Below are 57,671 nucleotides of genomic sequence, written 5' to 3'. Positions count from 1 at the left end.
TATTCTCGAATTCGTCGGCGGTCTTCAGGCGACCGTGGGCATTGATGGAGATCAGGAAGTCGTTCTTGCCCGGCATCGGCTGGGCGCCGATCTGGCCGGCGGACACCTGGATGTTCTGCTCGCGCACCGCCCGGGCCACATCGCTGGCGGTGATGTTGTGGGCGGCCGCCCGCTGGGGGTCGATCCACAGGCGCATGGCGTAGTCGCCCGCCCCGAACAGACCGGCTTCGCCGACGCCGGGAATCCGGGCCAGCTCGTCGCGGATGTGCAGCACCGCGTAGTTGCGGATGTAGGTCGCGTCGAAGGTGTTGTCTGGCGACAGCAGGTGCACCGCCATCATCAGGTTGGGGGACTGTTTCTTGGTGGTCACCCCCTGGCGGCGCACGTCTTCCGGCAGCCGGGGCAGGGCCTGGGTCACCCGGTTCTGCACCTGTACCTGGGCCCGGTCCGGATCGGTGCCGAGCTTGAAGGTGACGGTCAGGGACAGGGTGCCGTCACTGCCCGCGACGGATTTCATGTAGATCATGTCTTCCACGCCGTTGATGGATTCCTCCAGCGGCGTGGCGACGGTCTCGGAGATCGTCTTGGGGTTGGCGCCCGGGTAGCGCGCGGTGACCTGAACGCTGGGCGGCACCACATCCGGGTACTCGCTCACCGGCAGGCCGGGAATGCTGATCAACCCCACTACGAAGATGATGATGGACAACACCGACGCAAAGATCGGCCTGTCCACGAAGAAGCGGGAAATATTCATGCAAAAGCCTCCCTGGGCCTGCCCCAACGGGGCAGGCCAGTTCCTGTTCAGTTACGGAAAGTCGGGGGTATTACTGGGCGCTGGCGACTTGCGCCTGCTTGCGTTGGTCCGGCCGCATGGCCACCTGCTCCGGGGCGACGGGCATGCCCGGCATCAGGATTTTCTGCAGGCCGTTGACCACCACGCGCTCGCCGGGCTTCAGGCCTTTCCGGATGACCAGCATGCCGTCGGAGCCGCGGCCCGGCTCGATGTAGCGGCGGCTGGCCGTATTGTCATCGCCCACCACGTAGACGTAACGACGATCCTGGTCCGCCATCACCGCTTTCTGGTCCACCAGCAGGGCCTGGCTCAGGTCGGCCACCGGCATCTGCACCCGGGCGAACTGACCGGGGCGGAACTGGCCGTCCGGGTTGGCCATCACGGCGCGGTACTGCAGGGTGCCGGTGCTGGCGTCCAGCTGGTTGTCGACAAAGTCCAGAGTCGCGGTGTGGTCGAAACCCGGTTCGCCCGCGAGGCTGACCTTGACCTGCGGCGGGTTGGCGCCATCCAGCCGGCCCAGGTTGTTCAGGGCGGTCTGTTCGTCGGTCTCGAAGTACACGTACATCGGATCCACGGAGACGACGCGGGTCAGAAGGGTCTGGTCACTGGTGGCCAGGTTGCCCCGGGTGACGTACGCCCGGCTCACGCGACCGTCAATCGGCGCGCGGATGTGGGTGTATTCGAGATCCAGCTTCGCGCTATCCAGAGCCGCCCGGGCGGCATCCACATTCGAGCGGGCTTCGGCCAGGGCGGCCTGGCGCTGGTCGAACTCCTCGCGTGAGATGGCGTGGCCATTCAGCAGATGCTGGGCACGATCGGCTTCGCTCTTCGCCAGCTTCAGCTGGCTCTGGGCTCGGCCGAGATCCGCATTGGCGGCGTTCATGCGTGCCTGGTAGGGGCGGGGATCGATCTGGAACAGCAGGTCGCCCTGCTTGACCATTTCCCCTTCCTCAAACGCGACCTTGTCGATGTAGCCGCTGACCCGGGGGCGCAGGTCGACGCTTTCCGGTGCGGCAATGCGGCCGGTAAATCCGTCCCACAGGGTGATGGGCGCCGGCTCCACCTGGGCCACGTCGACGGCGGGTGGCGGCGGTGTCGCGGCGGCTTCTTCGCTGTGGGCGTCGCAGCCGGCCAGTCCAACGGTCATCATCAGAATGACGAGCAGGGTCAGGCCGGTAATACGGGCTCCTTCTTTAAATGAGTCCATCAGGTGTTCTCTCCTGGTGTATGGATGTTTTCCAGCAAACGTCGCGGGTTGGCACTGACTGAATCACCCGGTTCTGTCCTTTCTTGGGGGTGCCACTACTGGCGGGGACAGTGATCGGGAATTCCATCGAAGGTGTGAGGTTACTTTAGGGGCTGGGGCAAAAAGGCGGTATCCAGTTCCTACGACTTGATTGCCCGATTCTGTTTTTGGTTATCGTTGCTTATGCGAATTTTATGGTGAGCCATCGCCGGAGTCTGGCGCTTGAGCTTTGTGCCAACGGATCTTGAAAAGGGCGTTACATGCACAATATTGCACGCAGATGACTCTTTTAAGAGGGTTTTGAGATGGATGTCCCAAGGTGTGGGTGGCTCGTGCAAATTAAAGAGGATCTGGCTATAAACGTGCAGGATCAGGCAAGTGCTGTTGCCTATTTGCCTATTTCTGTTTGGTGGTTGCCTATTTCTGTGAATCTTGGTCAATAAACGCTCATCCGCCTTGCCGTCCCGGTATACTGGATTTCGTTTTTTGGCGATGCCACCGACCGGCAGGAGAATGCACCGTGCCCAATTCCGATCTTGCACCATCCGTCCAGGACCAGAATCTCGATTTTTCGTTGAACACGACCACGGGCCTGGATCCCGAGCTGGAGCGACTGCGCCTGAAGCTCGTCGACAACATGCTGCGGGCCACGCCCGTAGACCGCCAACTCCGCAAGACGGCCATTCCCGGACTGGAGATGGTGGGGTCCGATTCCTCCACCAGTTGCGTGTCCTCGGTTTACGATCCATCGCTGGCCTTTATCGTCCAGGGCAGCAAAACGGTGAACTTTGGAGATCGCGAGCTGGTCTACGGCCCGCTGTCCTATCTGGTCTCGTCCGTTCACATGCCGGTACTGGGCCGGGTGCTCCATGCCTCTAAGGAGGAGCCGTACCTGGCGATGAAGATCACCGTCGATCCACAGGAAGTCAGTAACCTGGTCCTGGAAATGGGCAGTCAGCTCCCGTTGGACGCGGCCGCCGAGGCTTGTCCGGAGGCCAGCTGCGGTCTGTGTCTGGCACGGATGGATCTGGGCATGCTGGATGCCGTCACCCGGCTGACCAGCCTTCTGGATACACCGCAGGACATTGGCGTTCTGGCCCCGCTGATCCGGCGCGAGGTGATTTACCGGGCGCTGATTGGAGAAATGGGCGCGCGCATGCGTAAGTTTGCGGTGGCGGATTCTCAGGTCCACCGGGTGTCGCGCGTCATCGACGTGCTGAAAGACCGGTTTACTGAGAGCCTGCGGGTCAAGGATCTCGCCGGCGAAGTGAACATGAGCGAGTCGGCGCTGTTCCACACCTTCAAACAGGTCACGAGGATGTCGCCCCTGCAGTTCCAGAAAAAGCTGCGTCTGCACGAAGCGCGCCGGTTGATGCTGTCGGAGGGGCTGGAAGCGGCGACGGCCAGTTACCGGGTGGGGTATGAGAGCCCGTCTCACTTCAGCCGTGAATACAGCCGGCTGTTCGGGGCGCCGCCGCGGGCCGATGTCATCAAATTGCGTGGCGAGCAGCGGACCACCGCGCTGGCTTGATGGAACAGGACCCGCCAGGGGCGACACCGCTGGCGGGTCAGTGCACTACACCGGAGAGGTTTCGATCCGGTCTTCGGCAATTTCACGAAAGGCATTGACCAGGGTGTCCGGTTCCTGGGCACCGGCGATCAGGTAGCGCTGGTTGACGATAAACGCCGGCACGGCGGTGACACCGGCCTGCTGATAGCGCTCTTCGTCGGCCCGAACGGCAACACCGTACTCGTCGGAGTCCAGAACCTGGCTGGCCATCTCGCCGTCGAGTCCCACAGCTTCCACACAGGCCCTCAACACCCCCTTGTCGGAAATGTTTTCCGCGCGGCCGAAATAGGCCTCGAAGAACGCCAGCTTGAGTTCGGTCTGACGGCCTTGTTCGCGGGCCCACTTGAGCAGGCGGTGGGCGTCGAACGTATTGCGGGAATAGCGTTGCTGCAGGCCGCTGAAATTCAGACCAAGCGCCTCGGCAATGGTCATCATCTGCGCCTGGTTGGCCTCCATGTCTTCCGGGCTGCGGCCGTATTTGCGGCTCAGATGTTCCAGAATCGGCTCGCCGTCCCGCGTCATGTCGGGATTCAGTTCAAACGCGTGCCACTCGATCGTGAAATCCAGCTCGCCCGAAAGTTGCGTCATGGCCTGCTTCAGGCGTGCAAAACCAATCGCACACCACGGACAGGCGACATCCGACACGATGTCGATCCGCAAAGTCTTCATGGTGTTACTCCTGATTCCTGAAAAATGTCGGGGCGAAAAGCAGTCTTTATTCAGATGATACCGATAAGTGAGCTCTTGTTCATCTTTCGATCAATTTTTTCAGTCCGGGTCCAGTCGCCGTGGACCACTGCCGTCCTCGCCCAGTACATCGGCCGGATTCCGCAACTTGCAGGCTTCGACGGACAGGCAGCCACAGCCGATGCAGTCGGTAAGCTGGTCGCGTAACCGGGTCAGCTTGTTGATGCGGTCATCGAGATCCCTGCGCCAGCGGTTGGACAACTGCTGCCAGTCATGGGCCGTTACGGTGCGGCCTTCCGGGAGTGTCGAAAGCGCATCGGCGATTTCCGCCAGGGGAACACCCAGCCGCTGCGCCACCTTGATAATGGCGATGCGGCGCAGGATGTGCCGATGGTAGCGTCGTTGATTGCCTCCGGTTCGCCAACTGTGGATCAGCCCCTTCTGCTCATAGAAGTGCAGGGCGGAGACGGCGACGCCGCTACGCCGGCTGACTTCGCCGACGCGCAAGGGTTGATGGCGATTGATTGCCTTATTGGACGGCATGAGTTGCCTTAATCATTGACTGCGTTGACCTCAAGTTTACTTGAGGTATTAGGCTCTTTTCCAACCTGATGCGATCAGGGGCCGACAACAGCCAGGAAAGGAGCAAAACGATGACAGGATCACTGCGTATTGGCGTGATTATGGGGAGTGTCCGGGAGGGGCGTTTGTGCGATCGGGTCACCGCCTGGGTGGTCCGGACCCTGCATGGGGAGGATGGGCTACGTTTCCGGGTCATCGATCCAAGAACCGCGTTGGCGGCTGTCGAAAGCGGTGCTGACGCATCGACAATGGCATTGAGACAGCGGTTGGCGGGTATGGACGGCTTCATCGTGGTGACGCCCGAATACAACCACAGCTTCCCGGCTGCCCTGAAACAGTTGATTGATTCCGCCTACGACGAGTGGCAAACCCGGCCGGTGGGTTTTGTCAGCTATGGGGCGATGTCCGGTGGAATACGGGCGGTGGAGCAATTGCGTCAGGTCTTCGCCGAGCTGCACTCGGTGACCCTGCGGGACGGTGTGATCCTGACCGATATCTGGAATCGGTTCGACGATCTGGGTGAACTGGTTGATTCAGGGCGGGTCGATGCCGCCCTGCACCGGATGGTATCGCGCCTACGCTGGTGGGCGAGAGCAACCCGGGAGGCTCGGCTGCGGGAGCCTTATGAACAACCGGCAGAAGGTGCACGGATAAAGCGATCATTGGCAAGGGGGAGTGAATGGACGTGAGGAACTTCTATCGGGTGCTCAGTGCAAAAACCTGGGGCGACGCCCATCGCTGCGGTGTGATCGAGCCATGCGGTGCAGACCGGCGGGCCGGCCTGATCCATCTCAGTACCCGTGACCTGGTGGAAAGAATGGCCGCCCGCCATTTTCGGGCCAGTGAGTTTCCGGTAGCCGTCGAACTGGATGCCGACTATTTCCGGGATGATCTGGAATGGTGTGAGCCCACGACAGAATCGCCCTGGCGTTATCCCATGCTGCGCCGGCCGCATATTGAGATGAACTGGGTGATCGGTGTTCATCTGCTGCTGTTCGCCGAGAGGGACGGGGAACCGCGCTGCACCATGAAGGAGGGTCGGCTGGACTGGGCGCTGTAATCCTGTGACGTGTCGCCAATGGCTGTATATTTTTTGGCGATATATTCGCTTTGTGCGATCCTTGCCAGAATAACCGACTTTGTATCGGAGGATCGCATCCAACGCCGCGCAGATGGTGTCGAGCCGGTTCCTCCAGTGTCGAACGCGCCGTTGGACGGAGTTCGCTGTGCCTCTGGTCTGACGCATGCCGGGCCCCAGGGAAGTGCATGCAACATAAAGTCTGGATCGACTATCTTCGTGTCATCGCCATCCTGGCGGTGATCGCTATTCACGTCAGCACCGTTTTTTACAAGCAATATGGCGTTATCAGTGATGTCGACTGGTGGTTCGCCAACCTGCTGGATGCGGCAAGTCGTTTCTCGGTGCCGCTGTTTGTGATGGCGTCCGGTGTGGTCCTGCTGGGCCGCTCCATCGCGCCGCCGGAATTCCTGCGCAAGCGGGCGTGGCGTCTGCTGCCGCCGATCGTCGTCTGGAACCTGGTGTACCTGGTGCTGGGCTATTTCCTGTGGAATCCGGAGCATCGCTCGCTGGTGGCGCTGACCGGTACCATGATCCGTGCAGGTCACAGTTACGGGCATCTATGGTACCTGACCATGTTCGCCTGCCTGATGCTGTTTGCCCCGTTCCTGAACCAGTACCTCCGCGGCGAGAAGCCCGGGCTGGCAGACTTCGCGGCGCTGGCGGTGTTGTTTTTCCTGTTTGCCTGCCTGGATCAGGGCTCGCTCCTGGTCAAGGCTGTCGTGGATTCGGACATCACCTGGTACGCCGTTTTCCCGCTCTACATCCTTTATTTCGTCGGTGGCTACGTGATCGACCGTTATCCTGAGCGCTTCCGGTTTTCGCCAGCGTTGTTGACGGGCGTGATTCTGGCCGCGGTGCTGGTGGGGGCCGCTCTCAATGCCGTCCTCTATAGGGGGTACGGTGTGCACGAGGATTTCCTGATCCTCAATAATGTGGGGCCGCTGGTCATCCTCTGCACCTTTGCCATCTTCATCCTGTTGCGACAGCATGCTGACCGCCTCAGGACAAGGTCGTCGGTCAGCGCCTGGTCCGATGCCTCCTTTGGTATCTACCTGGTCCACCCCCTGCTGATCTTTGCCACCATGCCGCTGTCGCGCTATTTCGAGGGGATGCTTTGGCTGTTCATGCTGTTGGACGTTGCCTTTGTGGCGATGGTGTCGTTTGTGCTGATCCGGTGGTTGCGTCGTCTGGCCTGGTTCCGACGCATTTCGTGAGTCGGTTAAAACCGCTTCCTCGTCACCGACCGTCCTGTTCCCATCGCATTTCGCCTTTATAATGAGCGATCTGCCAATCGGGCACGTATGACTGGTTGTGCCGTTTCCGGGAAAAGGAAGTCTCATGCACCGACGTCAATCGCGCCCACGTTCCCTGTTTGCCGCCATGCTTGTGGTGGTGGCCAGTTTGCTGGTCTATGCCTGTAGTCAGGTGCCGACCTACAGCAACCCGCAGCCGCTAGTGGCGATGAACCAGACCTATGACTACCAGAAAGACATCCGCCCGATCTTTGAGGCCAAGTGTATTGCCTGCCATGGCTGCTATGACGCGCCTTGTCAGCTCAAGCTGTCCAGCGCAGAGGGGTTGAATCGTGGAGCCTCGCCATTGCCGGTCTACGATGGCAGCCGGCTGCGAAACATGGCGCCAACCCGGTTGGGTATCGATGCCATCACTACCGCTGACTGGCGCCGGAAAGGGTTTTTCTCGGTGTTGCACGGTAATGTCGAGGGCGGTGCCCTGGATGCCCGCGATACCTCGGTACTCTACAAGATGCTCGAGCATGGCCGCCAACACCCCCTGGCACCCAACAGCCGCATACCGGATGGCGTGACGCTGGGTATAGGGCGGCAGCAGAGCTGTCCCACACTGTCGGGTTTTGCCGGCTATGCGGCGGCCAATCCGCATGGCGGTATGCCGTTCGCTGCCGCTGGGCTGACTGACAAAGAGTTCCACACGTTGAAAACCTGGATCGAGGAAGGTGCTGTCACCGACGCGCCGACTTTCAGTCCAGGCCAGGCTGAGCGGGCGGCCGTCAAACGCTGGGAAGCCTTCTTCAATGCGCAGGGCGATCGCCACCAACTGGTTTCACGTTACCTGTTCGAACACCTGTTCGCCGCCCATCTGTATTTCCCGGATATCCCGGACAGTCATTTCTACGAGCTGATCCGTTCCTGGACGCCGCCGGGTGACAAGATCCTGCCGGTAGATACCGTTCGACCGAACGGCGATGCCGGGGGCCGTGTCTACTATCGCCTGCGGCCGATTACCCGGTCGATCGTGGCCAAGACCCATATGACCTACCCGCTGGGCGCAACCCGCATGAAGCGCTACCAGTCGCTGTTCTTCGATACCGACTGGCAGGTAAAGGACATGCCCGGCTACGACTACGACGATCGTGCCAATCCGTTCGAGACGTTTGCGGCGATTCCCGCCAAGTCCCGTTACCAGTTCATGCTCGACGATGCCGAATATTTCGTGCGCAATTTCATTCGTGGGCCGGTCTGTCGCGGGCAGGTGGCGACCGATGTTATCCGGGACCAGTTCTGGACGATTTTCGAAGATCCGGATCAGGAAGCCTACGTCAACGACGCCGACTATCGCCGTAAGGTGTCTCCATTGCTGGGGCTGCCGGGGCAGGACAGCGACCTCCTGGCGCTGGGCCCGCAATGGCTGGGCTACAAGGGGCAGCGCAACGATTACCTGGTACTGCGCCAGGCCGAGTACCGCAAGCGTAAAACCGATGGTGCTACCCTGGATGAAATCTGGGATGGCGACAACTGGAACCGGGACGCACTGCTGACCATCTTCCGTCATTACGACAGCGCTTCGGTGCGGCGCGGGCTGCACGGTCAGGTGCCGCGTACCATCTGGGTCATGGATTATCCGCTGTTCGAGCGTACCTATTACGAGTTGGTGGTGAACTTCAATGTGTTTGGCAGCGTTTCCCATCAGGCGCAGACGCGTCTCTATTTCGACCTGATCCGTAACGGAGCCGAGGACAACTTCCTGCGCTTCGTCCCGGCCGGGTCGCGTCAGGCGATCTACGATCATTGGTATCAGGGCCTGGCCCGCATCAAGAACGCCATCACCTACACCGGCCTGGATACCGATACGCCAACACGCCTGGATTACAGCACGTTACCAGACTCGTCCGACGAGCAAGCCATTATGGAGCGCTTTACGACGCTGTTATCCCAGCGGGCCAGCCGCGTCATGGGGCCGCCGGACACCCTCAACCGATGCGCTCCCGGCGGCGACTGCGACCGTCCCGGACTCGGTAACGCCCAACGCCGGGCAGAAACCATCCTCCGGCCGTTGACCCGGGAGACGGGCGCCTCCCTTCCTGTCATCAAGTTCCTGCCGGAAGTCACCTTCCTGCGGGTCACGGATGGCGATCGGCGCTGGATTTATACGCTGGTCCATAACCGCATGCACGAGAATGTCGCGTTCATGTTCGCCGAGGACAGCCGCCTGTTGCCGGATGAGGATACGGTGACGGTGATGCCGGGGGCGCTGGGAACCTATCCCAATTTCAGCTTTGATGTGCCGCTATCTGAGTTGGATGTCTTCGTCTCGGCCCTGGAGCGGGTCGAATCGCCGGAAACGTTGCATGACCTGGCCGCCCGCTGGGGGGTGCGTCGTACCAGTCCGCATTTCTGGGACGTGGTGGCGGATTTCAGGGCCTATGTCGAGGAGACCGATCCCTCCCAGGCCGGGATCTTCGATGTGAACCGGTACGAGAATCTGTAGGCCCGCGCTTTGCCGGCGATTCTTGATGTCGGTCAATGGTGCCTCCCTGCATCGGCGTATGGTCGGTCTGTAAGCCGTCAACGGCTGGCGGCGCAGGTGCAAGGGAGGTGTTGTCATGGCAACCATGAAAGCGGCGGTGTTCGTTGAGCCCGGCCGAATCGAGGTACAGGAGCGGCCGGTACCGGCGATCGGGCCGACCGATGCATTGCTCCGGGTCACAACCACAACGATTTGTGGCACCGACGTCCACATCCTGAAGGGCGAGTATCCGGTCAAACCGGGATTGATCGTCGGCCATGAGCCGGTTGGCGTCATCGAGGCCCTGGGCGATGCGATCACGGGCTACCAGGTGGGGCAGCGGGTGATTGCCGGAGCCATTACGCCCTGTGGGCAGTGCCATCCCTGTCTGGATGGCGACAGCAGCCAGTGTGGCGGGCAGGCCATGGGCGGCTGGCAGTTGGGGAATACCATCGATGGCTGTCAGGCGGAATACGTCCGCATTCCCAATGCCCAGGCGAACCTGACGCCGGTGCCGGATGGCCTGACCGATGAGCAGGTGTTGATGTGCCCCGACATCATGAGCACCGGTTTTGGCGGTGCGGAAAGCGGCCATATCCGAATCGGCGATACTGTTGCCATCTTCGCCCAGGGCCCGATTGGGCTGTGTGCAACGGCCGGCGCCAAGCTGATGGGCGCCACCCGCATTATCGTGGTGGATGGTGTGGACGAGCGGCTGGAAGTCTCGCGGCGCCTCGGCGCCGATCATGTGATCAATTTCAATCGCCAGAACCCGCTGGAAGCAATCAACGAGTTGACCGCCGGACGTGGCGTCGATGTCGCGATCGAAGCATTGGGCACCCAGCAGACGTTCGAGTCCTGCCTGCGTGCCCTGCGTCCGGGCGGTACCTTGTCCAGCCTGGGCGTGTATTCCGGCAAGCTGACCCTGCCATTGGATGCGATGGCAGCAGGTTTGGGCGACCATCGGATTGTCACGACGTTATGCCCCGGCGGCAAGGAGCGAATGCGACGCCTGATGACGGTCATCGATTCCGACCGGGTGGACCTGACGGCGATGGTGACTCACCGGTTCCGGCTCGATGACATCGTCGACGCCTATGACCTGTTCTCGAACCAGCGCGATGGTGTCCTTAAGGTGGCGATTACACCGTGACGTGCCCGCGTCTGGAATGGCTGTCCGCCCGACTCAAGCCTGCCCGTGGTGGCACCAGGCAAGGGCGGGGTTTCGCTCCCCGCCCTTGATGAAGGCGCCTTTATCGAAAGAGACCTGGCTCCCTAGTTTTCCATCCCTGCCGCACTGACCTGGAACTGACCTGTCAGTTGCTTGAGCTTGTGAGCGGCGCTGTGGGTCATTTCCGAGCTCGCATTGAGGTGGGCGATCACGGTGGTCATGGTTGTGGCGCTCTCGGCGACACCTGAGGTCTGCCGGGTCTGGGTCTCGTTGGTCTGTTCGATACCGGCGATGGCTGAGAACAGCTTTTCCACCATGTGGTGCAGTGTGTCGTTATCGGCCGTCGCCGTTTCTGCATGCTGCAGGCGCTGCTCCATCTCCGTCATGCCATCCTGCATGGTGGCGACGGCCTGCTTGGTTTCTTCCTGCACCCGCTGCAATCGCTCTTCGATTTCCTGGGTGGCTTTTGCGGTCCGGCTCGCCAGTTGACGAACCTCGTCGGCGACCACGGCAAAGCCGCGGCCATGTTCGCCGGCGCGGGCCGCCTCGATTGCGGCGTTCAGGGCCAGCAGGTTGGTTTGCTCGGCGATGGCGCTGATTTCCGCCGCCGTCCGGGTGATCTCTTCGGTCCGGTCGTTGGCGGCCTGGATGCTATCCGCCGACTTGCTCACGACTTCCCGGATGCCCTCCGCCTCACGGCTGATCATCGTGAACTGTTCCCGGGCCCGGGTCACCACTTCGTCCATACTGGTCCGCATTTCGTGGGCGGTGGTGGAGGCATTCTCGATTTCCTGCTGCTGTTGCCGAGCGCCTTCTACCATGGCTTCGATGTCCTGCATCACCTGTTGGATGTTCTCGTCCGCCAGCCGGTTCTGATCCAGCAGGCGACTGCTGGCCGAGCGTGAATCGGTTGCCAGGGTGATGACCTGGCCGACCATGCCGTCAAGGCTGTCGATGAAGCTGTTGATCCATCGCGCCAGGTCACCGGTTTCGTCGCGTTTCATGGTGGCTACATCGAGGCGCTGGCGCAGGTTGCCGCCGCCCTCGGCGATATTGCGGATCACATCGGCCATGGTCGACATCCGCCTTGCCAGAGGCCCGGCGGTGCTGGCTCGAAAGATGCCGATCCCCAGTAGTGACAGGCCAATCTGGCTGACAGCTTCGATCCAGAAGGGCACGTCAAAATAAGCCAGCGCGATGCTGGTCAGGCACAGGACTGTAACGAAAAAACCGAAGCGGGCCGTTAATTGATGGGCGACGGAACGGCGGCGGTAAACCTCTTCCAGATCCCCCTCGCACATCATGCCCCAGCGGTCCGGTGAGCCGGGCATCTGGAAGGTAACGCCCTTGCCGATCACGGGAATATGCCGGTAATCGGAATAGCCCGGGTATTTCACATACAGGTTTTCTCCCCGGGCGATGGTTTCCCGCACGCCCGGATGGAGTTGCCCGGTTGCCGGGTCGGTAAAGCGGATCTCGAACTCTGTGTGATTCTTGATGCCCACAGTGCCGAAGCCGGTGCGGATACCTTCCTTGAGGTTGTCGCCATGGCTGAATGTCGCGTCCTCGAAGCGCGAACGTGACAGCGCTGCGCCCTGGGGGATCGAGGGATCGAACTGGCTGTCGATCATGAAAATGTAGTTGTCACCGGATTCCTCGAAAACATGGCCGGCTTCACGCTGGATCAGGTCGCTCATGACATCGTTGGGAATCCGGGCGCAGACTGCGGCACGCTCCCCATTCGGGCCGGTGAACGGATGGTAGAACATCAGTGTGATGGCATCGTGGAAGCGGGACGAGGTAGCCCCGAGTTCCAGGGTTACCGGGTCGCTGTATGGGCCATGCAGGAAGCGTTCGTTGAGGCCCTTGCTGACAGCCCGGTCGCTCAGGTCGCTGGCACCTTGCCGCCGCTGGCAGGTCGAAGCGATCACCTTACCGTGTTCGTCGATCACGAAAAGCTCGGCGATCTCCCGAAGCCTTGGTGCCGCGCCGGCCATAATGCTGGATGCGTTGTCCGGATAGCCCGGTTCAAGCCGTTCCCGAAGGCTGTCCAGGAACGCCCATTTGTTGTCTGCCCAGTGACGCAGGGCGTTGACCCGTGTATTTGCAACGCCCTCAAAAATCTGTTCATTCGTCCGGTACATGTTCCGATTCAGGAAACAGGACCAACCCATCGTGAGTTTGCCTGTGTGTCCAAGCCAGGGTAACCAACGACGTTCCTTGTTCGTCAGGTGCATGGAGTCGCTTTTTAAAGTCATGAGAGTCGCCTCTTGGCCCAACGTGCTCGCCCGGCAGCACCATAACGGGGCGAGGAGCAGTTATCGGTTAACCGCTTTGTTTTCTGTTTGAGTGGTGCTGTTTCAGTTGCCTGCAATCTTTGGGCCTGGAAATAATTCGCAAGCTACGTGTGACGCGGTTCTCTTAAGATGCCTTTGTTGGTGTATCTTGGTGCGAAATCGGGTTTGGTGTTCTGTTGTAGTGCATGGCGGTCGGTTGCCGTAAGGCGGTTGACCGGCTTGGTCTGTGGCTGGACATTGGTCAGAATGAGTGGACACCGGCGTTGCGCGAAAAAGTGATGTCATGACGACGATTTGAAACTCAAGCCACTACAATAAACCCATACAGTTGCGTGTAGGCGGGAGACATCGGACTTTCGTGAATGTCCGTATCTCCCGGTTCAGGTAAACAAGCCGAAGCATGAGAGCGCGTGTGAACTTTTCTGAGATCAAGGAACGTATCAACAAGGTGGAGCAATGGATTCTGGCCAATCCCAATCCACCGCGGCATTGGCCCTGGACCTGGCTTTACCGGGCTGGTCGTACGGCCTATGCCGTGGCCCGGGATGTGATCAATGGTCAGTTGACGCTCCACGCCATGAGCCTGGTCTACACGACGTTACTCAGTATTGTGCCGTTGCTGGCTCTCAGTTTTTCCGTACTCAAGGCATTGGACGTTCACCAGCGCATCCAGCCACTGCTGTTCCAGTTCTTCGAACCGATGGGGCAGCAAGGCATCGAGATGGCCGAGAAGATTCTCAGCTTCGTCGATAACATCAAGGTCGGCGTGCTGGGCTCGGTGGGCCTGGCGCTACTGGTCTACACCGTCATTTCTCTGGTCCAGAAGACCGAGCGGTCGTTCAACATGATCTGGCGGGTGCCGCAGATGCGCTCTCTGGCCCAGCGTTTCAGTAACTATCTCAGCGTGATTACCGTCGGGCCGCTGCTGATCGTTTGTGCCATCGGTATCACGGCCACGATCTTTTCGTCCACTTATGTGCAGGCGTTGATGGCGGTGCAGCCGTTCGGGGCGCTGATCCTGTTCGCCAGCCGATTCACGCCCTTTTTCCTGGTGGTGCTGGCGTTCATTTTCGTTTACATCTTTATTCCCAATACCCGTGTCAAATTCCGCTATGCCGCCATTGGCGGTCTGATTGCCGGGGTTGCCTGGCAGGCTGGCGGGATGCTGTTTGCATCGTTCGTTGCCGGATCGGCCCGTTACGCGGCCATCTACTCCAGCTTCGCTATCGGTATCGTGTTGCTGATCTGGCTGTACCTGAACTGGCTACTCCTGCTGATCGGCGCCAGCATCGTCTATTACCTGCAGAATCCCGGTGCTGTAGCCAAGCGTTACCAGGTGCGCTACTCACCGGAATTGCAGGAGCAGGTGGCTATGGTGATGATGTGGCTGGTGTGCAAACCGTTCAGTGAAGGTAAGCATGCACCCCAGCAGGAGAAACTGGAGCATCAGATGGGGGTGCCGGGGGAAGTGACCCGGCGGGTCAGCGACAAGTTGATCCGGGGTGGCTTACTCAACCTGGCCGGTGCCAACGGTGACTGTCTGGTGCCCGGGCGGGCCCTGGACCTGATCACCATCGATGACATCCTGTATGTGGTCCGGGCCGACGAGGATCATCTCACACGGCGTTTGCCCAAGGTCTTGCCCGCCGAACTGCATGCCCGTTTTAGCCGCGATCCACGCACCATGTCCGAGGTGCTGCATCACGCATCCGCGTCCAGGGACTTCGAATCTCGGATGTAGCGATACTGGCCGCGCTTGCGCAGCCCAGGCAGATGCTTCGGGCGGAGGCCTGCCGGGCGTCAGGGATGCGGGGCCTCCCGCAGCATGGTCAGCAGTGTGGTGCGAATCCTCACGAACGTTGGCTCGTCCAGTTGCAGGGCACGTAGCAATTGCTCTTCCGGCAGGTTGCGCTGGTGGGCATGGCGCAGCACTTCACGGGTTCCCAGAATGATGCCGTCATTGATGGGTGTGTGTGGCCCGCTGGGGGCCGGGCGCTCCGCCGTCATCAGGTAAGCCTGGTATTGGGGGGGGCAGGTCCCAGCGCGCCGACAGCAGGCGGGCGACATCCCATTCGTGGGTGTGCAGGGCCGTGCGGATAATGGCGGGTTCCGGCAGACCGGCCTGGTTCTGGGACCGGTAGATCCGCGTCACTTCCCGGCGCAGGGTGATATAGGTGAGTGCCGGCACCAGGCTGACCAGGAAAAAGGCGTTGCCGTCGGCGCCCTGGGAACGGGCGATCAGCTCGGCCGACCGGGCGCAGCTCAGTCCCCAGCGCCAGACCCGCTGCGTGAATAGCGCTTCCTGGTTGGAGCGGGCGGTCATCATGGGGCGCATGACGGCGGCCGCGGCCACACTGCGCACGCCATCCAGTCCCAGCAGGAATATCGCATGTTCCACGGACTCGATCGGCTGGTCGCTGGGTCGGAAAAAGGGGCTGTTGGCCACATGCAGCAATTGTTCGGTGAGGGCCGGGTCACCGAGGATGATGCCGGCCAGTTCGTGGCGGCTGATGTCTTCCGCGGAAAGGGCCCGCATGAGCATCGGCAGGACGGCGGGCTGGCGCGGCAACTCCATGAGCCTGCCGTTGTCCAAACGCGTCTGCAGTTGGGCCAGTACCATGGGAGCGTTGGGGGTGTCCCGCTCAAGTTCGGCGGGGGACGCATTCAACAGCCAGCAGAACAGGTGGCCTTCGAGTTGGGTCAGGGCGTCGCGAGTTTGTTCCGCGTCCGCTGGGTCTGTGCCGACTGCATTCAGGAGTCCGCTGCCGGGTCGGAGGGTTTCCTCCGGCGTTGCAGTTTTTGCTTTAATCCATTGAAACAGGCGCCACATCCTTACGGCCTCGTGCAGTCGCGACTTCCCGTCTGTGAAAGACGTCACATTTTTAAGCGTAAGATATTGCTACACGAGGGTGCCCTTGTGCAAGGCACATCGGACGTCAGATAAGCTGCTCGCCGAACACGAAGATAAACTGGGCCACACCGGCGGCAAAACCCAGTGCCGCACCGACCAGGATCAGCTTGATCTCGTCTTCCTGGAAACAGGGGCGCAGCAGGTCCTGGAATTCCTCGGAGCTGAGCGCCACCATGCGCTCGACCATAATGCTCTCTACTGCCTCGGCCCGATCTTTCTCGAACACGGGGTTATTGAACGAGGAGGAGGAAATCTCCAGCGCTTTCTCGCCGACCTTGTTCTTAAGGGTGGCAAAACCCGTAGGGCCAAACGCCATCTGGGTCAGCGCCTTGGCCATGCCGGCCGTCTCGTCCACCAGCGGCTTGATATGCTTGCGCACCATGTTCCTGGCGCGATCGCCGTTAGGACCATTGAGCACCGCATTGATGATGTTGCCGACGGTGAGGATTTCGTGGGTGACGATGTAGCAGAACGATTCCGCCACTTCCCGCTGGCGCTTGAGGAACAGGCCCTGCAATCGGATTGGGCCTACCTTGCGCTCGCGCAGCGGACGGAAGATGACGTTCAGTGCGATCCAGTTGGTGGCCCAGCCCACCAGCAGCCCGAAGAAGGGCAGGACCCACCAGGACTGGTAAAAGTACCAGACCGCCATCTGCACCAGCCCGAACAGGAAGCCGAAATAGAGGCCGGAATTCACGATGAAGCGAAATTCCTTCTCGCCGCACTCGAGGAAGATGCGGTTGAGCAGTCGCTTGTCTGTAGCCAGTTGCTCGATGACCATGCCCTTGATGTCCAGCAGGCCCTCGATATTGACCGACAGGTCGTCCACCAGATTGTCCACCAGTTGCGGAGTGGAACGGCGTACCCGGTCGTAGACCATCTTGCGGGCGGAGGCGGGCAGGTTTTCCCAGAACGTGGGGTATTCCCGCAGCATCAATTCGTCGACGTATTCTTCGGTGCGGGGTTCGACGGTCTGGATCACGTATTCGGCCAGAACCTGTGGGTCGATCTGCTCGAAGATCTCGCGCACGGTGCCAATCTTGGAAATGGTGGCGTCCACGCTCTTGGCGGCCATCTTGCGCGCCTTGGAAGGGATGATGCCCTGCCAGCCCCAGATGGGCCGCACACCGATGAATTCCAGCGGATAGAACGTCATCTTGATGGCCAGCCAGTTGGTGACCCAGCCGATCAAGGCGGCAATAACGGGGATACTGAGGTATTGCCAGAATTCGGTGCTGTGCAGCAATTCGCTCATGCGTACGACTCGTTTGGTCCGTTATCGTTGTGGTCCGGGGCAAGGCCTTTCGGTGGTGCCATCGCGGTGCTTCATCCTTGGCGGTGGGTCACCGGGCGGGGATGCGCTCTGGCATCTTCTGCATCCGCCCCAAAAGTGTCAATGACGCTGGCGCAGGAACGTGCGGTCAGCACGATCAAAGCGTGTCGCCGTGTGCCGCTTCGGTGGGTTTGCTCCGGAGTCGTTCGGTCGCCCCCTCGATCAGCGATAGCAGCACAGGCACCACCAGAAGGATCAGGAACGTGCCGGTGGCCAGGCCGAAGGCGATGCTCACCGCCATGGGAATCAGGAACTGAGCCTGCAGCGAGGTTTCGAACAGCAGGGGCAGCAAGCCGCCGATGGTGGTCAGGGATGTGAGCAGCACCGCCCGCAGGCGTTGGCAGGAGGCTTCCACCAGCGCTTCCCGCGCCGGCATCCCGCCCTCGCGCAGCTCCTGGTAGAAGGTTACCAGGATGATGGAATCGTTGATGACGATGCCGGACAGCCCGAACATGCCAAACAATGAGAGGATGGTCAGGTCGATGCCCAGCAGCAGGTGCCCGAGAATGGCGCCACAGAGGCCGAAGGGAATCGCAATCATCACCGCCAGCGGCCAGGTATAGGCGGCGAATACCCAGGCCAGGATGATGTAGATCATCGCCAGGCCGATCAGGGCGCCCGAAGCCATGTCCTGGCCCGTCTCGCGTTGCTCTTCGGCCTTGCCCTTGAATGTGGTCCGTACGCCGTACCGGCTCTGCAACTGGGGGATGGCCTTTTGCTGAAGCTCGGCCAGCACCTGGTTGGCGTTGGTGACCTTGTTGTCCACATCCGCGGTGACGTGCACGCCGAGCTGACCGTCGGTATGGCGCAGCAGGGCCAGCCCGCGGCGGGACTCGAGGTTGATCACGTTGGCCAGCGGCGTGGTATCGCCAGAGGATGTCACGATGGGCAGCGTGTCCAGGGTGCGCTGCAGGTCCCGCTCGGCCTTGGGCAGCATGATGCGCACTTCCACTTCATCGTGGCTGTCGTAGAACACCTGCAGGAGCTGGCCGTCCAGGGCAGCGCGCATCTGGCGGCCCACGTCGTCGATGGTCAGCCCCAGGCTCTGGGCCAGTGGCGTGAGGGTAAAGATGTACTGCTGCTTGCCCCAGGGCAGGTCGTCGAGAATGTCGGTCAGTCCCTGGTATTGGCCCAGGCTGGCCTTGAGGGATTCGGCGGCCTGCTTGAGGGTGCCGGCATCGGCGCCGGTGATGAAGATGTCCAGCGGTTTGCCCGGCGGCCCGCCCTGGGGGCTGGTGATCGACAGCTGCTCGATGCCGGCCCGTTTGGGCAGGGCGTCACGCCAGGCGGCAATGAACCGGGGGTTGCGGATCTCGCGGGCGTCCGGCTCGGTCAGTTCCACCGACACCATGGCGTACTGCTCGCCCCGTTCGGTGGAGCGGCCGCCGTCAAACGAGCCGCGGTTCAGCTCCAGTACCGCCATTTTCACCAGCGGATTGTCTTTGCCCAGTGCATCGCTGGTTTGCCACAGCGCGTCTTCCATTTGCTGGCCATAGGCCTTCACCGCTGACGGCGGTGTCCCGGCCGCGAATTTCACGCTGGCGACGATGCGGGTGGATTCCGGCGTGGGGAAGAAGGTAAAGCGTACGTGACCCGAGGCCACCAGCACCACGCTCAGCGCAAGGGCGCAGCCGGTACCGACCAGAACCGTGGCGCGGTTTTTCAGGCTCCATTCCGCCATGGGCCGGAAGGTGTGGTCGCGAAATCGATTGAATGCCCGGTCCAGTTTCTGGCGCAGCGGGCCTTCCTCGCGATGGTGATGCTTGTGGAAGGACGCCCGCAGGTGCCCGGGCAGGATCAGGAAGCTTTCGATCAGCGAAGCGATGATCACACAGATCACCACGAACGGAATGTCCTTCAGGATCTGACCGATGATGCCGCTGACCAGCATCAGGGGCAGGAAGGCCGCGATGGTCGTCAGGGACGAACTCATGACCGGGACCAGCATGCGCCGGGCGCCCCCTTCGGCGGCCTGCAGGGATCGCTCGCCTTTCTGGTAGTGGGTCATCGCATCCTCGGCCACCACGATGGCGTCGTCCACGATGATCCCCAGCGCCATGATGAGCGCGAACAGGCTGACCATGTTGATGCTGCCGCCGTTCAGCCAGAGGATGGCGAGCGTCCCCATGAACGAGATGGGAATCCCCGCAGCTACCCAGAAGGCGATGCGGCCGTTGAGGAAAATGAACAGGATACCCACCACCAGGATCAGACCGCTCAGGCCATTCTTGAGCAGCAGGTTGATGCGGTCGACGATCAGCTCGTAGTTCTCATCGAACGTGATCAGCTTGACCCCGTCCGGCAGCGAGGGGCGGGTGTCATCCAGCCAGTTGAGCATGATGTCCGCGGAACTGAGGGCATCGCTGGTCTCCGCCCGCTGCAGCTGCATCAGCACCGCCGGCTGGCCCTGGTAGAACACCTCCACCGCGTTGTCCTTGGGGCGCAGACTGATGTCGGCAATGTCGCCCAGGGTGAGGCGGCGGCCGTCGGCGGTGCTCATGATCGGCATGCGGCTGAATTCCGCCGCCGTGCGACCCTTCTCCAGGCTGCGGATTTCCCGCGCCGATTCTTCCTCACCCACGGTGCCGGCCGGAATATCCTGGCTCTGACCCAGAATCCGCTGACCCAACTGGGGCAGGGACTGGCGAAGCTCCGCAATGCGATCGCTGCCCACCTCGATGGCGATTTCCCGATCCGGCAGGCCGGTCATTTCCACCTTGGCCACGCCACGGTTGAGCAGCTCATCTTCAAACCGGTAGGCCAGTGGACGCAGGGCTTCCAGCCGCACCGGGCCGGTCAGGATGACGCTGGCGATGGCCTCGTTGCGGATGAACTTGCTGATTTCCGGGCGCTCGGCATCGCTGGGCAGGTTGCGGACCAGCCCCACATGCTCGTTCACCTGATCCAGCGCGATGCCCATGTCCGAGCCTTCCTCGTACTCGATGACGATGTTCGAGTAGCCCAGGGAGGAGGTGGAGCGCATCTCCTTCACGTTATCCAGGTTGCGCAGTTCCTGCTCCAGCGGGGTGGTGATGGAACGGGCCACATCCTCGGCGCTGGCGCCGGGCCAGACCACGTGCACGGTGATGAAATCCGTGGCGAAGTTGGGGAAGAACTGGCGGTTGAGGCCGGTCAACGCGTAAACGCCGGCCAGCACCATGATCAACATCAGCAGGTTGGCGGCCACCTTGTGCCGGGCAAAGCGGCCCAGCAGATCCTGGCGATGCTCGCTGCGCGGATCAGCCATTGTCCGGTGCTCCGTCCATGACGCTGACCTTCAGGCCCGTAATGGCATTGGGAAGCTGGGTCGCAAGGATGCGATCGCCGTCCTGCAGCTGGTCCGTGCGAATCAACAGGAACTGGCGGTCCTGCTCGAAGCGGTCGCCCATCACCTGCACATCCAGCGATTCCAGACGACCGTCTTTCACCCGGTACAGGGTGTGCTCATCATAAAGCGAGGCCACCGGCACGGAGAACAGGTTCGGTTCTTGGGGCAGCTCCAGGGAAATGTCCAGGGTTCGGTTCAGTGCCGCAGCCGGGGCGTCGTCCGTGAAACGGAACAGTCCGTCCATGCCGCCCGCACCGCTGTTCACCTGTCCGGACAGGCGCGTCAGGTGGAGTTTCCGGGAAACACCGCCCAGGCGCGTCGTGGCCGTCAGTTCTTGATCGGTCGCCAGGGCCTGTTGAATCGTGACGATGCGGTTCATGGGAATCTGCGCGCGGACTTCCAGGTCGTCGCTGGCGTAGAGGCTGATCAGCGGCTCGCCGGGCCGGACCCGTTCGCCGGGGCTGACGTCGATCTCGGTGATGGTGCCATCGAAGGGCGCGTGGATGCGCGTGCGGCCCAGATCGAGCCTGGCCTGAGCCAGCAAGGCATTGGCGCGGTCCAGTTTGGCTTGCAGCGACTTCAGGCGGCTGTCGTGATTCGCCACCGCAAGCTGGCGGTTGACCAGCGAAATCTCGGCGCCTTGCAGCGCTTCCCGGGCCTGATCCAGGCGGGTCTGGCTGTTGAGGTTGGATTCGGACAGGCGTTGTTCGCGATCCAGCGCGCGCTGGGCCAGGGCCACCAGAGACTTTTCCCGCTCCAGCAGCTTCTTGTCGGCATCGTACTGGTTGCGCTCCTGGGCGATCTGACTTTCCAGCTCGGCCACGTCGGCCTGGCGCTGGTCCACCAGCAGGCTGACCTCGTCGTCCTCCAGCTCCAGAATGACGTCACCCTTGCTGACGTGCTGGCCCTCAAGACGGATCAGGCGGGCCACATCGGCCGTCACAGCGGCGCTCAGCGTGGACCGGAACGGCGTTTCCACGCGCCCCAGCAGGCGCAGTTGCGGCGAGCGGCTGGCGGACTGGATGACCGTCGTCTGGATCGGCCAGGCCTTTTCTTCCGGGTTGCTTTCCGGAGGCGTCGGGCGCAGGGCGATCAACAGGCTGGCGATACCGATGGCCACGAGGACCAACAGGACAGGAAGCAATCGCCGCCGGCTAAGGCGGAATCGAGTGGATGCGTGCACGGCCTGAACTCTCAGCAGTTGTTATGGCCCGGGTTAATGTCGGGCTGCTTATTGTGGTGTCTCAGTGATTGGACAGTGCGTGTCCAATACGCCGCATTCTAGAGGGTTTTGCGCCGCGCCGCATGATCGAACGCAATTAGGGAGCTTCTGATCAACTGTGGTGTTGCTGTCCGTCGCCCCAGAGCCAATGACAGATGGACAGCGCCGCGACCGGGGCGGTTTCCGTACGCAGGACACGCGGGCCCAGCGCGGCGGCGATAAAGCCGGCCTGCTCGGCGGCGGCGATTTCCGCCTCGCTCAACCCGCCTTCCGGCCCGATCAGCAGGGCCAGGCGAGTGGGTGTGGCCAGACCGGTCAGCGACTGCTCGGTGCGGTGATGCAGCACCAGTCGCAAGTCGTCCTCGCCGGTCGTGACAAACCAGTCGTCCAGCGTCATCACCGGCTCAATGGTCGGCACCATCGCCCGACCGCATTGTTCCGCCGCACTGATGGCCACTTGCTGCCAGTGGCGCAGGCGTTTGTCTTCCCGGTCGCCCTTGAGCTTGACCTCGCAGCGTTCGCTGACCAGCGGGGTAATGCGGTCGACGCCCATTTCCACGCTTTTCTGGATGGCGTAATCCATACGATCCCCGCGGGACAGGACTTGCCCAAGGTGCACGCGCAGCGGCGATTCGGCCGTATTGGCGACGGGCTCGCCGACCCTTACCTGCACCGATTTCTTACCGACATCGGTCAGGGTCGCCGGGTAGTCGTAGCCATCGCCGTTGAACAGCTCGATGGCCTGCTCTGGCTGCATACGCAGCACACGGCCCACGTGGTTGGCGGCGTGGGCGTCCAGCTCGACGGTCTGGCCGGCGACCAGGGTCACCGGCGAATAAATACGAGGGATGCGCAAGTCGTGTACCTCAGTCCTGGGTCGCGATCTCGATGCCTTCGGTCGCCACCTGGGCCAGATGCCGGATCTGCTCTTCGGTGATCACGTAAGGCGGCATGAAGTAGATTACGTTGCCCAGTGGCCGCAGCAGCGCCTGGCGGGTCAGGGAGTGACGATAGACCCGGATGCCACGACGCTCCTGCCAGGGGAAGGGCGCCTTGCTGGCCTTGTCCTTGACCATTTCGATGGCCATGGTCATGCCGTGCTGGCGGATGTCGCCCACATGCGGGTGATCGGCCAGGTGCGCCACGGAATTGGCCATGCACTGGGACAGGCGCCGGTTGTTCTCGATGACGTTGTCGTCGCGGAAGATGTCCAGCGTGGCCAGGGCGACGGCGCAACCGATGGGGTTGCCGGTGTAGCTGTGGGAATGCAGGAAGGCCTTCATGGTCTCGTAGTCGTCGTAGAAGGCGTCGTAGACGTCATCGGTCGTGAGCACGACGGACAGTGGCAGGTAGCCCGCCGTCAGGCCCTTGGACAGGCACATGAAATCCGGTGTGATGCCGGATTGCTCGCAGGCGAACAGGGTGCCGGTACGGCCGAAGCCCACGGCGATCTCGTCGGCAATCAGGTGTACGCCGTACTTGTCGCAGGCTTCCCGCAGCTTGGTGTGGTAGATCGCGTGGTGCATGCGCATGTTGCCGGCGCACTGGATCAGCGGCTCGACGACGACCGCGCAGATCTCATCGTGGCGTTCGGCCAGAATCTTGTCCATCGCCTCGAACTGGCGCAGGGCATAGTCTTCCCAGCTTTCGCCTTCCTCTCGGTTGAATGCATCCGGCGAGGGCGCGGTGATGACTTCCATCAGCAGCGGTTCGTAGGTGTCCTTGTAGAGCGGCACGTCACCGAGGGCGAGGGCGCCCAGGGTTTCACCGTGGTAGCTGTTGCCCAGGTTGACGAAGTTTTTCTTGCCCGGTTTGCCGTGGTTGCGCCAGTAGTGATAGCTCATCTTGAGCGCGGCTTCGATGGCGGAGGAGCCGTTGTCCGCATAGAAGCACTTGCTCAGGCCGTCAGGGGTGACTTCGATCAGTCGTTCGGAGAGATTGACCACCGGCTCGTGGGTGAAGCCGGCCAGCATGGCGTGCTCGAGTTGCTCGGTCTGCTCGCGAATGGCGGCGTTGATCCGCGGATTGGCGTGGCCGAACAGGTTGACCCACCAGGAGCTGACCGCATCGATATAACGATTCTCTTCAAAGTCTTCCAGCCAGACGCCTTCGCCGCGCTTGATGGGAATCAGCGGCAGGCTCTCGTGATCTTTCATCTGGGTGCAGGGGTGCCAGACGGTCTTGAGGTCCCGCTTGACGATGTCGGCGTTGCGCATGGTTCTCTCCTCTGACGGCACGGGGCGGGTGGGGCGTTTGAGCTTTCCCGTTTGTTGTGGCCCCGGCAACGAAAAATTCGGATTCGCAATGATACGGGTGCCGAGGGGGTAGGCGCCAGCGCAGGCCATTACCCATATGGCTGAGGCTGGCCAATCTGCCCCATCCGCAGGCACCGGCGGCCAATGGCCCGGCCGTGGCCGTCGTGGAAGATGGAACCAACGATAAGACAGGAGACACAGCATGAAGTTTGACGTAGTGCACCCGTACGATGCGAGTCTGGATACCGTGCTGGGTGCCTTCTTCGACGAGCAGCATATTCAGGAAAAGAACGATCGGCTGGGGCATCGGAACGTTCAGGTTCGCGAACTCAAGTGTGACGATACCGCGGGCAAGATCGTGGTGGAGCGGGAAATGACCACATCGGTGAAAGTACCCGGTGCCCTGGCCGGTTTTCATCGGGAGTGGAACGCCGTTCGTCAGGAAGAGCACTGGTTCCGCAAAGATCAGGGCGAATGGCACTGCGAATTCCGAGTCAGGATCGATGGCGTGCCCGCCAAGATCCAGGGCAATATGCAGCTCAAGGGCGCGGGCGGCGAGGCCTGCACCAACCACGTGTCGCTGGACGTGCGCTGCGAAATCCCGCTGCTGGGGAAGAAGATCGCTCAGTTTCTGGTGGAAGATACCCGCATCAAGATTGAACAGGAATACGACGCCACGCGGGGCATGCTCTGAGCATACAGAGCACTCCAGAGTATATTGGTAGACGTAGGTTGGGCTGACGCAGGAAGCCCAACAACCCAGGTCATCGCGAATCCCCATATCGTCGCAACCCTGGGCGGCAGGCGACAGTGTTCCGTTGGGCTTCCTGCGTCAACCCAACCTACGAGTCTCTGAAGCAAAAAAGGGAGCCGAATGGCTCCCTTTCGTCGTCTGGGCAAACTGCCGTCAGTGCTTCAATACCCGAGACAGGAACGACTGTGTCCGTTCGTTCTGTGGGTTGTCGAACACCGCTTCCGGCTTGCCTTCCTCGACGATCTGACCGCCGTGGATGTAGATGACGCGGTCCGCCACTTCCCGGGCAAAGCCCATTTCGTGGGTCACGACCATCATGGTCATCCCTTCCTTGGCCAGTTCCCGCATGACGTCGAGTACTTCGCCGATCATCTCCGGGTCCAGGGCCGAGGTGGGCTCATCGAACAGCATCAGGCGCGGTTCCATGGCCAGGGCACGGGCAATCGCCACCCGCTGCTGCTGGCCGCCAGACAACTGGGTCGGGTACTTCTCCGCCTGGTTGGCGATACCGACCCGATCCAGCAGTTTCATGGCGATGTCGGCCGCGGCGGACTTGTCGGTGCTCTTCACCTTCATCGGCGCCAGCATGATGTTCTCTTTCACCGTCAGATGCGGGAACAGATTGAACTGCTGGAACACCATGCCGACTTCCTTGCGGATGGCTGCGAGGGACTTCTGGTTGCCCCCCTTGGGCTCCAGCGGTTGCTGATCCACCACCAGTTCGCCGGACTCATACTCTTCCAGGCCGTTGACGCAGCGGATCAGCGTCGACTTGCCGGAGCCACTGGCGCCGATGATCACGACCACTTCGCCGGACTGGACCTCCAGGTCGATGTCCTTGAGGACATGGTGATCGCCGAAATACTTGTTCAGGCGCTGCATGCGCACGATCTTTTCCATGGTCAGCCTCCGTCAGCTCGATGCCAGTCCGCGACGCTCGGCAAAGCGCAGCAGGAACGACAGGGTCAGGGTGATGGCGAGGTACAGCAGGGCCACCATGAAATACACCTCGAACGCGGTGAAGGTGGTCGCGATGTAGATCTGGCCCTGACGGACCAGTTCGCCCACACCGATGACGGAGAACAGGGACGTGTCCTTGATGCTGACAATCGCCTGGTTGCCCAGCGGCGGAATCATGCGACGCAGGGCCTGCGGCCAGACCACGGACCAGAAGGTCTGCGAGCGGGACAGGCCGAGCGATACGCCGGCTTCCGTCTGGCCCTTGTCGATGGACTGAACGCCACCGCGGACCACTTCGGAAATATAGGCGCCGGAGTTCAGCGCAATCGCCGCGATGCCCGCGGTGAGCGCGTTGATCGGGCCGCCGACGATGTCCGGCAGACCGTAGAAGATGAACAGGACCTGTACGAGAATCGGGGTGCCCCGGAAAATCTCGATGTAGGCGGTCGCGGGCCAGCGCAACAGGCGGTTGCGGCTGAGGCTGGCCAGACCCATGAAGATCCCGATGAGGAAGCCGATCAGCAGGCCGCCAAAGGAGATCAGCAGGGTATAGGGGATGCCTTTAAGCAGATAGGGCACCGAGCCAAAGGCGGCGCTCCAATCGAATTCAAAGCCGGATGCCACGGTTCGTTTCTCCAGTGTCTAAACAAAAAAACGCAGGGTACCGCGAGGTACCCTGCGCTGTTTTCATTGGATTTACTGGTCCTCCGGCATCGGGCCGAACCACTTCTCGTAGATGTCCTTGTAAGTACCGTCTTCCTTCATGCTGGCCAGGGCGTCGTTGACCTTGCCCAGCCACTTGCTGCCACTCTTCAGGGCGATGCCGTACTGCTGGCCTTCGTACAGCGGACCAACGGTGGTCACGCGATCCTTGCCCTTGGTGCGGGCGAAGTAACCCACGTTCGGGGCATCGTAGAACACCGCGTCGACGCTGCCGGACATCAGGGCCATGTACATGTCGGCACTGCCGGGATACGGCGTCACACCGTCGTCGTCATCGATGTTCTTGGTCAGGTAGTCGTAGCTGGTGCTGCCGATCTTGGTGCCGACCTTCTTGCCTTCCAGGTCGTCGACGGTCTTGATGGAATCGTCGCCTTTCTTGATCAGCAGGCGCAGACCGGAATCGTAGTACGGGTCAGAGAAGTCGACGATCTCTTCCCGCTCTTTCGTGATGGTGATGCCGGCCAGGGCAATATCCACGTTACCGGTCTGCAGGGCCGGGATAATGCCGTTGAAATCCATGGTGTTGAGTTTGTAGTCGAAGCCCGCGCGCTTGGCGACTTCAGCGAGGATGTCCATGTCGAAGCCGACCATTTTGCCGGAATCCTGGTCCATCATCTCGAACGGGACGAAGCTCGGGTCGGTCACGGCGCGCAGGGTCTCTGCGCTGACCATTGTGGTGCCCAGGGTCAGGGCGAGGGTCGCACTCACGGTCTTCAGCCATTTGGCGCTCATAGTTCCTCCTGGTTTCTTTTTTTGGGTATCTGATTCTGCTTTTGGCAACGACGTCACGAGACCGCAAGTCTCGCGATGGACGGGGATTTCTCCCAATCAGAATAGTTTAGACCATGGCGGCAAAGGGTATGGAAAGTCAATTTTGAAGACATCGACTGAAGTCGTATTGACGGTTTTCTGGCAGGAAAATTGCCCGGCCATGGAGGCCCGGCCGGGCGCAGGATAGCGACGATCAGAACGCGATCTTGTCGCGCTGGGCCAGGCCCAGATTGTTCCAGATGCTCACACTGGCGTTGGCCTGGTTCAGCGTGTAGAAGTGCAGGCCGGGAGCGCCTGCGTCCAGCAGCTTCTCACACATGCGCGTGACGATTTCCTCGCCGAACTGGCGGATGCTCTCGCTGTCGTCGCCGTAGGCTTCCAGCTGTTTGCGGATCCAGCGGGGAATTTCGGCCCCGCACATCTCCGAGAAGCGCGCCAGGTTGGTGTAGTTGACGATGGGCATGATGCCCGGCACGACCGGAATGGTGATGCCCATCTTCTCCAGCCGATCGATGAAGTAGAAATAGCTGTCGGCGTTGAAGAAGTACTGGGTGATGGCACTGTTGGCGCCGGCTTCCACCTTGCGGGCGAAGTTTTTCAGGTCTTCCTCGGCACTGCGCGCCTGGGGGTGAAACTCCGGGTAGGCGGCCACTTCGATGTTGAAGGCGTCGCCGGAATGCTCGCGAATGAAGCTCACCAGTTCGTTGGCGTAGCGCAGTTCGCCGGCTGCCCCCATGCCCGAGGGCAGGTCACCGCGCAGGGCGACGATTCGGTTGATGCCGTTGTCCTTGTACAGGTCCAGCAGCTCGGCAATGCTCTCGCGGGAACCGCCCACGCAGGACAGGTGCGGAGCGGTGGAGATGCCCTGTTTATGCAGGCTGAGCACGGTGTCGATGGTGCGGTCGCGAGTCGAGCCGCCGGCGCCAAAGGTTACGGAGAAGAAGTCGGGATTCGCTTCGGCCAGCTTGTCGCGGACGACCTGGAGTTTTTCCTTGCCCTGATCCGTCTTGGGCGGGAAGAACTCGAAGCTGAAGCGTCGCTTGAACTGTTTCTGGGATTCCATGGGATTGCTCTGTCACTGTCGGCGCGGCCGTGCAGCCGCGCCGTACTTCACTGTTGGGCAGGCGGGCGCCGCAGCACCCGCACTCCGTGGGACCGGATCAGTACTTGTAGGAATCCGGCTTGTACGGGCCTTCCACATCAACGCCGATGTACTTGGCCTGTTGCGGCGTCAGCTTGGTGATGGTGCCACCGAAGCCTTCCACCATGGCGCGGGCCACTTCCTCGTCGAGGTGCTTGGGCAGGACCTGGACGTAAACGCCTTTCGCACGGGCGTCTTCCGGCAGATCGGCAAAACGACGCTCGAACAGGTACATCTGCGCCAGAACCTGGTTGGCGAAGGAGCCGTCCATGATCCGGGACGGGTGACCGGTGGCGTTGCCCAGGTTCACCAGGCGGCCTTCGGACAGCAGGATCAGGTAGTCGCCGGCGGCCTTGTCACGGTGGATCAGGTGCACCTGCGGCTTGATCTCCTCCCACTCCCAGTTCTTGCGCATGTAGGCGGTGTCGATCTCGTTGTCGAAGTGGCCGATGTTGCAGACCACGGCGCCCGCCTTGATGTTCTTCAGCATGTTGGCGTCGCAGACGTTGACGTTACCGGTGGTCGTGACCAGCAGGTCGGTGTTCTGCAGCAGGTCGCGGTTGATGGCGGCCTCGGTGCCTGTGTTGATGCCGTCGACGTAAGGAGAGACGACTTCAAAGCCGTCCATGCACGCCTGCATGGCGCAGATCGGGTCGGCCTCGGTGACCTTCACGATCATACCTTCCTGGCGCAGGGAAGCGGCTGAGCCTTTACCGACGTCGCCGTAACCGATGACCAGCGCCTTCTTGCCGGACATCAGGTGGTCGGTCGCGCGCTTGATGGCATCGTTCAGGCTGTGACGACAACCGTACTTGTTGTCGTTCTTGGATTTGGTGATGGCGTCGTTGACGTTGATCGCCGGCACTTTCAGGGTGCCTTCGCGCAGCATTTCCTGCAGGCGGTGAACGCCGGTGGTGGTCTCCTCGGTAACGCCGTGGCAGTTGGCCAGGATATCGGCGTATTTCTCGTGGAGCAGGGCCGTCAGGTCACCGCCGTCGTCCAGGATCATGTTCGGCTCCCAGCCGTCCACGTCTGCACCGACGGTGCGCTCGAGACACCAGTCGTATTCCTCATCGGTTTCGCCTTTCCAGGCAAAGACCGGGATACCCTGCGCTGCGATGGCCGCCGCGGCGTGATCCTGGGTGGAGAAAATGTTGCAGGAAGACCAGCGAACCTCGGCACCCAACGCCACCAGCGTCTCGATCAATACGGCAGTCTGGATGGTCATGTGGATACAGCCCATGATCTTGGCGCCGGCCAGCGGCTGCTCGCCCTTGTACTTGTTGCGCAGGGCCATCAGCGCCGGCATCTCGCTCTCGGCGATCATGATTTCCTTGCGGCCCCATTCGGCCAGGGAGATGTCACGGACCTTGTAGTCCTGGTTTGTATTCAGTTGTTCAGCCGGTGTGCTCATTGTCTGTGCTCCTGGTTCTGGTGACGTTGCCGCGACATTCGCCGCAACGCGATGATTCACTATTTGCTCCCCTCTCCCCTGGAGGGAGAGGGGCCGGGGGAGAGGGGGTGATTCGAACGGCAGAGTGGCCTGCTACCCCCTCTCCCCAAACCCCTCTCACGCAAGGGGCGAGGGGCTTTAACAGGGTGTGGCTAAAGCGCCGGGAATCAGATACCCGCGGCATCCTTCAGCGCGGCGGCCTTGTCCGTCTTCTCCCACGGGAAGGCGGTGAAGGTCTTGCCGCCGACGGTCATCTCGAACGGCTCGCGACCAAAGTGGCCGTAGGCCGCCGTCGCGCGGTACATCGGGTGCAGCAGGTCCAGCATGCGGGTGATCGCATACGGACGCAGGTCAAAGTGCTGGCGGACCAGCTGGACAATCTTGTCTTCCGCGATCTTGCCTGTGCCGAAGGTGTTGATGGAGATGGAGGTCGGCTCGGCCACGCCGATGGCGTAGGAGACCTGGATTTCACAACGATCCGCCAGGCCCGCAGCGACGATGTTCTTGGCCACGTAACGGCCGGCGTAAGCGGCGGAACGGTCGACCTTGGACGGGTCCTTGCCGGAGAACGCGCCACCACCGTGACGGGCCATGCCGCCGTAGGTATCGACGATGATCTTGCGGCCGGTCAGGCCACAGTCGCCCACCGGGCCGCCGATCACGAACTTGCCGGTCGGGTTGATGTGGAACTTGGTGTCCGCGTGCAGCAGCTCGGCCGGCAGCACGTGCTTGACGATCAGCTCCATCACCGCGTCTTTCAGGTCCGCCTGGCTGACGTTCGGGTCGTGTTGGGTGGACAGGACCACGGCATCGATGCCGGTCACGCGGCCGTTCTCGTAGCGGCAGGTGACCTGGCTCTTGGCATCCGGACGCAGCCACGGCAGCAGGCCGTTCTTGCGCGCTTCGGCCTGGCGCTCCACCAGACGGTGGGCGTAACAGATCGGCGCCGGCATCAGCACGTCAGTTTCGTTGCTGGCGTAGCCGAACATCAGGCCCTGGTCGCCGGCGCCCTGGTCTTCCGGCTTCTGGCGGTCGACGCCCTGCGCGATGTCGACGGACTGCTTGCCGATGATGTTGATCACACCACAGGTGTCGCCGTCGAAGCCGACGTCGGAAGAGGTATAGCCGATGTCCTTGATCACCGAGCGCACCAGATCTTCCAGGTCGACCCAGGCGGAGGTGGTGATCTCGCCGCCGACGATCGCCACGCCGGTCTTGACCATGGTTTCACACGCCACGCGGGCGTTGGGATCTTCGGTCAGGATGGCGTCCAGAACCGCATCGGAAATCTGGTCGGCCAGCTTGTCCGGATGGCCTTCGGACACGGACTCGGACGTGAAGATGCTGTAGTCAGACATGCTTGCGAATTCCTTTTTGTTCAGGCGGCTTATCGCGCCGCAACATGTTGATGAAACAAAGGGTTTAAACCACGTGTGGTTGAAGGTTGCGCCATCACTGGCTTTCCGGTTTCCGGAATTCACGAACCTGAATCTGGAAACCGTTTCTTAATCCGATAAACAGGGTTTCACCGGTCTCCAGACCGGCATCACGGGCCCAGGCGCTCAGCTCTTCGGGCTCGAAACCCAGCCAGAGATCGCCACAATTGGCCTTGGCCCAGTTCTGGTCGTGGCTGCACAGATCACTGATGACGAGATAACCGCCATCGCGCATCAGCGCCGCCGCGTCCACGAAAATGTCCGCCGGACTCGGGACGTGGTGGAGCACCATGTTCGCAACCACCAGGTCGAAGCCGCCGGTGTGTGTTGACCGAAGGCGGTCGGCTGTCCCTTCGATCAGCACCACATTGCCCAGGCCGGCGTCGTCGCAACTGGCTTGCGCCTTGGACAGCATGTCGCGGGAATTATCCACCGCCACCACCTGCTCGCTGACCCGGCTCAACTCCGTCAGGAAGGCGCCTTCCCCGGGGCCGATTTCCAGGCTGGTCTGCCAGCGCTGTCCGCCGGCCTTTTGCTCGATCAGACCGGTCACAGGCTCGGCATACTGGTCAAACGCCGCAATCAACTCCTGCTGCTCCCGGAATTGTTCGGCATGCCGGGCAAAGAAGGCCTGGGACTGATCCGCCCGCTGGTCGCGGATTTCCTGGATGCGTTCGCTCAAATGAATGGGCAATACCACCTGGTCCACCAGTTCGAACACCTGATGCACCGCGCGATCGGCCAGGGACTCCACATTGGAGCGTAGCGGCCGCCGGTAGAAAATCGCGTTGCCTTCCCGCTGCGGCTCCAGCAGACCCGCCTGGCTCAGCACCTTGAGGTGATGGCTCATGCCGGACTGGCGCATCTCGAAGATGCGGCTGAGTTCCAGTACCCCGAACGTATCCCGCTGCAGTACCCGCAGAATCTCCAGGCGCAACGGATCGCCGCTGGCCTTGAGAACCGGCGCCAATACATCCAGCGCAGCCGGCTGGTCGGCGGAGAGGGGGGCGATACTGTTCATGGGGTGCAGTTTAGGTGCTGTTCAAAATAGGATCAATAATTATATCAAAAAATTTTGATATAGGTCTCGAGGGGGTGAGGGATTGGCCTCAGCCAACATCTTCAGATTGCCGCTGGAGATCCGGTTGTGTGTTTCTTTTCAGCCTCCAGGCAGGCCTATTTCCAAAGCTTTCCGAGACTTCGATGCCAACCTTGGCAAACTCCTTTATGCGGCGTTTGAATCTTTCCCGGAATTTCCCGGGGATGCATTTGCCCATTGCCTGCCTAATCGGCGAAAATATGCGCCTTCTAGATTTCGGGCCCGGGTTCCGGTGCGGCCAACGCCGTGCTGGAGTCCGCTTTGAAAGCCGTTGTATACCCTGGAGATAATTGAATGCCGTCCCGTAAAGATCTTGCCAACGCCATCCGCGCACTCAGCATGGATGCGGTCCAGAAGGCCAAATCCGGCCACCCCGGTGCCCCCATGGGCATGGCAGATATTGCCGAAGTGCTCTGGAACGATTACCTGAGCCATAACCCGACCGACCCGCACTGGGCCAACCGGGACCGCTTCGTTCTGTCCAACGGCCACGGCTCCATGCTGCAGTACTCCCTGCTGCACCTGAGCGGCTACGATCTTTCCATCGACGACCTGAAGAACTTCCGCCAACTGCACAGCAAGACGCCGGGGCACCCGGAATACGGCTACACGCCGGGCGTTGAAACCACCACGGGTCCGCTGGGCCAGGGTATTGCCAACGCGGTCGGTTTCGCTGTTGCGGAAAAGGCGCTGGCCGCCCAGTTCAACCGTGACGGTCACAACATCGTCGATCACTACACCTACGCGTTTCTGGGCGACGGCTGCCTGATGGAAGGCATCTCCCATGAAGTCTGCTCGCTGGCCGGTACGCTGGGTCTGGGCAAGCTGATCATGTTCTACGACGACAACGGCATTTCCATCGACGGTGAAGTGGACGGCTGGTTCACCGACGACACGCCCAAGCGTTTCAATGCCTACGGCTGGCATGTGATTCCGGACGTCGATGGCCACAACGCGGAAGAAGTCCGCCGCGCCATCGAAGACGCTCGCGCCAACACCGATCAGCCCACGCTGATCTGCTGCAAGACCATCATCGGTTTCGGCGCACCCAACAAGCAGGGCACCGAGAGCTGCCACGGCGCCGCTCTGGGTGAAGACGAAATCGTCGCCACCCGTGAGAACCTGGGCTGGAACCACCCGGCGTTCGAGATCCCGGACGACATCTACGCCGCCTGGGACGCTCGCGAAAAGGGCGCCGCAGCCCAGAAGAGCTGGAACGAAACCTTCGCCGCCTACAAGAGCGCGCACCCGGAGCTGGCCGCCGAATTCGAACGCCGCGTGAAAGGTGATCTGCCGGCGGACTTCTCCGAGAAAGCGGACGCCTACATCAACGAGCTGCAGGCCAAGGGCGAAACCGTTGCCAGCCGTAAAGCTTCCCAGAACACGTTGAACGCGTTCGGCCCGATGTTGCCGGAACTGCTGGGCGGCTCCGCCGACCTGGCCGGTTCCAACCTGACCATCTGGAACGGCAGCAAAGGCATCAACAAGGAAGACGCCAGCGGCAACTACCTTTATTACGGGGTGCGCGAGTTTGGCATGGCCGCCATCATGAACGGCATCGCCCTGCACGGCGGTTTTGTTCCTTACGGCGCGACCTTCCTGATCTTCATGGAATACTGTCGCAATGCCGTGCGCATGGCGGCGCTGATGAAGCAGCGTTCCATCTTCGTGTTCACCCACGACTCCATCGGTCTGGGCGAAGACGGCCCGACCCACCAGCCGATTGAACAACTGGCCACCCTGCGGGTGACCCCGAACATGCACGTCTGGCGTCCGGCCGATGCGGTCGAATCCGCGGTGGCCTGGAAAGCCGCGCTGGAGCGCAACGATGGCCCGTCCTCGCTGGTCTTCTCCCGCCAGGGGCTGCCGCATCAGGATCGTACGGCGGCGCAGCTGGCGGATATCGCCAAGGGTGCCTACGTCCTGTCCGACAGTGACGGCACGCCGGACCTGATCCTGATCGCCACCGGCTCTGAAGTCGGCCTGGCCCAGGACGCCGCGGCGCAACTGCGTGAGCAGGGCCAGAAAGTCCGCGTTGTGTCCATGCCGTCCGCCGAAGTGTTCGAAGCCCAGGATGCCAAGTACAAGCAGCAGGTACTGCCGCTGGATGTCACCAACCGTATCGCCATCGAGGCGGCGGCTGAGGACTACTGGTACAAGTACGTCGGCCTGGACGGTCGCATCGTCGGCATGAGCAGCTTTGGCGAGTCCGCACCGGCCGGTGACCTGTTCAAGTTCTTCGGCTTCACGGTCGACAACGTGGTTGCCGTGGCCCAGGACCTGCTGGATAACTAAGTCGTCACGATTCAGTTAAAAATCATCGTTACGATTCAAGTAAAATACAGTCGTTGGGTTGCCCTTCGACTGTATTTTTTCATCCGGGAGACGCCACTACGTCATGGCATATCGTCTGGCAATTAATGGCTACGGCCGCATCGGCCAGTGTGTTCTGCGGGCCCTTTATGAAAACGGCTATCGTGATGCGCTGCAGGTGGTCGCCATTAATGAACTGTCCGATCTCGAAACCATTGCCCACCTGACCCGCTACGACTCGACCCACGGCCGATTCCGCGGGGACGTTACCAGCAACGGGACCGGCCTGGTGGTCAACGGCGACGAGATCCAGGTCCTGCGGGCCAGCCAGCCCGCGGAGTTGCCCTGGTCGTCATTGGATGTGGATCTGGTGCTGGAATGCACCGGTGCGTTCAGTGATCGCGCGACAGCCCAGCATCACCTGGACGCCGGCGCGCCGCGATTGCTGTTTTCCCAACCTGCGGAACCCGACGTGGACCGCACGGTGGTGTATGGCATCAACGAGCAGGATCTGACCTCGGACGACCGCATTGTCTCCAACGCCTCCTGCACGACCAATTGCGTGGTGCCGGTGATCAAGGCGCTGGATGACGCGTTCGGAGTGGAGCAGGGGGCCATCACCACCATCCACGCGGCCATGAACGACCAGCCGGTGATTGATGCCTACCACCACAATGACCTGCGGCGCACCCGCAGTGCCCTGCACAACATCGTGCCGGTGGATACCGGTCTGGCGCGCGGCATTGAGCGCTTGCTGCCCAAGATGAAAGACCGCTTCAGTGCGGTGGCGATGCGGGTACCGACCCTGAATGTGTCCGCTATCGACATGACTGTGAACGTCTCCGAAAACACCGATGTGGCGACCGTCAACCGGATCATCCGGGAGGCCGCAAAAGGCTCGCTGGACGGCATTGTTGGCTACACCGACGAGCCCCTGGCCAGTGCCGATTTCAACCATGATCCGCGCTCTGTCATCGTCGACGGCGGCCAGACCCGGGTCAGTGGCGGTCGCATGGTGAAGGTTCTGTGCTGGTTCGATAACGAATGGGGTTTTGCCAACCGCATGCTGGATGTCAGCCGCAGCTGGCTGTCCCGATTCGTCGAATCCCGATAACCACTAAAAACGTTTTGACGCCTTTATCAACGCTTTGAAAAAAGGAAAGTTTCATGACGATCAAGAAAATGACCGAGCTGGATCTCGCCGGAAAACGCGTCCTGATCCGTGAAGACCTGAACGTCCCGGTCAAAGACGGCAAGGTGAGCAGCGATGCCCGTATCCGCGCGTCCCTGCCGACCATCAAGGCGGCGCTGGAAGCCGGTGCCAAAGTCATGCTGATGTCCCACCTGGGGCGGCCGGAAGAAGGCGTCTATGACGAGGCGTCGTCCATGAAGCCGGTCGCGGAGCATCTGGGCACCCTGCTGGGTCAGCCGGTGCGCCTGATCAAGGACTACCTGGACGGCGTTGAGGTTGCGGACGGCGAAGTGGTCCTGTTCGAGAACGTTCGCTTCAATAAGGGCGAAAAGAAAGACGACGAGGCTCTGTCGAAACAGTATGCCGCGCTTTGCGACGTCTACGTGATGGACGCGTTCGGTACCGCGCACCGCGCCCAGGCGTCCACCCACGGTGTGGCGAAATTCGCACCCGAAGCCTGTGCCGGCCCGCTGCTGGCGGCGGAGCTTGAAGCTTTGACCAAGGCGCTGGAAACGCCGAAGTCGCCGGTGGTGGCGATTGTCGGGGGCTCCAAGGTCTCCACCAAACTGGACGTGCTCAACGCCCTGTCCAAAATCTGCGACCAGATCATCGTCGGCGGCGGCATTGCCAATACCTTCCTGGCGGCGGCCGGTCATCCGGTGGGCAAATCCCTGTGTGAGCACGACCTGATCGACACCGCCAAGGACATCGCCAGCCGCGTGAAGATCCCGCTGCCGGAAGACGTGGTGGTTGCCGGCGAGTTTGCCGAGGACGCTGAGGCCATCACCAAGTCCATCGACGAGGTGGGTGAAGGCGACATGATCCTGGACGTCGGCCCGAAAACGGCAGCGCACTTTGCGGAGCTGCTGAAGTCCGCCAACACGATTCTATGGAATGGCCCGGTCGGTGTCTTCGAATTCGACCAGTTCGGTGAGGGCACCAAGGCCCTGGCCAACGCCATTGCCCAGAGCGACGCCTTCTCACTGGCCGGCGGTGGCGACACCGTGGCGGCCGTTGACAAGTACGGCGTGAGTGACAAGATTTCCTATATATCGACGGGCGGTGGCGCCTTCCTGGAGTTCGTGGAAGGCAAGACATTGCCCGCCGTCGCGGTACTGGAAGAGCGCGGCGCGTAATCCGAATCCATTTTTCGAGGAGATTTATCCAATGGCCCTGATTTCAATGCGCCAGCTTTTGGACCACGCCGCCGAGTACGGCTATGGCGTGCCGGCTTTCAACGTGAACAACCTGGAACAGATGCGCGCCATCATGGAAGCGGCGGACAAGACCGATTCCCCGGTCATCGTCCAGGCCTCTGCCGGTGCACGCAAGTACGCCGGTGCACCGTTCCTGCGCCACCTGATCCTGGCGGCGGTGGAAGAGTTCCCGCACATCCCGGTGGTCATGCACCAGGACCACGGCACCAGCCCGTCCGTGTGCCAGCGCTCCATCCAACTGGGCTTCAGCTCCGTGATGATGGACGGCTCCCTCGGTGAAGATGGAAAGACCCCGACCGACTACGAGTACAACGTCGACGTCACCCGTCGTACCGTGGAAATGGCCCACGCCTGTGGCGTGTCCGTGGAAGGCGAGCTGGGTTGCCTGGGCTCCCTGGAAACCGGTCAGGCCGGCGAGGAAGACGGCATCGGCGCGGAAGGCACCCTGGATCACAGCCAGATGCTGACCGATCCGGAAGAAGCCGCGGACTTCGTCAAGAAAACCCACGTGGACGCCCTGGCCATCGCCATCGGCACCAGCCACGGCGCCTACAAGTTCACCCGTCCGCCCACCGGTGACATCCTGGCGATCGACCAGATCAAGAAGATCCACGCCCGCATCCCGGACACGCACCTGGTCATGCACGGCTCCAGCTCCGTGCCCCAGGACTGGCTGCAGATCATCAATGAGTTCGGCGGCGAGATCCCGGAAACCTACGGTGTGCCGGTTGAGGAAATCGTCGAAGGTATCAAGCACGGCGTGCGCAAGGTCAACATCGACACCGACCTGCGTCTGGCGTCCACCGGTGCGATCCGTCGCTTCCTGGCCCAGAACACCGCCGAGTTCGATCCGCGCAAATACCTGAAGGAATCCGTGAAGGCCATGAGCGAAATCTGCATGGCCCGCTACGAAGCCTTCGGCACTGCCGGCAACGCCAGCAAGATCAAGGCGATCAACCTGGAAGAGATGTTCGGGCGCTACGAGCGCGGTGAGCTGGATCCGAAGGTGAATTGATCCTCCCGTTGCGATGACTGAAAGCCCCGGGCGCTTCACGGCCCCGGGGCTTTTTCTTTGCTGATTCATTGACCCGCATCAATCCCGCCCCCTATGCGTACAAATCCTCTTGCGCCGATACTTGTATTCCGCTGATTCGGAACAATTATTGATCAATAAACAAATCGACTACGCTTGCATGAGGTAAGCGCAGACTCATCCGGAGGGTGCGAATCCAGTATGGAATTCAAGGACTACTACGCGACATTGGGCGTCAAAGAAGACGCGTCGCCCGATGAGATCAAGAAGGCCTACCGCAAGCTGGCGCGCAAGTATCATCCCGACATCAGCAAAGAGGACAAGGCCGAGGACAAGTTCAAGGACGTCGGCGAAGCCTACGAGGTGCTGAAGGATCCGGAGAAGCGCGAGGAATACGACCAGCTGCGCAAATACGGCGCCGGGCGCGGCGATCATTTCGAACCGCCGCCCGGCTGGCAGAGCTCGTCCCGCTTTGGCGGTGGCGGTTACACCGAAGCCGATGCCGGCCAGTTCAGCGATTTCTTTGAGTCCATCTTTGGCGGCGGCGGTCGTCATAGCGGCTTTGGCGGATTCCGCCAGAACGTGCGCATGCGCGGCGAGGACGTTCATGCCAGGCTGGCCCTGTTCCTTGAAGAGGCCTACAACGGCTGCGAAAAGCAGGTGAGCTTCGACGTCACTGAGGCCGACAAGCAGGGTATGCCGTTGCGACGAAACAAGACCCTGAAGGTGAAGATCCCGGCCGGCATGTCACAGGGGCAGCACATTCGCCTGAAAGGCCAGGGGGCACCGGGATTTGGCGGCGGCGAGCCGGGCGACCTGTTCATTGAGGTGGAGCTGGCACCCCATCCGGTGTTTACCGTCGAAGGGCGTGATTTGATCATGAAGCTGCCGGTGACGCCCTGGGAGGCGGCGCTGGGAGCGGAGGTCACGGTGCCGACACTCGGCGGCAAGGTGAAGGTCAAAGTGCCCAAGGGCGCCACCGCGGGTAAGAAGCTGCGTCTGAAAGGCAAGGGGCTGCCCGGCAAGACGGCCGGCGACCAGATCGTGGTGCTGCAGATCGCCGTGCCGCACAAGCACACCGACGACAGCGAAGCCCTCTACAAGCAACTGGCTGAGGCGGAGAAGGGATTCAATCCCCGCGCCCATCTGAAAGTGTAACGGAGCATCGATTGTGAAGACCGAAACAAGCTATCAGGTGGAAATACTCGACCAGCGCACCCGGTTTACGCTGCGGGAAGTATGCGAGCGCAGCGATGTGCATGCGGAGTTTGTGGTGAAACTGGTGAACTACGGGGTGATTGCGCCCATCGACGAAGGTCCGGCCAGCACCTGGGCGTTCGATGCCATGGCGCTGGCCCGCCTGCGCAAGGCCCAACGCTTGCAACGGGACCTGAAACTGAACGTGCCGGGCCTGGCCATGTCCCTGGATCTGCTGGACGATGTCGAGCAGCTGCGCCGGGAGGTGGCCCGACTGAACCAGCAGCTGCGTCAGTTTATGGAAGACTGACCCATCAGGCGCTGAAGTACCGGGCGCTGAGCTGCGTCATGGCGTCCCGGTATTCGCCGCGGAGACGACCAACCAGTTCTTCGACCGTCAGCACATCGTGAATGGCACTCACGCCCTGGCCGGCAGACCAGACCGTTTTCCAGGCCTTGGCCTCGTCATCCACGGGCTTGAGCTTCTCGCCGTAATCGATGGCGCCGGGCTGGTTGAGCTTGTCCATGGGATAACCGGCCGCTTCCAGGCTCTGGCGCATGAAGTTGGCGGGAATGCCGGAGACCGCCGGCGTGTGGATGATGTCGCCGGAAACCGCCTCCAGAATCATTTCCTGATAGGCCTGATCCGCCCGGGATTCCCGGGTATTGATAAAGCGGGTGCCCATGTAGCCCAGATCGGCGCCCATGGCCTGGGCGGCCAGCAGATCTTCACCGCGCGACAGGCAACCGGCCAGCAGGATAGTGCCGTTGAACACATCCCGGATTTCCTTGACCAGAACCATTGGGTTGGTGGTCCCGGCATGGCCACCCGCTCCTGCGGATACCGCGATAATGCCATCGACACCGGCCTCGGCGGCTTTCCTGGCATGCTTCTGGTTGGTGACGTCGTGGAACACCAGCCCGCCGTAACTGTGTACCGTGTCCACCACATGGCTGGCGGCACCGAGGGAGGTAATCACGATCGGTACCCGATGCTGCTTGCACAGGGCCAGGTCGGCTTCCCAGCGTGGGTTGGTGCGGTGCACGATCAGGTTCACGGCATAAGGGGCGACGATGCGGTTGGGCTCGGCCTCACGCAGCTCTGACAGCGTGTTGTTCATCTGAATCAACCAATCCTCGAAGCCCTCGCTGGACCGTTGGTTGAGGGCCGGGAAGCTGCCCACGATGCCCTGGCGGCAGCATGCCAGTGCCAGCTCCGGTCCGGAGATGAGGAACATGGGCGCGGCGATCAAGGGCAGGCTGAGCTGATCTTTCAGCGTGGCAGGTATGGGCACGGGGCGATCCTCTTATTATGCTTGTGGCGCAGGTCAGAAGGGGACGTTACTCCAACCTGTGCCGGTCGTCTATTGTAGCGGATAGCCGGTGGTGTAAGCTGGTTTCCAGCGGAAGACACGAGATAGGAACCCGAAAAGGAGACAAGAAAAATGGGTGAGGCAAAACGGCGTCAGGCCGCAGGGAAGCGCAGTCCTGTTTCAGAGCGCAAGCACCATCGCACGCTGTTGTTTGGCGGGGCTGTCGCCGTTGGCGTTCTCGTCCTGATGGCGTTGCTGTGGTGGGTCACGCAACCACCGGGGGCGGGCTCTGACGAGCTGCCCGTGGCGACCAGCAATCGACCTTTCCCATCCACGTACGATTCGGTTGGCGTCTCCATGGGTGCAGCCGATGCGCCCATTGTCGTGCGCGAATTTGCCGATTACCAGTGTCCGGCCTGCGCCCGCTTTGCACCGGCCTCGGAGAAGCTTCGCGACACCTACGTGAAAGAGGGCAAGGTGCGCCTGGTGTTCTTCGACCTGCCTCTGCGCCAGCACAAGAACGCCATGCCTGCCGCCCTGGCTGCCCGCTGTGCTGCCGACCAACAGGCGTTCTGGCCAATGCAGGACAAACTCTATGACGGCCAGTCCGACTGGGAGGGCCTGTCCGATCCGGTGCCCGCCTTCGTCCGCTTTGCCGATGAGCTGGGGCTCGACAGCCGTCGCTTGTCCCGCTGCATCGAAACCGACCTGCATCGGGATGTGATCAACCAGAGCGTCGGCGTCTCCCAGAAAATGAAAGTGGCCAGCACACCGACCGTCTACGTGAACAACATCCGCCTGACCCGCCCGGGCTGGGCGCAGCTGGATGCGGTGATTAAGCGGGAATTGGGCCAGGAGAACACTCAGTAGTCCCCGCAGCCGCCTTCTCTGATGGGCATGGATTGGTTAGAATTCGCCCTCTGTTAACCCATGCTCCGGATTTACGGTCCGGCCCGCAGGAGAAGAAAATGAACGATGTTATTGTCTGCGCGTTGTATAAATTCACCGCGCTGGAAGATTATGAGCGTCTGCGCGATCCCCTGCTGACGCTGCTCAATACCCACGATGTTCGCGGCACCCTGCTGCTGGCCCGCGAAGGCATCAATGGCACCATCGCCGGTTCCCGCGCCGGTATCGATGCGGTCAAAGACTGGCTGGCTGAAGACAACCGCTTCGATGGCGTCGACTTCAAGGAATCCTTCGTCGATATCCAACCCTTTAAACGCACCAAGGTGAAGCTCAAGAAAGAGATCGTCACCATGGGCGTGGAGGATGTCGATCCCCGCCGTACCGTCGGTACCTACGTCGACCCCAAGGAATGGAATGCGCTGATTTCCGACCCAGAGGTCGTGCTGGTCGACACCCGCAACCAGTACGAAGTGGAAGTCGGCACCTTCCGCAATGCCGTCAACCCGGCCACCGACACCTTCCGGGAATTCCCGGAATACGTGGCCCAGAACCTGGACCCGCAGAAACACCGCAAGGTTGCCATGTTCTGCACCGGTGGTATCCGCTGCGAAAAGTCCACCGCGTTCCTGAAGGAGCAGGGCTTCGATGAGGTCTATCACCTCAAGGGAGGCATCCTGAAGTATCTGGAAGACGTACCTGAAGAGGACAGCCTCTGGGAAGGCGAATGTTTTGTGTTTGATGATCGGGTGACCGTCAACCACAAACTCGAGCGGGGCGGCTACGATCAGTGCCACGCCTGCCGACGTCCCATTACCGATGCGGACAAGGACCGGCCCGAGTACGAGCAGGGCGTTAGCTGCCACCAGTGCATTGACGACCTGACGCCCGAGCAGCGCGCCCGGTTCGCCGAACGCGAGAAGCAGATCCGGCTGGCCCGTCAACGTGGCGAGTCCCACGTGGGTGGTGAAGCCGCCGCCGTGATTGCCGAACGCAAGGCCGCCAAGCGTGCGGAGCGTGCCCGTCAGGCCGAGCAGAGCCGTCAGGGTGAGCAGGGCTGATCTGCCCTGATTGTGTGCCTGTCTCGACTATCGACTTTTCCTGGCTGTCCCCCATCGTGTTTCATAGGCACGTTTGGTGCATAACCATCAAGTACGATGAAAGGTGACGAAAGGAGTTGGCATGCGAGTGAGTAAACAGGTTCTTCTGGCGACGGTCGTGGCGTCAGCATCGCCCATCGCCCTGGCAGAGGACGCCGGAGTACCCTGGAAAGGTGAGGGTGAAGTAGGCGTTCTCATCACCGAGGGCAACAGTAAGTCCACCAATATCAACGCCCGACTTGCCCTCAAGCACGAAGTGGAGAAGTGGCGTAATACCATGGAGTTGCGCTCGGTCTATGCAGAAGCCGAGGACGATGAGACCGGGGAGGACGAAACCACGTCCGAGAAATACAACGCCCAGGCTGAAACCAACTACAAGTTTGATGAGCGGCAGTTCTGGTTCCTGCGGGGCGCCTACGAGGATGACCGTTTTTCCGGCTACGATTTCCAATCCTCTGCCAGTACCGGTTACGGTAACCGGGTCTGGGAGCAGGGTGAAAAGTCGTTTCTGGAGCTCAAGGCCGGTGCCGGTTATCGCTATAACCAGCTCCAGGAGCCGGACGAAAACGGTGATGATTCCGAAAAAGGGACGATCCTGCGCTTCGCTGGAGCCTTCAACTACGCGCTGTCTGAAAACGCCCTGTTTATCCAGGAGCTGAGCACGGAAGTGGGTGTCCAGGACGGCAAGGCCACGTCGGAATCTCTAACCGCACTGCAGGCGAATGTCGTCGGCAACCTGTCCATGAAACTCGGTTATCGCGTCAAGCACGAGTCCGAAGTGCCGCCGGGTACCGAGAAAACCGATACCGAAATCTCTCTCGCCCTCCTGTACGGCTTCTGATCACCGTCTAGATGGTGTTCCTCAGGCCCAGCTCCTCCGGGTAAGGCGCCATGTATTCCTGCCGGTCCAGGTATTCCCCGGGCTGGCGGCGATGGGCCATACGCAGTAACGACATGGGCACGATCAGTGGGACCTCCGAACGCTGGTAAGCGTTGATCTGCTCGCTGATCTCGGCCCGGTCACTGGCGCTTAACGTATCCCGCAGGAAGCCCATCATGTGCTGCATGACGTTGGCGTGGGCGCCCCGGCTGATGTGCTTTTTCATCGTGCTCATGAACAGCTCGATGTAACGGCCGGCCACCACGTCCACAGGTTCCTGCTTCTGGTTGGCAATCAGCCGGCCGAGTTCCCGATAGGATGGCTCGCAATGGGCCATCAGCTGGAACTTGTGGCGGGTGTGGAACGCCACCAGGCCAGCCCGGGTAAAGCCTTCGAACTCCATTCGTTTCCAGTCGTCGTAGGCAAAGACCCGCTCGATGAAGTTTTCCCGCAGGTGGCTGTCGTGCAGTCGGCCTTCTTCTTCCACGGGAAGCAGGGGATAGGCGTCCATCAGCGCCTGGGCAAACAGGCCGCGGCCGTCCCGGTGAATCGTGCGGCCCTTGTCGTTGTGTACCTTGATGCGCTCCATGCCGCAGCTGGGCGATTTGGCCATCAGGATATAGCCACGAAGATCGTCCAGGCCGGGCAGGGCGCTCCCGATCCAGTCCTGCATGGCATCCGTGTGGTCTTCGGTCCCCTTCGACTCGATCAGACGAACGGCATCGCCGTCCTGGCGCAATTGAATGGCGGGGCGGGGCACGCCCAGGCCGGCTTCCAGTTCCGGGCAGAGCGGTCGGTAGTCAAAGTAGCGGGCCAGTACGCCGGTGCAGAAGCGCGAGTGCTTGTGACCGCCGTCGTGACGGACGTTTTTGCCCAGCAGGCAGGTACTGATACCGACGGGAATTTTGCTCATGATGTGCCAGCCCCTTTCAACGATTGCGTATGGAGAACTGATACGTGGTCCGGCCTGCAGCCGATCAGCGGCCTTTGCGTTTGTGGTAGTCGGCCAGCACCGTGGCGTAGATCCCTTCCACGTCGTAGGCGAAGTGATCGATGGAATAGTCCCGGGCGAAGGCCAGGGCATTCTCGGACAGGCGTTGGTGCAGTTCCGGATCATCCATCAGGTGCTGCACCGCGCGGCGCCATTTCTCGCGATTGCGGGGCGTCTTGAAGCCGTTGCAGTCATCCCGGACCACATCGTCGATGCCGCTGGAGCGCACCGCGACCACCGGCATCGCCGCGGCCATGGCTTCCAGGATGACCATGCCCTGGGTTTCCGAGACGGACGCGAACAGGAACGTATCACCCAGTTGATAGTAGGTGGGCATGTCGTCCGGTGGCACAGCGCCCACGAGAATGAAGGTGTCGGAAAGCTTCAGGTCGTCGATCTTCTGCTGCAGGCGCTGGCGCTCATGGCCGTCACCGATCATCAGGAACCGGAACGGGCGCTCACTCTTCGCCCTCAGGCTGGCGATCGCCTCGATCATGAAATCGATGTTCTTCTCGGTGGACAGGCGCGAGACGCTGACAAACACGTGTTCGTCGTCGTGAATCTCAAGTTTCCGACGCAGACTGGCGACGTCTTCATCAGATACCTGCTGGAAGCGCTCGAACTCGATCCCGGTGGGTTGCACGAAGGCGAGGGATTTCACGCCGATCATGCGCAGGTATTCCTCCGCTGAATAGGTCGGCACGATCACCCCGTCACACTTGTTGGCGAAGCGTTTGATCAGCGCGTGGGAAATCAGGTTCCGGAAGATCTTGCCGGGCAGCGGCACGAAGTGGGCGTAGTGCTCCAGCCGCGTGTGGTAGGTGTAGACCGCCGGCACCTTCAGGCGCCGCGCCATCCACAGGCCCAACGAGCCCAGCCAGAAGGGGTGGTGCAGGTGAATCAGGTCGGGCTTGAAGGCGCGCACTTCCCGGCGGATCCGACCCAGGAAGATGTTCGCCAGCCGGAACTCGCTCTGGGCCCCCATGCTCACCAGCGATGGTACTCGTAGTACGTGGTCTTCATCCGGTTTCTGGTCGCGGTAGCTGGGCGCGACAATGCGCACCGGGTGTTTCAGCGCTTCCAGCCCCCGGCGCAGGCGTTCGATCGACAGGGGCACGCCACCGATGAACGGCAGGTAGTTGTTGGTGAACATGACGATGCGCAGGTGTTTCTCGCGCCAGGGGGACGGATCCAGGTCGAAGTCCGGGTAGTAGTCCCGGTCCACGAAAATCAGCGAGTAGAGCTTGATGGTGATCAGCCCCAGGATGCACAGGAACAGGATGAAATTGACGTAGCCCACATAGAACAGCGAGTGGATAAAGAACCACAGGCTTTCCAGCTGTTTGAAGATCGGGTGCTGGCCGATGTCCAGCCGTTCCAGCGTGGTGTTGATGCCGTCCGGTGACACGTCCACACGAACGAAGTGATAAAAGCTGGTGTCGTTATTCAGCACCAGCCCGCCGGCACCGCCGGTGATGATGTAGCGGGTTGGGCCATGACGCTGCTCGGAATACAGCGGCAGGTTGGCGGAGAATACGGCGTCCACATCATATTGCCGGAAGCGCTTGACCAACCCGTCACGGAACGGCTTGTTCTGCAGGTATTCGTCCTCGTCGTCGAACAGCGTGTCCTGGTTGGTCTTTTGCAGCGGCTCACCGATGAACACGAAACGGTGCTGGCTTTTATCCTGCTTGAACAGGTCATCCAGCCAGCGCAGCTGCCAGCGCCAGGAGGTCTTGCCCGTGGCGTCGAGGAACACGAACAGGCTGTTGCCGGTGTGGAGCGAGTAGAAATAGGGGCCGAAGTGTTCGTAGAAGCGGAAGCTGCCGAAGTTGCTGAATTCGTTGTCGCCGAAGGTCAGAAGGTAGGGTACGTGGAGCCGGCTGAGGGTGCGGAAAATGGCTCGGTATTTGTCTTCACCGCCGCTGCTCACGGCGTTGCCCGCGGAGATCACGAAGTCCACGTCGGCGTCGTTCAGCATCGGGATGATCTTGCGCTCGAACACCCCCACCGAATTGTTGATGTTGCCCACCACCGCAAAGCTGTAGGCGTCCTGGCCGTCCAGGGACTGGTGCAGCCGGTCGATCTGGTCAGTGTGGACGGCTTCGTAGTTGGGCTCGAAAAAGTCCAGATAGACCTTGTAGCCGACCACCAGAATGACGGTCAACAGGCAGAGGTAGAACAGCGCCTTGAGCGGTTTACGTTGGATCATCCCCGGTCCTTGTGAGCGCGGCATCCGCCTCCCGACGCTGGCGGCGTCCGGCAGACAGTTCCACCTGCATCAGGATCAGTCCGATGATCATGCCCAGGTAGATCGTCAGGAACCGCCAGGCAATGGTCACCAGCACCAGGTGGCCCGGACTGAGCAGCGTTCTGAAAAAGGTACCGAAAACCCCCTCGGAAATGCCAGAGGCGCCGGGGGTCGGGGCAAAATACATCACGAATGTGGTCACGAACAGCAGGCCCAGGACCGTCAGGTAATCCACATCGTACCCTAGCGTCAGCATCAGCAGGGCGGGAAATGAAAACAGGCTGATCAGGAACGTCAGGGTGAACAGCACCGACAGCGCAATATAGTGGCGTGGCCCCCTGAGATAGACCTTGAACGCCCGGGAGAAACGGGTCATCTCCCGCTTCATATGGAACTGCCAGCGCTTGTGCCGGCGCGGGCCGATCAGGTGCGCCCGTCGCAGGCCCTGCAGTACCTGTGTCAGCAGCAGGATCAGCCAGCGGGTGCGCCAGAGTACCACCGCAAAAAAGCCCAGGTATAAGGCAATAAACACCGCCAGCAACTCGGAAACCCGGCCGATGATGGCGCGGCCCTGCAGCGCATCGAGCCAGAGCAGGCAGGCCGGCGTGACCGTAAAGATGAAGGCGATCGCCAGCACCGTCCGGATGGTCGTCGCCGCGGTGGCCGTCCCCAGCCGGACGCCGTGCCGTCGCAGGTACCAGATCTGCGCCACGCCGCCGCCGGTGGCCATGGGGGTGACGTTGGAGAAAAAGATATTGATGAAAACCAGCCGCACCATGTGCCGGAACGGAATCGTGTGCCCCAGGGCCCGCAGCGTGTAGTAGAGCCGAAGACCATCCGACAGCCAATAAACCAGCAGCAGAAGGAGCGCCCCGACCAGGAACCAGGGATTGAGCAGCCGCTCGTCGAACTGGAAATTGCGCTCGGCGAACTGGGAATAGATGGTCCAGGTTCCGGCTATGCTGAAAAGAAGAAACAGCAGTGTGAAGCCGGCCAGACGCCATCCGGAACCTTCGGGTTGTTGTCGGGACTCGGCCATGATGGCTCTCTGTGTGGGTGCAGCGGAAGTGTACTGCGAGAGCAGGGGGCGCTGGCAAGTCTCTGAGACATCGAGAAATGTAGCGCGTGGGCCGGATTCGGGCGGGAATGTCCGGCGTGCGCCATCACGAAACCCCGGCCGGTGCGGATCCGCCGATGGAGCCTGAGCCGGGATGGCGCTGACAATCAGCAGGTTACAAAACTGTCAGGCGCAACAGGCCGGCTTCTGGCGTCCCCCTTGCATAGGTCGCTTCGGGGCGGTGGGGAACCACCGTGGGAAACACCGATCATCAATGGATGAGATCACGTCCCGGCACCACGGCTTGGGGCGTTAATGAGGAGAAAGGCCATGTCACGGCTGGTTATCTTTACCGACCTCGACGGCACCCTGCTGGATCATCACACCTATACCGCAGAGCCGGCACGTCCGGCCTGGGAAGCGGCCGAGGCGGCCGGCGTTCCCTGCGTCTTCAACACCAGCAAGACCCGGGCGGAAGTCGAACAGCTGCAGGAAAAACTGGGCTTGCACGAACCCTTTATTGTCGAGAACGGCGCGGCCGTCTGGTTCCCGGGCGATACCGAGCTGCCGTTGCCACCCGACGCCCGGCCCACCGATGGCCTGTATTGCAAACTGTTGTCGATTCCCCGCACGGAGATTCTCGAGATCCTGGCGCCGCTGCGCCACCGCTTCCGGTTTCGTGGCCTGTCGGATATGGGCGTCAACGAGCTGATGGAGCGCACAGGGCTGGAGCGCCAGCAGGCCATCCTGGCGTCGCAGCGGGAGTTCAGCGAGCCGCTGGTGTGGATGGATACCGAAGATGCACTAAAAGAGTGCGCAGAGGCGTTGGACGCGCTCAATTTGCGCCTGGTGCGCGGCGGCCGTTTCCATCATGTGATTGGTGCCTGCGACAAAGGGCAGGCCATGAGTTGGCTGCTGGCGGTCTACCAGAACGCCTTCGGAGACGCCATAACCTCCATGGCGCTGGGGGATAGCGAGAATGATGTGGACATGCTGTCGGCCTCGGACATCCCGTTTCTGGTGCGCTCCCCGGTGCATGCACCACCAGAGATCCCGGATCGGCCCGAAGTGTGCATTACCTCTCACTGTGGCCCCGAAGGCTGGGCGGAAGCGGTGACTTCCGTACTGGCGCAGGAGGGCATTGGGAGCCTCTGATTCCCTCCTGAGCCGCCTCTGTAAATCCCTGAGGGCGCGCCCTGAAGGCCGCATCTGCGGCGTTGCAGCTCTTGCCAAGGGCTAGGGCCATTGGCGGCGAACTGCGCCTTGCAGCTACAGCCTTCAAAACGCGCAGAGGCAACTCACGAGAAAACCAGAGGCTCCAAACAGCGCCGGAAAAAAACATCAAGTAAGGCGCGCGACAAAGAGGATAAGGCTATGGGTGATTTCTACCAGAACGGCATTGTGACTACGCTGCACAACCTGTCACGTCGCCCACTGGAGGATCTGGAAGCGGAGCTGGTGAAGTTCTCGAAGGTGCGGCCGATGGCGCTGATCCTTCCCTGTCTCTACTCGGAACTGGAAACCGAGGCCATGCCCCGGATCCTCGAACACCTCAAGCAGGTGCCCTATCTGAGCGAGATCGTGATCGGCCTGGACCGGGCGAATGAAGAGCAGTACCACCACGCGCTGGAATTCTTCTCGGCCCTGCCGCAACGCCACAGGGTTCTTTGGAATGACGGCCCAAGACTGCGCCAGATCGACAAGGAGCTCAAGGGCGAGGAGCTGGCACCCAACGAACCGGGCAAAGGGCGCAACGTCTGGTTCTGCATGGGGTACGTGCTGGCGTCCGGCCGCGCGGAATCCATTGCGCTGCATGACTGCGATATCGTTACCTACGACCGGGAACTGCTGGCACGCCTGATCTACCCGGTCGCCAACCCCAATTTCAACTACGAATTCTGCAAGGGCTTCTACGCCCGGGTGGCCGAGGGCAAGCTCAACGGCCGGGTCAGCCGGCTGCTGGTGACGCCGCTGCTGCGGGCCCTCAAGAAGGTACTCGGTAATCTCGACTATCTGGATTACCTGGACAGCTACCGGTATCCGTTGTCCGGCGAGTTTTCCTTCCGCAAGGACGTCATGACCGATATCCGCATTCCCAGCGACTGGGGCCTGGAAATCGGCGTGCTCAGCGAGATGAAACGCAACTACAGCACCAACCGCCTGTGCCAGGTGGACATCGCCGACTGCTACGACCACAAGCACCAGAACCTGTCGCCGGAAGACGACACCGGCGGCCTGTCCAAGATGTCCATCGACATCTCCAAGGCGATTTTCCGCAAGCTGGCCACCAACGGCATCGTGTTCAACCAGGAGTCTTTCCGGACCATCAAGGCGACCTATTTCCGCATCGCGCTGGATTTCGTGGAGACCTACCGCAACGACGCCGAGATCAACGGCCTCAAGTTCGACGTGCACCAGGAAGAGCAGGCGGTGGAGCTGTTTGCCCGCAACATCATGAAAGCCGGCGTTTACTTCCTGGAAAATCCCATGGAAGCCCCGTTTATCTCCTGCTGGAACCGGGTGGCCAGCGCCTTCCCCGGTGTAATGGACCAACTGCATGATGCCGTCGAGCAGGACCTGGAGGAGCATATTCCCAAGAGTCACGCTCGGCGCTCCTGAGGATGAGTGAGCATAAGGACGCACCCATGAACGACCCAGAGGCCCTACCTTCGCTGGAACAACGTGTTCAGGCCCACCTGCAGTGCCTCTATCCCGCCGAGGATATCGGGGCACTGGCGACCCGCTGCCTCGATGTATTCGGGGTGGCACCGGATGCCCCGACTCCCGGTCCCCATCGCAACAACTGGGGGCCGGGGACGGCCATGCTGATCACCTACGGGGACTCGGTGCGCCGGGATGAAGAAGCGCCGCTGCAGACCCTCACCCGATTCTGCCGGGCCCATTTCGCCGGCATGATCTCCACGGTCCACGTGCTGCCGTTTTTCCCCTACAGCTCGGACGACGGCTTCGCGGTGATGGACTACACCACGGTCAATCCGTCGCTCGGACAATGGGAGGATCTCACCGAACTGTCCCGCAGCTTCCAGGTGATGACGGATCTGGTGATCAACCATTGCTCCAGCCGCAGCCTCTGGTTCGAGAACTACAAGGCGGGCCGGGATCCGGGGAAACGCTACTTTGTCGAAGTGTCGCCGGACGAGGACCTGTCCGGCGTGGTCCGACCCCGAACCTCGCCATTACTGCGGGCGGTGGAAACCGTTGGCGGTGAGCGTCACGTGTGGTGCACGTTCAGCCACGACCAGGTGGACCTCGATTTCGCCAACCCGGATGTGCTGCTGGAATTCCTCGGCATCATCAAACTCTACATGGACCGCGGCATGCGCTGGTTCCGGCTGGATGCGGTGGCCTTCCTGTGGAAAACCATCGGTACCCCGTGCATCAACCTGCCGGAGACCCACGAGGTCATCCGACTGATCCGCCTGCTGGTGGAACACCGGGATCCGGACGCGGTGATCATCACCGAGACCAACATCCCCAACCAGGAGAACCTGACCTACTTCGGCAACGCCAACGAAGCCCACATGATCTACAACTTCTCGTTGCCGCCGCTGCTGCTGCACGCGATGCTCAGCGGCAACGCCCAGCATCTCAAGCACTGGCTGATGACCATGCCGCCGGCGCAGCAGGGCACCGCCTACCTCAACTTCATCGCCTCCCACGACGGCATCGGCCTGCGTCCGGTGGAAGGGCTGCTGACCGACGACGAGCGGGACCGGATGATCGACACCCTGGTCCAGTCCGGTGCCCGCATCACCGCGCGGACGGGTGCCTCCGGCGAAGTGCGGCCCTACGAGATCAACATCAGTCTGTGGAACGCCATGGCCCGGACCGAAACGTCCGGCGAGAACGACGGCCTGCAGTTCGCCCGCTTTATCTGCGCCCACGCCATCATGATGGCGCTGGAGGGCATGCCCGCGTTCTACATCCACAGCCTGCTGGCCACCGAGAACGACGAGGCCCGGGTGGAACACACCAGCCAGAACCGCTCCATCAACCGCCACGTGTGGGATGCGGACGAGTTGGACAAACTGCTGGACAGCGACACGCACCACCGGGATGTGTTCAAGGCCCTGCGCCGCCTGCTGGCCATTCGCACCCGCCAGGGCGCGTTCCACCCCAACGCCACCCAGTACACCCTGCACCTGGGCGATGGGCTGTTTGCCTTCTGGCGGCAGAGCATCGACCGCCGACAGAGTATATTCGCCATCCATAACATCAGCGGGCAGGAGCAGGTATTCAATCTATCGGAACTGAACCTGATCGTGACGGATCAGTGGAAGGATCTGGTGAGCGGGGTGTCGTTTGAGGACCGGATGAAGCCGGTGACGTTGGAGCCTTATCAGTTTATCTGGTTGAGTAATCGGGATTGAGGCGGGGCTCGAATTCAACGTCTTCCCCCTCACCCCCAACCCCTCTCCCTCCAGGGGCGAGGGGAGTTTACAGGCGAGGCTCAAGGCGTCTGTCTGTTAAGCCTCTCTCCCCTGGAGGGAGAGAGGTTTGGAGAGAGGGGGCGGCCAGCAGCTTGCCTAACGCCATCAATGCCCATAAACCATCATATTCGTATTGCTGATCACAAAATCCTCAAACTGAACGGTGCCGATACTGGTGCCGCCCACCTTGAACACGGGCATGTCGATGTCGGCGCGGAACTCCACATCGTGGATCGATAGTCCTTCGTGACCGCTGCTGCCGCTGGTGCCCTGGGACAGCTTGGCGGTGGCGCTGGCCATGCCGAAATGCCCGGCGGTGTCTTCCCCCCAGCGGTTATGGATCTGCAGGCCCTCGATGCTCACGCCGGCAAAGTTGAACAGCAGGATCACGTCGCCCACATCCCAGTCCAGGGAGCCGTCGGTGATCTCGAAGTGGGTGTCCAGCTGCAGCTCCGAATCTGACACCGTATCGCCGTTGGCCAGCGTGTGGGTCGCATCGCCGGCATTACGGATAACGATGTCCGTGGGGCCGAGATAGCCTTCCAGATGGATGTTGGAGAACATCGTCGTGCTGTCCACCGGGCCTTCGGCTTTCACCGAGCCGATATCCAGGGCGAAGTCCACCGAGTGCAGGTAATCGTCCAGGGAGGTCGGGTCGCCGCTGTCGACCGGGCCCAGGTGAATCACCGCATCGCCCGAATTGAACTGCTTGCCGAAGCTGCCGCCAACGGCGTACCTGGCGAGGGCGTCGGCTACATCCGGGTTGCTGGTGTCCAGCTGGCCCGCATTGGCGCGTCGGGCAATTTCGGAAAAGCCGTGTTCCAGCACCTCACCGTCGCCGGCCACATCCACGGTCAGCTTCATGTTGTCCATGGCGGAGCCGTCCATATCGGACAGCGACAGGTCGTAGATGCTCAGGGCGCCTTCGTCGATGTAGGAAAATCGATCCAGGTCGATGCGGGTGGCCAGTTCGATGGTCACCCCCGACTGGCCGGTCACCTGGCTCATGCTCTTGTCGTCGAGTGCTTCAATGTCAGCCAGCGTGCATGGCGAGATGACGAACAGGGGCAAGCACAGGGCTGTACGCTGCAGTCCGGTCATGATTCTTTCCTTGTCGCGGCGTCTTGTGCGCCGCGTTTTTATCGTTGTTGTCCGCGCCGTTCAGGCCGACGACGCGAAGGTTCCGTGTTGTTGTCTGCATTTGCGCCGGACTGCGGGCTCAGTGCAAATGACACAGAGTTACATTAAAGGGCAGGGTGTGTCGGGTCTGTGACCGGATTCACGTCCCGGGCACGGTTTGAGGATCGATGGGCACATAGCGGCTGATGATGCCGTCCAGCTCGCCGGATTGCCGCAGATCGAGCAGGGTCTGGTTGAAGGCCTGGATCAGGGGCGCCCACTGTGGAGCGAACATCAGGCGGTATTCCGTGACGTCCAGTTTCACCGGTTCGATGTGAAAGGCGTTTTCCCAACCATGCTGGCGGATCAGCCACTGGCCGGCGCGGGCGTTGGCGATGCCGCCGTCGAAATGGGCACCGGCGTTGAGCCGCTGCAGCATCTCCAGTGTATTCGGTACATCCACACGGCGAATCTCCCCGGCATCAACAAGGGGTTTAAGTATCGGATGGTGATACCCCAGGTTCGCCAACAGGGTATGGCCTTTGAGGTCGTTGATCGTGCGGGCATCGATAGGCGCGTTTCGGGCGCAGAAGATGACATCGTGGGCTTTCACGACGCCACCGGTAAACGCAAAACGGTCGGGATCCGGCGTCCACTCAATGGCTCGCATGGTGGCGTCAAGGCGACCGGTTAACAGGAAGTGGTTGACCCGCTTTGTCGGAATCTGGCGGGTTTCCAGGGTCAGGTTCTGGCGTTTGGCCAGTACCTGCATCACGTCCCACATGATGCCCGAGACCCGGCCGTCTGCATCAATGATGGTGTAAGGCGGGTAGCCGCCCGGCGCAATATTGAAGCGAATGACTGGCGGCAGTCCGTGCGCCTGCTCTGCCTGGTCCATGGCCTGAACGACGTTGATCCCGAGCATCCAGAAGCCGATGACAAACAGGAAGAGCTGGATCTTGATTCGGTAACGACTGCCGTGCATTAAAGCCCACATGTTGCCGGTTTAAGGGAGCCAGGTGTTTTACGTAGTGCCAACCGGGCCACAGGTCTAATATAGCTAACAGGGGAGGACGTAAGAGGCCCCGACGACAAAAGATTGCAAAATCTGATTCCACGGCCGTTGGCTACAGGGCATCCGGCCAGGGCCTGGGCGCGTATCAACCGCCAGGAGGAATCGCCATGAGCCTGAGATTATTTGCCGGCCATTACCCCGGGCGCGCTGTCTGGCTGGTCATCCTGATGGTCCTCATCACGGTCCCGGTCGCCGTACAGGCCGACGATACCGCCGCGCGCGAGGCGGTTGAGCGGGTCATCCGGGCGCAGCTGAAAGCGTTCTCCCGGGATGACGATGAAAAGGCCTTCAGCTTTGCCTCGCCGGCCATCCAGCGGGGATTCGAAAGCCCACAGGCCTTCGGCGACATGGTTCGTGAGCGCTATCCGGCCGTTTACAAGGCCACCACGGTGAGGTTTCGTGAGCAGGTGCCGCACGAGGGCTTTGTCGTGCAGCGGGTCCAGTTGCGAGGCCCCAACGGCCTGTACTGGGACGCCTATTACCGAATGGAACGGCAGGACGGCGGGTGGTGCATTGGCGGTGTCGTGCTGGAGCAAGTGGCCGGAGGCATCTGAGGGTGTAACTGCTCCGTATTGAGTGGCGTCCTACGTGGTCGCCGGCGTGTCCTGCTCCAGGGCCTGGCGAATCAACGCTTTCTGGTGTTCGGCAAACTGGACGATCTGTTTTTCCGCGGCATCGGTGTTCCGCGCCAGAACCGCCTGCGTGAGCCGGGCGAAGAACGCGGCCGTGCGATCCAGATCCTGACGGTAGCGATCGGCACAGAAATAGTAGGTGCGGCTGACCGCCGGTTTGAAGTTGGCCAGAGCCTCGGTCAAATAAGGGTTGCGCACCACTGCGCAACAGGCATCCATCACATCAAAACTCGCCTGGACCACCGCCAGGATGTTCGGCGGCTTGGCGTATAGCCGCGTGGTCGCCTGCTTGATGGCGGCCAGCAAACCATCCCGATCCCCTTCTTCCCAGCGCTCGCAGAGCCGCCGGGCCAGCATGATCAGCAGGTGCATATACACGTCATAGAGTTCGGCGGCGTGGCTGGCGTCCAGTAACGTCGCTGACGCGCCCTTGCGCGGCGTGATGTCCACCAGATGCCAGCGTTCCAGGGTATACAGCGCTTCCTTGACCGACGCCCGGCTGACGGCCAGGTCACTGGCGATGGTGGCTTCCTGGATGCGCTCGCCCGGCTGGATGTCGCCGGTCATCAGGCGTTCGGCCAGGTAGTTGGCGATCTGCTCGGCCAGCGTGTTGGGGGCCTGGAAATCCATAGACGTTGTGTTGCCCTTGAAGTGATAACGGCCGTCCCGGCAGAGCCGGGCGGAAGTCACCATCCTACCGTGCAGCGGGGCCAAAAGGCAGGCCCCTCGGGCCATGTGGTCTTGATCGACTAAATTTTGCCCGCTTCGTTTGACTATTGCTATATTGTCGGACAATATAGCAATCAAGGTTGAGCGACGATCACCCATCCCCGATTAGCAGTGAGCGTCGCTGGCCAACGGATTCCAACAACAAACCCGTCACCACACGGAAAGGGATCGCTCACGACAAAGCGGCCCCGACAAGCGAGGTAAAGACGTGAGTACACAACAAGCCACCCTGGAACAGTCACCCACCCGCCGGCGGCTCCTGTTGCGCCTGAAGAAATACAGCTTCGTGATTGCGCTGTTGCCCCTGGCGCTGCCCTTCCTGCTGCTGAGCGCAGGCGAAGCCACCGGCTGGATCAACCTGTTCGCCTGGGGCGTGCCGGTGGTCGTCTTCGGCATTATTCCGCTGCTGGACTTCATGCTGGGGCAGGATGCCCTGAATCCCGATGAACAGGCCGATGTCCCGCATATGAACAGCGAGGCGTTCTACCGTTTCCTCACCCTGGGCTGGGTGGTCGCGTTCGCCGCCATACTGGTCTGGGGCATGCAGGTGCTGGCCAGCGGCGTGTTCTCACCGGTTGGGATGATCGGTTGGACCGTCTCGATCGGTATTGTCGGTGGGCTGGGCATCAACGTGGCCCATGAGCTGATCCATAAGGACGCCCGACTGGAGACCTGGGCTGGCGGGCTGCTGCTGTCCCTGGTGAGCTACGCCGGCTTCAAGGTGGAGCATCTGCGGGGGCATCACGTGCACGTGTCCACGCCGGAAGACGCCTCCTCGTCACGCTACAACCAGTCGCTCTACCAGTTCCTGCCGCAGGCCTACGGTCGCAACTTCCTGAACGCCTGGCGGCTGGAAGCGAAGCGCCTGGAGCGCAAGGGGCATGCCTCGTTCAGTTGGCGCAACGAACTGATCTGGTGGTACGGCATCACGCTGCTGGCGCTGGTGGGTTTCACGGTGGCGTTCGGCTGGCTGGGCGCGGCCTTCTTTATCGGACAGAGCTTCATTGCTTTCACCCTGCTGGAAATCGTCAACTACCTGGAGCATTACGGTCTGCACCGTCGCAAGCTGGAGAACGGTCGCTACGAGCGCACCACGCCGGCCCATAGCTGGAATTCCAACTACTTCCTGACCAACGTGTTCCTGTTTCACCTGCAACGGCACAGCGACCATCACGCCTACGCCAAGCGCCGTTACCAGGTGCTGCGCCATCACGAGATTGCGCCGCAGTTGCCGGCCGGGTACGCCGCCATGGTGGTACTGGCGCTGTTCCCGCCGCTGTGGATGCGGATTATGAATCCGCGGGTGGAGGCGTATTACGAAGGGGAAGAGCACCAGTTGGCTTGAGCCGAGAGGGGCCGGTAGGTTGGGCTGACGCAGGAAGCCCAACATCGCAAGCCTGCAGCTAACGCCTGGTTGACGTGATTCGACGCGGTATCCAGCTTTTGTAGTCTTTCCAGAACGCCGGGGTATGATGATTTTGTCCGGCGAGGTTCATGTTGGGCTTCCTGCGTCAGCCCAACCTTGTATCTGTCCATGAACTTTGGCTAGCTACCAGAGTTCACCTGGAAGCCGGGTATATAGCGCCCAACCTGAGGGCATAGACCCTGCGTTGTAGATGTAACCCGGCTTCCTCTTTATC

At 61.3% G+C, this 57,671-nt stretch carries 48 protein-coding genes (1 of these 48 running past the window's edge); 22 read left to right on the top strand and 26 right to left on the bottom strand.

Annotated features, from left to right (window positions below; translation table 11 throughout):
• Positions 1-754: the 5' portion of an efflux RND transporter permease subunit gene (locus J3364_RS09565; protein WP_349558142.1), read on the bottom strand. Its footprint begins 2,423 nt before the window's first position; only the first 754 of its 3,177 coding nucleotides appear in the window; the start codon lies at positions 752-754; its stop codon lies beyond the left edge, outside the window.
• A gap of 70 nt (positions 755-824) precedes the next feature.
• Positions 825-2,000, bottom strand: a complete 1,176-nt coding sequence (locus J3364_RS09560; RefSeq protein ID WP_349558141.1) for an efflux RND transporter periplasmic adaptor subunit — start codon at positions 1,998-2,000, stop codon at positions 825-827.
• 559 nt (positions 2,001-2,559) lie between these two features.
• Between J3364_RS09560 and J3364_RS09555 the strand changes: the two genes are divergently transcribed.
• Positions 2,560-3,570 carry an AraC family transcriptional regulator gene (locus J3364_RS09555; RefSeq protein ID WP_328797840.1) on the top strand — a complete coding sequence of 337 codons (1,011 nt, stop codon included), beginning with the start codon at positions 2,560-2,562 and terminating at the stop codon, positions 3,568-3,570.
• 45 nt (positions 3,571-3,615) lie between these two features.
• Here the strand turns inward: J3364_RS09555 and J3364_RS09550 are convergent, their stop codons facing one another.
• Together J3364_RS09550 and soxR are read right to left on the bottom strand one after the other, a co-directional pair.
• Positions 3,616-4,278 carry a DsbA family oxidoreductase gene (locus tag J3364_RS09550; protein ID WP_349558140.1) on the bottom strand — a complete coding sequence of 221 codons (663 nt, stop codon included), beginning with the start codon at positions 4,276-4,278 and terminating at the stop codon, positions 3,616-3,618.
• Between the two features lie 99 nt (positions 4,279-4,377).
• A complete protein-coding gene (gene soxR, locus J3364_RS09545) occupies positions 4,378-4,839 on the bottom strand; it encodes a redox-sensitive transcriptional activator SoxR (protein ID WP_349558139.1) in 462 nt (153 codons plus the stop codon).
• Between the two features lie 110 nt (positions 4,840-4,949).
• Here soxR and J3364_RS09540 point away from each other — a divergent pair, with 110 nt between their 5' ends.
• The 5 genes from J3364_RS09540 (at position 4,950) to J3364_RS09520 (ending at position 10,874) form a co-directional block, all read left to right on the top strand.
• Positions 4,950-5,567 (top strand): NADPH-dependent FMN reductase, encoded by a 618-nt coding sequence (locus J3364_RS09540; protein ID WP_349558138.1) that lies wholly within the window; start codon positions 4,950-4,952, stop codon positions 5,565-5,567.
• Positions 5,558-5,938, top strand: a complete 381-nt coding sequence (locus tag J3364_RS09535) for a DUF952 domain-containing protein (protein ID WP_349558137.1) — start codon at positions 5,558-5,560, stop codon at positions 5,936-5,938. The genes J3364_RS09540 and J3364_RS09535 overlap by 10 nt, the downstream gene beginning before the upstream one ends.
• Before the next feature lie 206 nt (positions 5,939-6,144).
• Positions 6,145-7,173, top strand: a complete 1,029-nt coding sequence (locus J3364_RS09530) for an acyltransferase (protein ID WP_349558136.1) — start codon at positions 6,145-6,147, stop codon at positions 7,171-7,173.
• A 124-nt stretch (positions 7,174-7,297) separates the two neighbouring features.
• Positions 7,298-9,703 carry a fatty acid cis/trans isomerase gene (locus tag J3364_RS09525; RefSeq protein WP_349558135.1) on the top strand — a complete coding sequence of 802 codons (2,406 nt, stop codon included), beginning with the start codon at positions 7,298-7,300 and terminating at the stop codon, positions 9,701-9,703.
• Positions 9,704-9,818: 115 nt separating this feature from the next.
• Complete coding sequence (locus J3364_RS09520) at positions 9,819-10,874, top strand: NAD(P)-dependent alcohol dehydrogenase (RefSeq protein WP_349558134.1); 1,056 nt, start codon at positions 9,819-9,821, stop codon at positions 10,872-10,874.
• 122 nt (positions 10,875-10,996) lie between these two features.
• Here J3364_RS09520 and J3364_RS09515 read toward each other — a convergent pair whose 3' ends face one another.
• The gene (locus J3364_RS09515; protein WP_349558133.1) at positions 10,997-13,150 is read right to left on the bottom strand and encodes a methyl-accepting chemotaxis protein; all 2,154 of its coding nucleotides are present in this window, start codon (positions 13,148-13,150) and stop codon (positions 10,997-10,999) included.
• A 451-nt stretch (positions 13,151-13,601) separates the two neighbouring features.
• Between J3364_RS09515 and J3364_RS09510 the strand changes: the two genes are divergently transcribed.
• Positions 13,602-14,930: a YihY/virulence factor BrkB family protein gene (locus tag J3364_RS09510; RefSeq protein WP_349558132.1), complete on the top strand. Its 1,329-nt coding sequence runs from the start codon at positions 13,602-13,604 to the stop codon at positions 14,928-14,930.
• Positions 14,931-14,989: 59 nt separating this feature from the next.
• Here the strand turns inward: J3364_RS09510 and J3364_RS09505 are convergent, their stop codons facing one another.
• From J3364_RS09505 to J3364_RS09475, 7 genes are all read right to left on the bottom strand, one after another.
• The gene (locus J3364_RS09505) at positions 14,990-15,196 is read right to left on the bottom strand and encodes a hypothetical protein (protein WP_349558131.1); all 207 of its coding nucleotides are present in this window, start codon (positions 15,194-15,196) and stop codon (positions 14,990-14,992) included.
• Positions 15,147-16,019 (bottom strand): HDOD domain-containing protein, encoded by an 873-nt coding sequence (locus J3364_RS09500; protein WP_349558130.1) that lies wholly within the window; start codon positions 16,017-16,019, stop codon positions 15,147-15,149. Before J3364_RS09500 ends, J3364_RS09505 begins: the two co-directional genes overlap by 50 nt.
• A 106-nt stretch (positions 16,020-16,125) precedes the next feature.
• Positions 16,126-17,355 carry a DUF445 domain-containing protein gene (locus tag J3364_RS09495; RefSeq protein WP_349558129.1) on the bottom strand — a complete coding sequence of 410 codons (1,230 nt, stop codon included), beginning with the start codon at positions 17,353-17,355 and terminating at the stop codon, positions 16,126-16,128.
• Positions 17,356-17,530: 175 nt separating this feature from the next.
• Complete coding sequence (locus J3364_RS09490) at positions 17,531-20,680, bottom strand: efflux RND transporter permease subunit (RefSeq protein ID WP_349558128.1); 3,150 nt, start codon at positions 20,678-20,680, stop codon at positions 17,531-17,533.
• A complete protein-coding gene (locus J3364_RS09485; protein WP_349558127.1) occupies positions 20,673-21,905 on the bottom strand; it encodes an efflux RND transporter periplasmic adaptor subunit in 1,233 nt (410 codons plus the stop codon). The genes J3364_RS09490 and J3364_RS09485 overlap by 8 nt, the downstream gene beginning before the upstream one ends.
• Positions 21,906-22,095: 190 nt before the next feature.
• Positions 22,096-22,839, bottom strand: coding sequence for a 16S rRNA (uracil(1498)-N(3))-methyltransferase (locus J3364_RS09480; protein ID WP_349558126.1), 744 nt, complete (start codon positions 22,837-22,839; stop codon positions 22,096-22,098).
• Positions 22,840-22,849: 10 nt separating this feature from the next.
• On the bottom strand, positions 22,850-24,199 hold the full coding sequence (locus J3364_RS09475; RefSeq protein ID WP_349558125.1) for an adenosylmethionine--8-amino-7-oxononanoate transaminase: 1,350 nt from the start codon (positions 24,197-24,199) through the stop codon (positions 22,850-22,852).
• A gap of 241 nt (positions 24,200-24,440) precedes the next feature.
• On the opposite strand from J3364_RS09475, the gene J3364_RS09470 reads away from it, so the two are divergent.
• A complete protein-coding gene (locus J3364_RS09470) occupies positions 24,441-24,932 on the top strand; it encodes a DUF2505 domain-containing protein (protein WP_349558124.1) in 492 nt (163 codons plus the stop codon).
• A 213-nt stretch (positions 24,933-25,145) separates the two neighbouring features.
• Here J3364_RS09470 and J3364_RS09465 read toward each other — a convergent pair whose 3' ends face one another.
• The 7 genes from J3364_RS09465 to J3364_RS09435 all read right to left on the bottom strand — a co-directional run bounded on the left by J3364_RS09465 (position 25,146) and on the right by J3364_RS09435 (position 32,497).
• Positions 25,146-25,892 carry an amino acid ABC transporter ATP-binding protein gene (locus J3364_RS09465; RefSeq protein WP_123635060.1) on the bottom strand — a complete coding sequence of 249 codons (747 nt, stop codon included), beginning with the start codon at positions 25,890-25,892 and terminating at the stop codon, positions 25,146-25,148.
• 12 nt (positions 25,893-25,904) lie between these two features.
• On the bottom strand, positions 25,905-26,576 hold the full coding sequence (locus tag J3364_RS09460) for an amino acid ABC transporter permease (RefSeq protein ID WP_123635061.1): 672 nt from the start codon (positions 26,574-26,576) through the stop codon (positions 25,905-25,907).
• A 72-nt stretch (positions 26,577-26,648) separates the two neighbouring features.
• Positions 26,649-27,407, bottom strand: coding sequence for a transporter substrate-binding domain-containing protein (locus J3364_RS09455; protein ID WP_349558123.1), 759 nt, complete (start codon positions 27,405-27,407; stop codon positions 26,649-26,651).
• 232 nt (positions 27,408-27,639) lie between these two features.
• Positions 27,640-28,509: a methylenetetrahydrofolate reductase [NAD(P)H] gene (gene metF / locus J3364_RS09450; RefSeq protein WP_349558122.1), complete on the bottom strand. Its 870-nt coding sequence runs from the start codon at positions 28,507-28,509 to the stop codon at positions 27,640-27,642.
• A 97-nt stretch (positions 28,510-28,606) separates the two neighbouring features.
• Positions 28,607-30,001: an adenosylhomocysteinase gene (gene ahcY, locus J3364_RS09445; RefSeq protein WP_349558121.1), complete on the bottom strand. Its 1,395-nt coding sequence runs from the start codon at positions 29,999-30,001 to the stop codon at positions 28,607-28,609.
• Between the two features lie 206 nt (positions 30,002-30,207).
• On the bottom strand, positions 30,208-31,398 hold the full coding sequence (gene metK / locus J3364_RS09440; protein WP_123635065.1) for a methionine adenosyltransferase: 1,191 nt from the start codon (positions 31,396-31,398) through the stop codon (positions 30,208-30,210).
• A gap of 94 nt (positions 31,399-31,492) precedes the next feature.
• Positions 31,493-32,497: an ArsR/SmtB family transcription factor gene (locus J3364_RS09435; RefSeq protein ID WP_349558120.1), complete on the bottom strand. Its 1,005-nt coding sequence runs from the start codon at positions 32,495-32,497 to the stop codon at positions 31,493-31,495.
• Between the two features lie 372 nt (positions 32,498-32,869).
• Between J3364_RS09435 and tkt the strand changes: the two genes are divergently transcribed.
• The 6 genes from tkt (at position 32,870) to J3364_RS09405 (ending at position 39,837) form a co-directional block, all read left to right on the top strand.
• Positions 32,870-34,870: a transketolase gene (gene tkt, locus J3364_RS09430; protein WP_349558119.1), complete on the top strand. Its 2,001-nt coding sequence runs from the start codon at positions 32,870-32,872 to the stop codon at positions 34,868-34,870.
• 103 nt (positions 34,871-34,973) lie between these two features.
• On the top strand, positions 34,974-36,002 hold the full coding sequence (gene gap / locus J3364_RS09425; protein ID WP_349558118.1) for a type I glyceraldehyde-3-phosphate dehydrogenase: 1,029 nt from the start codon (positions 34,974-34,976) through the stop codon (positions 36,000-36,002).
• Between the two features lie 53 nt (positions 36,003-36,055).
• Complete coding sequence (locus J3364_RS09420; protein ID WP_349558117.1) at positions 36,056-37,216, top strand: phosphoglycerate kinase; 1,161 nt, start codon at positions 36,056-36,058, stop codon at positions 37,214-37,216.
• 31 nt (positions 37,217-37,247) lie between these two features.
• Positions 37,248-38,312: a class II fructose-bisphosphate aldolase gene (gene fba / locus J3364_RS09415; protein ID WP_123635070.1), complete on the top strand. Its 1,065-nt coding sequence runs from the start codon at positions 37,248-37,250 to the stop codon at positions 38,310-38,312.
• Between the two features lie 219 nt (positions 38,313-38,531).
• On the top strand, positions 38,532-39,488 hold the full coding sequence (locus J3364_RS09410) for a DnaJ C-terminal domain-containing protein (RefSeq protein WP_349558116.1): 957 nt from the start codon (positions 38,532-38,534) through the stop codon (positions 39,486-39,488).
• 10 nt (positions 39,489-39,498) lie between these two features.
• Positions 39,499-39,837 (top strand): chaperone modulator CbpM, encoded by a 339-nt coding sequence (locus J3364_RS09405; RefSeq protein WP_123635072.1) that lies wholly within the window; start codon positions 39,499-39,501, stop codon positions 39,835-39,837.
• A 4-nt stretch (positions 39,838-39,841) separates the two neighbouring features.
• Here J3364_RS09405 and J3364_RS09400 read toward each other — a convergent pair whose 3' ends face one another.
• Positions 39,842-40,822, bottom strand: coding sequence for an NAD(P)H-dependent flavin oxidoreductase (locus J3364_RS09400; RefSeq protein ID WP_349558115.1), 981 nt, complete (start codon positions 40,820-40,822; stop codon positions 39,842-39,844).
• A gap of 150 nt (positions 40,823-40,972) precedes the next feature.
• On the opposite strand from J3364_RS09400, the gene J3364_RS09395 reads away from it, so the two are divergent.
• The 3 genes from J3364_RS09395 to J3364_RS09385 all read left to right on the top strand — a co-directional run bounded on the left by J3364_RS09395 (position 40,973) and on the right by J3364_RS09385 (position 43,687).
• Entirely contained in the window at positions 40,973-41,710 is a 738-nt protein-coding gene (locus J3364_RS09395; protein WP_349558114.1) for a DsbA family protein, read from the top strand.
• A gap of 98 nt (positions 41,711-41,808) precedes the next feature.
• Positions 41,809-42,807 (top strand): oxygen-dependent tRNA uridine(34) hydroxylase TrhO, encoded by a 999-nt coding sequence (gene trhO / locus J3364_RS09390; RefSeq protein ID WP_349558113.1) that lies wholly within the window; start codon positions 41,809-41,811, stop codon positions 42,805-42,807.
• Positions 42,808-42,928: 121 nt separating this feature from the next.
• A complete protein-coding gene (locus J3364_RS09385) occupies positions 42,929-43,687 on the top strand; it encodes a DUF481 domain-containing protein (RefSeq protein WP_349558112.1) in 759 nt (252 codons plus the stop codon).
• A 7-nt stretch (positions 43,688-43,694) separates the two neighbouring features.
• On the opposite strand, the gene J3364_RS09380 is transcribed toward J3364_RS09385, so the two are convergent.
• From J3364_RS09380 to J3364_RS09370, 3 genes are all read right to left on the bottom strand, one after another.
• Positions 43,695-44,639 carry a YbgA family protein gene (locus J3364_RS09380; protein ID WP_349558111.1) on the bottom strand — a complete coding sequence of 315 codons (945 nt, stop codon included), beginning with the start codon at positions 44,637-44,639 and terminating at the stop codon, positions 43,695-43,697.
• 64 nt (positions 44,640-44,703) lie between these two features.
• Positions 44,704-46,929, bottom strand: a complete 2,226-nt coding sequence (locus J3364_RS09375; RefSeq protein WP_349558110.1) for a glycosyltransferase — start codon at positions 46,927-46,929, stop codon at positions 44,704-44,706.
• Positions 46,916-48,007: a lysylphosphatidylglycerol synthase transmembrane domain-containing protein gene (locus J3364_RS09370; protein WP_349558109.1), complete on the bottom strand. Its 1,092-nt coding sequence runs from the start codon at positions 48,005-48,007 to the stop codon at positions 46,916-46,918. Before J3364_RS09370 ends, J3364_RS09375 begins: the two co-directional genes overlap by 14 nt.
• Before the next feature lie 348 nt (positions 48,008-48,355).
• Here J3364_RS09370 and J3364_RS09365 point away from each other — a divergent pair, with 348 nt between their 5' ends.
• The 3 genes from J3364_RS09365 (at position 48,356) to J3364_RS09355 (ending at position 52,416) form a co-directional block, all read left to right on the top strand.
• The gene (locus J3364_RS09365; RefSeq protein ID WP_349558108.1) at positions 48,356-49,180 is read left to right on the top strand and encodes an HAD-IIB family hydrolase; all 825 of its coding nucleotides are present in this window, start codon (positions 48,356-48,358) and stop codon (positions 49,178-49,180) included.
• Between the two features lie 219 nt (positions 49,181-49,399).
• Positions 49,400-50,644 (top strand): glycosyltransferase family protein, encoded by a 1,245-nt coding sequence (locus tag J3364_RS09360; protein ID WP_349558107.1) that lies wholly within the window; start codon positions 49,400-49,402, stop codon positions 50,642-50,644.
• Between the two features lie 26 nt (positions 50,645-50,670).
• The gene (locus tag J3364_RS09355) at positions 50,671-52,416 is read left to right on the top strand and encodes an alpha-amylase family glycosyl hydrolase (RefSeq protein ID WP_349558106.1); all 1,746 of its coding nucleotides are present in this window, start codon (positions 50,671-50,673) and stop codon (positions 52,414-52,416) included.
• 165 nt (positions 52,417-52,581) lie between these two features.
• Here the strand turns inward: J3364_RS09355 and J3364_RS09350 are convergent, their stop codons facing one another.
• A complete protein-coding gene (locus tag J3364_RS09350; protein WP_349558105.1) occupies positions 52,582-53,577 on the bottom strand; it encodes a DUF6160 family protein in 996 nt (331 codons plus the stop codon).
• Between the two features lie 178 nt (positions 53,578-53,755).
• Positions 53,756-54,580, bottom strand: a complete 825-nt coding sequence (locus tag J3364_RS09345) for a substrate-binding periplasmic protein (protein ID WP_349558104.1) — start codon at positions 54,578-54,580, stop codon at positions 53,756-53,758.
• Between the two features lie 197 nt (positions 54,581-54,777).
• On the opposite strand from J3364_RS09345, the gene J3364_RS09340 reads away from it, so the two are divergent.
• Positions 54,778-55,224: a DUF4864 domain-containing protein gene (locus tag J3364_RS09340; protein ID WP_349558103.1), complete on the top strand. Its 447-nt coding sequence runs from the start codon at positions 54,778-54,780 to the stop codon at positions 55,222-55,224.
• A 30-nt stretch (positions 55,225-55,254) separates the two neighbouring features.
• On the opposite strand, the gene J3364_RS09335 is transcribed toward J3364_RS09340, so the two are convergent.
• On the bottom strand, positions 55,255-55,932 hold the full coding sequence (locus J3364_RS09335) for a GntR family transcriptional regulator (RefSeq protein ID WP_349558343.1): 678 nt from the start codon (positions 55,930-55,932) through the stop codon (positions 55,255-55,257).
• Between the two features lie 307 nt (positions 55,933-56,239).
• Between J3364_RS09335 and J3364_RS09330 the strand changes: the two genes are divergently transcribed.
• On the top strand, positions 56,240-57,376 hold the full coding sequence (locus tag J3364_RS09330) for an alkane 1-monooxygenase (RefSeq protein ID WP_349558102.1): 1,137 nt from the start codon (positions 56,240-56,242) through the stop codon (positions 57,374-57,376).
• Positions 57,377-57,671 lie beyond the last annotated feature (295 nt).

The sequence above is a fragment of the Marinobacter sp. NFXS9 genome (genome assembly GCF_040148665.1).
GTDB classification, from domain to species: domain Bacteria; phylum Pseudomonadota; class Gammaproteobacteria; order Pseudomonadales; family Oleiphilaceae; genus Marinobacter_A; species Marinobacter_A mangrovi.
Note: the sequence above shows the minus strand (reverse complement) of the source record. Positions and strands in the feature narration are given on the sequence as shown.

Coding starts and splice junctions, on each gene's coding strand:
- J3364_RS09340 (WP_349558103.1), top strand. CDS start 54,778: ATGAGCCTGAGATTATTTGCCGGCCATTACCCCGGGCGCGCTGTCTGG.
- J3364_RS09375 (WP_349558110.1), bottom strand. CDS start 46,929: ATGATCCAACGTAAACCGCTCAAGGCGCTGTTCTACCTCTGCCTGTTG.
- tkt (WP_349558119.1), top strand. CDS start 32,870: ATGCCGTCCCGTAAAGATCTTGCCAACGCCATCCGCGCACTCAGCATG.
- J3364_RS09365 (WP_349558108.1), top strand. CDS start 48,356: ATGTCACGGCTGGTTATCTTTACCGACCTCGACGGCACCCTGCTGGAT.
- J3364_RS09420 (WP_349558117.1), top strand. CDS start 36,056: ATGACGATCAAGAAAATGACCGAGCTGGATCTCGCCGGAAAACGCGTC.
- ahcY (WP_349558121.1), bottom strand. CDS start 30,001: ATGAGCACACCGGCTGAACAACTGAATACAAACCAGGACTACAAGGTC.
- J3364_RS09455 (WP_349558123.1), bottom strand. CDS start 27,407: ATGAGCGCCAAATGGCTGAAGACCGTGAGTGCGACCCTCGCCCTGACC.
- J3364_RS09465 (WP_123635060.1), bottom strand. CDS start 25,892: ATGGAAAAGATCGTGCGCATGCAGCGCCTGAACAAGTATTTCGGCGAT.
- J3364_RS09395 (WP_349558114.1), top strand. CDS start 40,973: ATGGGTGAGGCAAAACGGCGTCAGGCCGCAGGGAAGCGCAGTCCTGTT.
- J3364_RS09490 (WP_349558128.1), bottom strand. CDS start 20,680: ATGGCTGATCCGCGCAGCGAGCATCGCCAGGATCTGCTGGGCCGCTTT.
- soxR (WP_349558139.1), bottom strand. CDS start 4,839: ATGCCGTCCAATAAGGCAATCAATCGCCATCAACCCTTGCGCGTCGGC.
- J3364_RS09495 (WP_349558129.1), bottom strand. CDS start 17,355: ATGAGCGAATTGCTGCACAGCACCGAATTCTGGCAATACCTCAGTATC.
- J3364_RS09535 (WP_349558137.1), top strand. CDS start 5,558: ATGGACGTGAGGAACTTCTATCGGGTGCTCAGTGCAAAAACCTGGGGC.
- J3364_RS09475 (WP_349558125.1), bottom strand. CDS start 24,199: ATGCGCAACGCCGACATCGTCAAGCGGGACCTCAAGACCGTCTGGCAC.
- fba (WP_123635070.1), top strand. CDS start 37,248: ATGGCCCTGATTTCAATGCGCCAGCTTTTGGACCACGCCGCCGAGTAC.
- metK (WP_123635065.1), bottom strand. CDS start 31,398: ATGTCTGACTACAGCATCTTCACGTCCGAGTCCGTGTCCGAAGGCCAT.
- J3364_RS09335 (WP_349558343.1), bottom strand. CDS start 55,932: ATGGATTTCCAGGCCCCCAACACGCTGGCCGAGCAGATCGCCAACTAC.
- J3364_RS09435 (WP_349558120.1), bottom strand. CDS start 32,497: ATGAACAGTATCGCCCCCCTCTCCGCCGACCAGCCGGCTGCGCTGGAT.
- J3364_RS09505 (WP_349558131.1), bottom strand. CDS start 15,196: ATGACGGCGGAGCGCCCGGCCCCCAGCGGGCCACACACACCCATCAAT.
- J3364_RS09345 (WP_349558104.1), bottom strand. CDS start 54,580: ATGCACGGCAGTCGTTACCGAATCAAGATCCAGCTCTTCCTGTTTGTC.
- J3364_RS09515 (WP_349558133.1), bottom strand. CDS start 13,150: ATGACTTTAAAAAGCGACTCCATGCACCTGACGAACAAGGAACGTCGT.
- J3364_RS09525 (WP_349558135.1), top strand. CDS start 7,298: ATGCACCGACGTCAATCGCGCCCACGTTCCCTGTTTGCCGCCATGCTT.
- J3364_RS09470 (WP_349558124.1), top strand. CDS start 24,441: ATGAAGTTTGACGTAGTGCACCCGTACGATGCGAGTCTGGATACCGTG.
- gap (WP_349558118.1), top strand. CDS start 34,974: ATGGCATATCGTCTGGCAATTAATGGCTACGGCCGCATCGGCCAGTGT.
- J3364_RS09350 (WP_349558105.1), bottom strand. CDS start 53,577: ATGACCGGACTGCAGCGTACAGCCCTGTGCTTGCCCCTGTTCGTCATC.
- J3364_RS09530 (WP_349558136.1), top strand. CDS start 6,145: ATGCAACATAAAGTCTGGATCGACTATCTTCGTGTCATCGCCATCCTG.
- J3364_RS09520 (WP_349558134.1), top strand. CDS start 9,819: ATGGCAACCATGAAAGCGGCGGTGTTCGTTGAGCCCGGCCGAATCGAG.
- J3364_RS09410 (WP_349558116.1), top strand. CDS start 38,532: ATGGAATTCAAGGACTACTACGCGACATTGGGCGTCAAAGAAGACGCG.
- J3364_RS09540 (WP_349558138.1), top strand. CDS start 4,950: ATGACAGGATCACTGCGTATTGGCGTGATTATGGGGAGTGTCCGGGAG.
- trhO (WP_349558113.1), top strand. CDS start 41,809: ATGAACGATGTTATTGTCTGCGCGTTGTATAAATTCACCGCGCTGGAA.
- J3364_RS09355 (WP_349558106.1), top strand. CDS start 50,671: ATGAACGACCCAGAGGCCCTACCTTCGCTGGAACAACGTGTTCAGGCC.
- J3364_RS09370 (WP_349558109.1), bottom strand. CDS start 48,007: ATGGCCGAGTCCCGACAACAACCCGAAGGTTCCGGATGGCGTCTGGCC.
- J3364_RS09560 (WP_349558141.1), bottom strand. CDS start 2,000: ATGGACTCATTTAAAGAAGGAGCCCGTATTACCGGCCTGACCCTGCTC.
- J3364_RS09385 (WP_349558112.1), top strand. CDS start 42,929: ATGCGAGTGAGTAAACAGGTTCTTCTGGCGACGGTCGTGGCGTCAGCA.
- metF (WP_349558122.1), bottom strand. CDS start 28,509: ATGGAATCCCAGAAACAGTTCAAGCGACGCTTCAGCTTCGAGTTCTTC.
- J3364_RS09360 (WP_349558107.1), top strand. CDS start 49,400: ATGGGTGATTTCTACCAGAACGGCATTGTGACTACGCTGCACAACCTG.
- J3364_RS09380 (WP_349558111.1), bottom strand. CDS start 44,639: ATGAGCAAAATTCCCGTCGGTATCAGTACCTGCCTGCTGGGCAAAAAC.
- J3364_RS09500 (WP_349558130.1), bottom strand. CDS start 16,019: ATGTGGCGCCTGTTTCAATGGATTAAAGCAAAAACTGCAACGCCGGAG.
- J3364_RS09550 (WP_349558140.1), bottom strand. CDS start 4,278: ATGAAGACTTTGCGGATCGACATCGTGTCGGATGTCGCCTGTCCGTGG.